This window comes from Ideonella sp. sgz306126 (assembly GCF_056032705.1).
Genome location: NZ_JBVYWP010000001.1, coordinates 392,562 through 448,577 on the forward strand (window position 1 = coordinate 392,562; position 56,016 = coordinate 448,577).

The window sequence follows — 56,016 nt, forward strand, 5'->3', positions numbered from 1 at the left end:
ACGCCGACAGCGCGATGAAGTGCGGCACGTAGCGGCTCAGCGAGTGCAGCAGGAACAGCGCGTCGTCGCCCGACTCGCAGCCGACGTGGATGTGCTGGCCGAAGATCGTGAACTGCTTGGCCAGGTAACCGTAGAGCGCCGAGACCTCGCGAAAGCGCGGCTTGTCGAAGATGCGCCGGTCGGACCAGTGCTGGAACGGGTGGGTGCCGCCGCCGCAGACCCCGACGTTGAGGCGGTCGCCCGCCGCCACCAGCGCATCGCGCATGCGCCGCAGCTCGTCGAGCACGCCGCCATGGTCGGCCTGCACCGTGGTGGCGATCTCGATCATGCTCTGGGTGATCTCGGGCACCACGGTGCCGGGGAACGGCCGGCGCGCCAGCAGCGCCAGCATGTCGGGGCTGGCGCTGACCAGATCGTGATCGCCGAGACTGACCAGTTGCAGTTCCAGTTCGACGCCGAGCGTCAGCGGGCGCGAGGTCCTGAAGGCTTCCAGCGGCATCTCAGAGGCCCCCTTCCCGTTCGGTCTCGCCAGCGGCTGTGAGCGCCCATTGCACCAGCAGTGGCCCCAAGAATTCAAGAATCAGCGTTGCCGCCGCAAGCGGAGCGACCTGGTCCAGCAGGTCAATGCCGACGCGTCGCGCCTGCTCCAGCAACAGGATCACGAACACCGACATCGGCGTCATCGCGATCCCGGTCAGCAAGCCCTTGCGCAGGCTGACGCCACTGGGACGCGCCAGCAGGCCGGCGACCCCCACCTTGCAAGCCGATCGCACGGCCAGCAAGGCCAGCGCAAGGCCCAGCGCGGCCCAGACTCGGTGCCAACTGAGCGTCGAGGCCACGAACATGAACAACACCACCGTCAGCAAGTCGCCCAGCACCCCAAAATTGCGCTGGGCTTGGGTCAGCACGACACGCCGGTGACGCGTCACCAGGCCGAAGGTCAGCGACGCCAGCACCGGCGAGAAGCCGAGCGCATGGGACATCGCCACCAGCACGATCACGCCCAGCGCAAAGGCGACGCTGGCATCGTTGGGCATGCGATGAATCTTGCGCAACACACCGGGAACGACCACCCCGAGCAACGCCCCCAAGCCCGCTGAGACCACCAGATTCACCAGACTGTTCCAAGCCGCCAGCCACAGATCGCCGGAACGGTTGAAGGTCAGGATCCCCAGCACCACTTTGAACACGAACACCGCCAAAACGCAGTCCAGCGCGCTGAGATGCAAGGCGCGCTCAGTCACTTGACCGGCACTGCGGCGCTCGTTGATCACCCGCAACAGCGCCGCCGGGGATGTCGCCATGGCCAGCGACGCGACCAGCGCCCCGGTCAACAGCGACAAACCGTACATCTGCGTCAGGGTCCAGACGGCGGCAAAGGTTAAGAGCGCCTCCAGCACGCCGCTCAGCGCCAACCATCGGTTGGTTTGAAGCCAACGCAGGTTCACGCGGTAACCGCATTCGAACAGCACCAGGCCGAACGCCACATGCGCCAACGGCAACATGGCGTCGGGCCGGCCATCGCCCAGCAGGCCCAGCTGATCCCCGCCCAGCAGGAATCCGATCAGGCCATAGACTGCCACGCGAGGCAGTCCCGCCCAGCGATGGGCTGCCTCACCCGCCAGCCAAGCCAATGCGGCCGCCACAGGCCACGCCAACTCAAGGGGAACGGCCGACGCAGTGATGCCAAGCGACGAGGCAGAATCCAAAGCTGAAAGAGATAACATTGGGACAAATGTATCAAACACCCTCAGCAAGGGCGCTCAGGTCCTGGTCTCGCGGGCCAGCGGCCCCGGCGTCAGCGCAGATCGCCGAGCGGAATCCGGGCCGCATCCGGGTCGGCGCCCAGCAACCCGAGCAGCCGCGCCAGATCGCTTTCCATCCGCGCCAAAGTCGCAGCGTCCAGCACGGCCAGCGCCTCCGGCAGCACGCCTGTGAACGGTCCGGGCGCCTGCTTGAGTACGGCTCGGCCCCGGACAGTCAAGCGCAGCTGCACCGCGCGCCGGTCGATACCGTTGCGCGCAGCCACCAGCAAGCCGCGCTCAGCCAACGCGCGCACCAGGTTGCTGGCGGTCGATTGCCGCACGTCCAGGGCCTCGGCCAAACGATTGACGCCGATATCGGGCTGGGCCGCCACGACGCTCAATGCCCACAGTTGCGCTCCGCCCACGCCGGCCTTCTTCTCGACCTGCTGGAAATGCGTCTTCACCGCGTTGAACACCTGCCGAAACTGGCGCAGGACGCGGGCTGCCGCAGCCGGTTCGATCGCTGTGTCAGCGGAACCAGCGGCAGACAAAGATGGGGATCGATTTGCCATGCTGCGATCATAGGCGCCACTGAACAGGAGCCCCAATGAAGGACGGGCTTCGCGTGCTGGCCGCGCTGCGCCGAGAGGTATCGGCACACCGGGTGTGGCAGGAGCGGGTGGTGGTCATCGGTGCGGCCATCGCCGCAGGATTGGCGGTGGTGGCGTTCACCTGGATGACTGATCAATCGCTGCAGGCCTTCTTCAGATGGCAGCATCGCTGGCCCTGGTTGCCGCTGCTCTGGACGCCTCTGTGCGCTGCCGGGGTGGTCTGGTGCACCCGGCGCTTTGCGCCGGGCGCTGCCGGCTCGGGTATCCAGCAGGTCGTGACCGCGCTTGAGGCCGAGGTGCCTGAAGCGGACAGGTCACTGTTCGTGTCGCTACGCCTGAGCATCAGCAAGATGCTGCTGACGTCCTGGGCCCTGCTGGGCGGCTTGTCGCTCGGACGGGAGGGGCCATCGGTACAGATCGCGGCCGGTGTGATGCACTTTGCGCGTCGCTTCCTGCCCGCCCGGTCCAGCGTGACGCCGCACGGTTTGTTGGTCGCGGGAGGGGCCGCCGGCATTGCGGCGGCGTTCAACACGCCGCTGGGCGGAGTGATGTTCGCGATCGAGGAATTGTCCCGCACGCCAGAGCAGCGCAGCAGCGGCCTGCTGGTCGCCAGCATCGCGATGTCGGGCGTGATCGCGATCTCCTTCTATGGCAACGCCACCTATTTCGGCGTGCTGCATGTGCCCACCGTCGGACTGGGTTTGATCGGGCCGGGGTTGGTCGCAGCGCTGATCTGCGGGTTGATCGGTGGCTTGTTTGCGCGGTTGCTCATCCACAGCCTGGCCGGTACGTCGAAAGACCGCTTCACCCGCTGGCGCATCAGCCATCCGATCCATTTCGCCGCAGGCTGCGGCCTAGCCGTCGCCGTGCTGGGTCAGGTGACTCAAGGCGCCTCGTTTGGCAGTGGCTACGCCCATACCCGCGCGGCGCTGGAGGGACTCGAAGTCACCCCGTTGAGCGACGCCTTCTTTCGCTTCCTGTCGACATGGCTGACCACCTGGTCCGGGGTGCCGGGCGGCATCTTTGCACCGTCGCTGGCGATCGGCGGCGCGCTGGGCAAGGATGTCGCCTGGCTGACCGGCAGCCCCGACCAGACCGCGTTGATGGCGCTGGGCATGGCCGGCTTCCTGGCGGCAGTAACCCAGGCTCCGCTGACTTCATTCATCATCGTGATGGAAATGGTGGACGGCCATGCGATGGTGATCAGCCTGATGGCCAGCGCGTTGATCGCCACTGGCATCTCGCGCCTGCTGACACCGCCGCTGTATCACGCGTTGAGCCAGATCCAGCTGCAGCGGCTGCCTCCTCGGGACGAAGAGGGCAAAAAAAGATCGTGACCTCCGGAGAGGGCACGATCATGTCTCTGCTGACAGCGCCGTTCGGCGGCTCGAGTGCCGGACAGCGTGCTGCCAAGTATATTTGCATCAATTGACTTTGCGCGACGGCGTCAAGCCGAAATCGTCTCGACTCCTCCGACTTGACAATTTTCATCCATCGAATCTCGGATTTCTGGAAATTTGATCTGAATCATGTCCGGACTCCAGGAAATAAAGACGAAATTTTTTCATTGAGAAGAACATGATTCTTCCCAATGACAGCCACCTCCACGCTCGCCCCCGCCGCCCCGCTCGCCCACCCCGACTACCAGCTCGCTGACGCCTTGTGGGGTGAGCGCGGCACCGTGTTCCTCAGCGGCACGCAGGCGCTGGTGCGCCTGCTGCTGCTGCAGCGCCAGCGCGACGCCGCCGCCGGGCTGAACACCGCCGGCTTCATCAGCGGCTACCGCGGCTCGCCGCTGGGCATGGTGGACCAGGCGGTGTGGAAGGCCGGTCCGCGCGTCGCCGAGGCCGGCATCCGCTTCGTCCCGGCGATCAATGAGGAACTCGCCGCCACGCAGGTGCTGGGCACCCAGCGGGTGGAGAGCGACCCGGAGCGCACCGTCGACGGCGTCTTCGCGCTCTGGTACGGCAAGGGCCCGGGCGTGGACCGGGCGGGCGACGCGCTCAAGCATGGCAATGCCTATGGCGCTTCGCCCCATGGTGGCGTGCTGGTGGTGGCGGGCGATGACCACGGCTGCGTCTCGTCCAGCATGCCGCACCAGAGCGACCACGCCTTCATGGCCTGGCAGATGCCGGTGGTGGCGCCGGCCAGCGTCGCCGAGATGATCGAATTCGGCCTGTACGGCTGGGCGCTGTCGCGCTATGCGGGCGCCTGGGTCGGCATGACGGCCTTGAGCGAGGTGGTGGAAAGCGCCGGCACGGTCGACCTGGACCAGGTGCGCGAGCGGGCCGACCACTGGGCCGACGCCGCCGCGGTGCAGGCCCGCAGCGGCCACCGTCCGCCCGCCGACGGTCTGCACTACCGCTGGCCCGACCTGCCCTCGCTGCGCATCGAGTCGCGCCTGGCCGACAAGCTCGCCGCCGTCGCCGCGTTCGCCCGCGTCAACCCGATCGACCGCGAGCTGATCGCCAGCCCCCAGGCCCGGGTCGGCATCGTCACCTGCGGCAAGGCCCACTTCGACCTGATGGAAGTGCTTCGCCGGCTCGAAATCACACCCGAGATGCTGGCCCAGGTCGGCGTGCGCCTGTACAAGGTGGGGCTGGCGTTTCCGCTGGAAACCACCCGCCTGGCCGACTTCACCGCCGGCCTCGCCGAGCTGCTGGTGGTGGAGGAGAAGGGCGCGATCGTCGAAACCCAGCTGCGCGAGCTGTTCTACAACGCGCCGCCGGCCTCGCGCCCGGCCATCGTGGGCAAGCGCGACCGCCGCGGCGAGCCCTTCGTCTCGGCGCTGGGCGAACTGCGGCCGTCGCGCCTGATCGAGCAGGTGGCGCAGTGGCTGGGCGAGCACTTTCCGAACAACCCGGTGCTGGGCGACCACTTCCGGCATGTCCGCGACTTCACCCCGCCCGAGCTGCTGAGCAATGCGGGCGACAGCGTCAAGCGCCTGCCCTACTTCTGCGCCGGCTGCCCGCACAACACCAGCACCCAGGTCCCCGAAGGCAGCACTGCGCGCGCCGGCATCGGCTGCCACTTCATGGCCAACTGGATGGACCGCAGCACCGCCGGCCTGATCCAGATGGGCGGCGAAGGCGTCGACTGGGTCTCGCACTCGATGTTCACCCGCACGCCGCACGTGTTCCAGAACCTGGGCGACGGCACCTACTACCACTCGGGCTACCTCGCGATCCGCCAGGCGGTGGCCGCGAAGGCCACGCTGACCTACAAGATCCTGTTCAACGACGCGGTGGCGATGACCGGCGGCCAGCCGGTGGACGGCGTCATCAGCGTCGACGCCATCGCCCGCCAGGTCGAGAGCGAAGGCGTGCAGCGCGTGGTCGTGGTCAGCGACGACATCGGCAAGTACGACGCGATCAAGGGCCGCTTCCCCGCCGGCACCCAGTTCCATGACCGCAGCGCGCTCGACGCGGTGCAGCGCGAGCTGCGCGAGGTCGCCGGCGTGACGGTGCTGATCTACGAGCAGACCTGTGCGGCCGAAAAGCGCCGCCGGCGCAAGAAGAAGGAGCTGGCCGACCCGCCCAAGCGCCTGTTCATCTTCGATGCCGTCTGCGAAGGCTGCGGCGACTGCACGGTGCAAAGCAACTGCGTGGCCGTACTGCCGCACGAGACGGCGCTGGGCCGCAAGCGCAAGATCGACCAGACCGCCTGCAACAAGGACTATGCCTGCGCCCAGGGCTTCTGCCCCAGCTTCGTGGGCGTGCGCGGCGGCACGCTGCGCAAGAAAAGCGGCGCGCTGTCCGCCGACAAGAGCGCGTTTCTCGCCCGCGTGGCCGCGCTTCCTCAACCCGCGCCGCACCGCTGGGACGGCCCCTGGGACCTGCTGGTCACGGGGGTCGGCGGCACCGGCGTGGTGACCGTGGGCGCGGTGATCGCGATGGCGGCCCACCTCGAAGGCAAGGCCGCCAGCGTGCTCGACTTCATGGGCTTCGCGCAAAAGGGCGGCGCGGTGCTGAGCCACGTGCGGCTGGCCGACCGGCCGTCGCGCCTGAACCAGGTGCGCATCGACACCCAGCAGGCGGACGCCATCCTGGCTTGCGACCTGGTGGTGGGCGCCTCGGCCGATGCGCTGCAGACGGTGCGCCACGGCCGCACCCGGATCCTCGCCAACCTCCACGAAGTGCCGGTGGCCGAATCGCTGCGCAATCCCGACGCCGACCTGCAGGTGGACGCGCTGCTCCAGAAGATGCGCTTCGTCGCCGGCGATGCCCAGGTGCAGACCTTCGACGCCCAGGCGCTAGCCGAGGATTTCCTCGGCGACACCGTCACCAGCAACATCCTCGCGATGGGCCTGGCCTGGCAGCGCGGTCTGGTGCCGGTGAGCCTGGCCGCGATGGAGCAGGCGATCCGCTTGAACAACGTGGCGGTCGAAAGCAACCTGCTGGCCTTCGCGCTGGGCCGCCTGGCCGCCGCCGACCCGGCCGCGCTGCAGCAGCTGCGGGGCGCCGGCGCGGCCGGCGCGGCGCAAGGCGGCGATGAGCCTTTGGACGCGCTGATCGCGCGCGGCGTGGCCCAGCTCACGGCCTACCAGGACGCCGCCTGGGCCCGGCGCTATGCCGATCGCGTGCAGGCCGTGGCCCGCCACGAAGCCGCGCTGCCGGGCGGCGATGCCCGCCTGCCGCTGGCCCGCGCCGCCGCCCGCAGCCTGCTCAAGTTGATGGCCTACAAGGACGAATACGAAGTCGCCCGCCTCTACAGCGAGCCGGCCTTCCGCGAAGCCTTGCAGGCCCAGTTCGACGGCGAGCTGCAGCTCGAATTCCACATGGCGCCGCCGCTGCTGGCCCGGCCGAAGAACGGCCAGGCGCCCAGGAAGATCGCGCTCGGTCCGTGGCTGCTCGGCGCCATGCGCTGGCTGGCCAGGGGAAAGGCCTTGCGCGGCGGCCCGCTGGACCTGTTCGGCCGCACGGCCGAACGCCGGCTGGAGCGCGCGCTGATCACCGAGTTCGAAGCCCGTCTGGACGCGCTGCTGCCGGACCTGAGCGCCGAGCGCCAGGCGGTGGCGGCCGACATCGCCAGGGTGCCGCTGGCGATGCGCGGCTTCGGCCACGTCAAGCTCGCCAACATCGCGCTGGCCCGGGCACGCGAGGCGGAGCTGCTGTACCGCTTCAACCCGCAGCGTTATCCGCGGCCGACCGCGGCAGCGCAGGCCGGGCAACTGAAGGGCATTGCGGTGGTGGCAGGGTGAGACGGGTGCCGCCCCGGCCCGCTGCGGCCGACCCGATCAGTGCCTGGACGCCGGTTTCAGGAAGGTGATGACCTGCTGGTCCGGGGCGTTGCGCGAGCCGCAGTGGGCCGTCTCCGCCATCGCCTCGGCCTCGTGCAGGAGGTTGATCACGTCGACGTAGTCGCGGTCCTTCACCATCATCAGCGCGGTCCGGCCGCCCTCGTTGCGGGCCAGCGGATCGGCGCCGGCCTGCAGCAGCGTCTGCACCACCCCGGCCTCGCCGTTGCCCGCGGCGTACATCAGCGGGCGCACGCCATAGCCGATCCGGGCCTCCTTGTCGGCACCGGCCGCGAGCAACAAGGCGACCACCTCGGGATGGCCGCGGTCTTCCTCCGGGTCGTAGCAGCCGTGGAACAACGCGGTGAAGCCGCGCTCGTCCACCGCATCCACCGCCGCGCCGGCCGCGAGCAGCCGCGCGACGATCTGCGACCGTCCGAGGACGGCGGCCAGCATCAGCGGCGTCATCCCGCCCGGGCCGGCGGCATTCACGGTCCCGGCGCCGGCCAGCCGCGCCACGGATTCGGCGTCGCCGCTCTGGATCGCATCCCGCAGTGCATCGTCCATAAACCCCTCACGGTATGAAGCCAGCCCGCATTCTGCAGGCGCGGGCCAAGACCTTGAAGCGAGGCGGGCTGATGGCCTGCCACCGCGATCAGCCGCCGGCGACGGTCTGGCGCTCCACGCACCGCTGCAGCTGGCCGCGCGGCGCGCGCTGCAGTTGCGCCAGCAGCGCGTGGTCCACCTCGCGGCCGCCCAGCCAGGCGCCGAAGCGGTCGGCCACGTCGTCCTGCATGCGCAGCAGCAGTTGCGCGGTCACGTCGGCATCGGACATCGCGCGGTGGGCGCGGCCGTCGCGCTGCAGGCCGAACCACTGGGTGAGCGTGCCCAGCTTGTGGTCCGGCGCCTCGGGGTAGAGGCGGCGCGAGAGCAGCACGGTGCAGGCGAAGTCGTGCGCCGGGTCGGGGGCCAGGCCGGCCTGCGCCATCTCGGCCCGCCAGAAGCCTTTGTCGAAGGCCGCGTTGTGCGCCACCAGCGGCACGCCGCGGGTGAAGGCCGCGACCTCGCGCATCACCTGGTCTGCCGGCGGAGCGCCGGCCAGCATCGCGTTGGTGATGCCGGTGAGCTGGGTGATGAAGGGCGGCACCCACACGCCGGTGCGCATCAGGCTCTGGTAGCGATCGACGAGGCGCCCGCCCTGCACCAGCACCACCGCGATCTCGGTCGCCCGGGCGCCCTGCGCCGGGCCCATGCCGGTGGTCTCGAAGTCGATGACGGCGATGGTCTGGGCAGGCGGGGAAACGGGCATGGCCGCGATTGTCTCGCGCCCTCGCGGACCGGCGCGTCAGCGGCCCGGGCTCAGCACCACGCAGGTGGTGGTGGCATGGGCGTAGAGCTTGCCGTCGGGGCCGACCAGCCGGCCTTCGGCGAAACCCACCTGGCGGCCCGAATTGATGATTTTGCCTTCGGCCCGCACCAGCCGCACCTTCGGCGTCAGCGCCCGGACGTAGCTGATCTTGAGCTCGGCGGTGGTGTAGGCCTTGCCGGCCGGCAAGGTGGTGTGGACGGCGCAGGCCACGGCCGAATCCAGCAGGGCCGCGATCCAGCCGCCGTGGATCGTGCCCATCGGGTTCATGAAGCGTGCGCTGGGCCGGCCCTGGAACACCATGCGGCCGGGCTCGAACTCGATCGGCCAGAAATCCAGCGCGGCGCCGATCGGCACGCTGGGCAGCTCACCATCGCGGATGCCTTCGAACATCTGCAGGCCGGTGCGGTGGATCAGGTCTTCCGGCCGGGCGACACCGGGCGGCGCGAGGCGGGCGCGGACACGCGTTTCGTCCGCCTCCCAGCGTTTCAGCGTGGCGTCGATCTCGTCGTGAAGGGCGTGGCTGGCGGTGCTCATGTCGGGGCCTTGTTTGGCGGGCGTCGCACGACGCGGGGCGATGCCGGGATTGTGCCGAGCCGGCAGTTCCCCTGCCCCGCAGTCCCGCATCTGTCGCGCAGGCGTCAGCAGCGCGTTGCCCGCCCCGGCCCTGGGGCGATCGAGCCGGGCGGAGAATGCGCTGGCCGCCACGGCCGCGGTAGCCTGCCGATCCGCCCGGCCTTTGTCGACCCCCGCAACACCAAGCACCGATGAAATACCTGCACACCATGGTCCGCGTGACCGACCTCGACACCTCGCTGGGCTTTTACCGCGACGCCCTCGGCCTGGAGGTAGTCCGCCGCAAGGACTTCCCGGAAGGCCGCTTCACGCTGGTCTACCTGGCCGCGCCGGGCGACGGCGACGCGCAGGTGGAGCTGACCTGGAACCACGACCCCGAGGTCTACACCGGCGGGCGCAATTTCGGCCATCTGGCCTACGCGGTCGACGACATCTACGCCGCCTGCCTGCGGCTGCAGCAGCACGGCGTCGCGATCCTGCGGCCGCCGCGCGACGGCCGCATGGCCTTCGTGCGCTCGCCCGACGGCATCAGCGTCGAGCTGCTGCAGGCCGGCGAGGCGCTGCCCGCCGCGGAGCCCTGGGTGTCGATGCCCAACGTCGGCAGCTGGTAAGGCCCGCGTCGGGACCGCGGTGGTAGCATCGCGGCCTGTTGGTGCCTGGGCGACACGTCGTTGCCGCCCGGGGTAAACGGGAAGCAGGACGGCGAGCCTCCACGAGGCGCCACCCAACCTGCGCTGCCCCCGCAACGGTAAGCGGACGGGGTGTTCGCCAGAACGCCCCCGCTCGTGCTCACAGCCACTGGAAGCCCAGGCTTTCGGGAAGGCCGCACGGGTCGCTCCGCCAGCCCGGATACCGGCCAACAAGGCGGCGCGCGGCCCAGCCGTGCGCCATGATGCGGTCACCTGCGGGGAAGCGGGCGGCCGTGCTGCCGAGGGCCCCCGGGAATGCCGGCCAGGCCGTCGGCTCCTCGAGAGTCCCTTCCGATGTCCTTGCGCCCCTCCGTCGCACTTCTGGTGCTGCTGAACACGCCGTGGTTCGCCCAGGCCCAGTCCGCCCTGCCCTCGCCCGACCCCGCCGCCGACAGCGTGGTCATCACCGCCAGCCGCAGTCCCGAAGCCGCCGGCAACACCGCCCGGCCGCTGCAACTCATCAGCGCCGACGAGATCCGCAGCAGCGGCGCGGGCTCGCTGCTGGACGTGCTGCGCACGCTGGGCGGCGTCGAAGTCGCCAGCAGCGGCGGCATGGGCCAGCCGCTCAGCGTGTTCATGCGTGGCGCCAACAGCAACCAGACCGTGGTGCTGGTCGACGGCGTGCGCATCAGCTCGCCCACGCTGGGCACGGCCCCGCTGGAATCGCTGCCGCTGGCGCTGATCGACCACATCGAGATCCTGCCCGGTCCGTCCAGCAGCCTGTACGGCGCCGACGCCATCGGCGGCGTGATCCAGATCTTCACCCGCAGCGCCGACCGCTCGCCCGGCGCCACCGTCAGCCTCACGGCCGGCCAGCAAGGCCTGGGCCAGCTGGCCGGCGCCTGGGCGGCACGCGAAGGCCACACCGACCTGTCGCTGGGTGCCCAGGTGATGAGCACGCGCGGCTACAACATCACCACGCCGGCCAACACCTACAGCTACAACCCGGACGCCGACGGCGACCGCAACCACAGCCTCAACCTGCGGCTGACCCAGCACCTGAGCGCCACCCAGCAGCTCGATCTGCAGTGGCTCAACAGCAGCGGTCGAATCCACTTCGACGACGGTGCCGGCAACAGCTACAACGACAACCTGACCCAGACCCTGACCGGCCACTGGGCCGGCGCGCTGACGCCGACGCTGCAGTCCGAGCTGCGCCTGGCCCGCGCGTGGGACAACTCGACCACCACCAGCAGCAACTACCCTGGCGTCACCAACAGCGTGCAGGACGAAGCCAGCTGGCTCAACCACCTGCGCCTCGCCGGCGGCAGTCTGAGTGCCGGGCTGGAATGGCTGCAGCAGAACGTCAGCAGCGACACCGCCTACAGCCAGACCTCGCGCCACATCGCCGGCGCGCTGGCCGGCTGGCGCGCGCAGTACGGCGCGCTGGCGCTGCAGGCCGATCTGCGCCACGACCAGAACTCGCAGTTCGGCGGCCACACCACGGCCCAGCTGGCCACCGCCTGGCAGGTGGATCCGCAGTGGCGGCTGCGCGCTTCCGCCGGCAACGCGTTCAAGGCCCCGACGCTGAACGACCTGTACTACACCGACGCCTACGGCGACCGCGGCAACCCCGCGCTGCAGCCCGAGCTGAGCAACAACGTCGAGGTCGGCGCCGATTGGCACGGCGCGGCCGTGGACCTGCACGCGACGGTGTTCGACAACCACCTCCGCCAGTTGATCGAGTGGGTCGAGAACCCGGTCGGCAGCTACACCTACCAGCCGGTCAACCTGGCGCGGGCCGAGAACCTGGGCACGACCTGGAGCGCCGCCGCGCGGCTCGATCCGGCCACGCAACTGGCCGTCAACCTGACGTTCCAGAATCCGAAGGACAGCACCACCGGCGCCCCGTTGCAGCGCCGCGCCAAGGCCTTCGGGGGCCTGCACCTGAGCCACCGCAGTGGTGCGTGGCAGGTCGGCACGGACCTGAGCTGGGTCGGCGCGCGCTATGACTCCAGCACCGCGATCGCCGCCACCCGGATGGGCGGCTACGGCCTGGCGGCGGTCTTCGCGCGCTGGCAGGTCGCGCCGGCCTGGTCGCTGGAAGGGCGCATCGACAACCTGGCCGACAAGCAGTACACGGCGGCCCAGGGCTACGTGCCGCCGGGCCGGCTCGGTCAGATGACGCTGCGCTGGACGCCGCAGCGCTGAAGCCCGCAGGCCCGACATGCTCGCCCGCCGCGCCCGCCGCCCCTTGCCAGTGCTGCTGACCCTGGCCGCCGTGCTGCTGGCGGTGCTGGGCGTGGCCCTGGCCAGCGGCAGCAGCGCGGTGGCCGTCGCCGACCTGCCGCGCCTGCTGCTGCGGCCGGACGACAGCGCGGCCTCCGAGATCGTCCACCGCCTGCGCCTGCCGCGCGCGCTGGCGGCGATGGCCACCGGCGCGCTGCTCGCCCAGGCCGGCGCGCTGATGCAGGTGCTGCTGCGCAACCCGCTGGCCGATCCGTATGTGCTGGGCCTGTCGGGCGGCGCGGCGCTGGGCGCGCTGGGGGCGCTGGCGCTGGGCGGCGGCCTGTGGCTGCTGCACCTGGGGGCATTGGGCGGGGCTTTGCTGGTGGTGCTGCTGGTGTTCGCGCTGGCGCGCCACGAACTGGGCACCGTCGACCGCGCCAGCAGCGACGACCCGGCCCCGCGCCTGCTGCTGACCGGCGTGATGCTGTCGTCGATCACGATGGCCGGCGTCAGCCTGATCCTGGCGCTGGCGCCGGGCGAGCAAGTGCGCGGCATGCTGTTCTGGCTGCTGGGCGACCTGTCCGGCGCCGAGCTGCCCTGGCCGGTGCTGGCGGCGCCGCTGCTGCTGAGCCTGGCGCTGTGGCCGCTGGGCCGCGAGCTGAACCTGCTGCTGAGCGGCCCCGGCGCGGCGCAGATGCTGGGCGTGCCGGTGCGGCGGGTGCGTGCGGCGATCTACCTCGGCGCGTCGGCCGCCGCCGCGCTGGCGGTGGCCAGCGCCGGCGCGATCGGCTTCGTCGGCCTGGTCGTGCCGCATGCGCTGCGCCTGCTCGTGGGCAACGACCAGCGCCTGCTGATCCCGGCCAGCGCGCTGGCCGGCGCCGCCTTTCTGCTGGCCGCCGACACGCTGGCGCGCAGCGTCGCGGCGCCACTGCAATTGCCGGTCGGCGTGATCACCGCGCTGATCGGCGCGCCGATGTTCATCGGGCTGCTGCTGCGCGAGGGCTCGCACCGGTGAGATCCGATCTTCCACGCCCTGGCGCGCCGGACGACGCGACGGCACCGCTGCTGCACGCCCGGTCGCTGGCGGTCGAGGTCGGCCGCGGCCTTGCTGCACGGATGCTGGTGCGCGAGCTGACGTTCGAGCTTCACCCGGGCGAGTTCTGGTGCCTGCTGGGCCCCAACGGCGCCGGCAAGACCTTGCTGCTGCACACGCTGGCGGGCCTGCGCGCGCCGGCCCGCGGCGCGCTGAGCGTCGCCGGCCGGCCGGTGGCGCCGGGCACGCTGGCCGATCTGGCCTGCCTGCGCGGCTTCGTCCCGCAGCAGTTGCACGACGCCTTCGGCGCGCCGGCGATCGACGTGGTGCTGCAGGGCCGGCACCCGCATCTCTCGCGCTGGCACTGGGAGGGCGAAGCCGACCGTGGCCTGGCGCTGGCCGCGCTGCAGCGCGTGGGCTGCGCCGGGCTGGCCGAGCGTGACGTGCGCAGCCTGTCGGGCGGCGAGCGCCAGCGCGTGGCGCTCGCCACGCTGCTGACGCAGGACCCGCCGCTGGCGCTGCTCGACGAGCCGCTGGCCCATCTGGATCTGACGCAGCAGCTGCGCATGCTGGCGCTGCTGAGCGACGACGTGCGCCAGCGCGGGCGGGCGGTGCTGATGTCGGTGCACGACCTGAGCCTGGCCCAGCGGGTGGCCAGCCATGCGCTGCTGCTGTTCGGCGACGGCCGCGTGCTGGCCGGGCCGGTGGCCGAGGTCATGCGCGCCGACACGCTGGGGGCGGCCTTCGGCCACGAGCTGCATCGGCACGAAGCCGAGGGGCAACTGTGGTGGTTGCCCACGTGACGGCCCCCCTGCCCTTGTCGGACGACCGGCGCAGCCGGGCACGGCTGTCCGGCCGGTGGTGGCGGGTGCGCATGCGGGTGTGCGTGCAGGGCCTGGGCCTCGCGCTGGCGCTGCTGTGCGCCGGCGCCGCGCAGGCCACGGTCCAGGCCACAGACGATGCCGGCCAGCGCGTGGTGCTGGCGGCGCCGGCCCGGCGCATCGTCAGCCTGGCGCCGCACGCCACCGAATTGCTGTTCGCCGCGGGCGCCGGCCACCAGGTGGTGGGCACGGTGCGCTACGCCGATTTTCCGGAAGCCGCCAGACACCTACCCCGGGTCGGCGATGCGCTGGCCTTCGACCTGGAGCGCATCGCGGCGCTGCGGCCCGACCTGCTGGTGGTCTGGTGGCATGGCAGTTCGGCCGCGCAGATCGAGCGCTTGCGCGCGCTGCACCTGCCGATCTTCCTCAGCGACCCGGAGCTGCTGCCGCAACTCGGCAGCAGCCTGCGCCGCCTGGGCACGCTGGCCGGCACGAGCGCCGTGGCCGACCCGGCGGCCGACGCGCTCGACGCGCAGATCGCGCGGCTGCGCCAGCGCTACGGCGGGCGCCCGCCGCTGCGCGTCTTCTACCAGGTGTGGGCCCAGCCGCTGATGACCCTCAACGCGCACTCGCTGATCAGCGACGTGATCGGGCTGTGCGGCGGCATCAACGTGTTCGCCGATCAGCCGATGCAGGTGCCGATGCCCAGTATCGAAGCGGTGCTGGCGGCCCGCCCCCAGGTGCTGGTGACCAGCGTCGGCGAGCCCGGGCCGGACGGCCGCCCGCCCGACCCGCTGGCCCCGTGGCGCGGCTTGAACGCCTTCGAGCCGCTGCGCCGGCACGCGGTGATCGGCTTGCCGGTCGACGAAATCACCCACGCCTCGCCCCGCGTCCTGCCTGCGGCGCAGCGCCTGTGCGAGGCGCTGGACCGGGTCCGCGCCGGACAGGACCTGCCGCTGCCCTGAGCAGCGGGGCGCCGCGGCACCGTCGTTCACATGCCGGACACCGCCGCCTCACCCGGGCTCGCTAGACTGCGCCGCTGAGACAGCCCCTGTTGGCGGCTGACGAGGCCTGCATGGAACGGCGATGCCTGGACCGACGACGCTGGATGCTGCTGGCCGCGGCCGCCGCCAGCGGTGGCTGCGCCATGCCGCGCCGGCCCGACACACCGCCGGCGAGCGCCCTGCCGCCGCCCCAGCCCGCGCCGCCCGGCCCGGCCGACGGCGCCTGGCTGAACCGGCTGACCTGGGGCCTGAACGCCCCCGCCGCTGCCGCGCTGCAGCAGGCCGGCCGCACGCGCTGGCTGGCGCAGCAGCTGCAGGCGGCGCCTTGGCCACCGCGGCTGCCCGAGCCGGTCGAGCAGCAGATCGCCCGGATGACGATCAGCCGCACGCCGGTAGAGGTGCTGGCGCGGCGCATGGACGCACGCCGCCAGGCCTTTCAGCGCGAGCCCGACGCCGAGCTCAAGCGGGCCGCGCGCCAGGACTGGCAGCGCGAGATGAACCGCCTCGCCGACGAAGCGGCGACCCGCCAGTTGCTGCGGGCGCTCTATTCGCCGCGGCAGCTGCAGGACCAGATGGGCTGGTTCTGGGTCAACCACTTCAGCGTCCACGCCCGCAAGGCCCAGTTGCGGGCACTGGTGGGCGACTACGACGATCGCCTGCACGCGCTGGCGCTGGGCCGCTTCCGCGACCTGCTGGGCGCCGCCGTGTTCCACCCGGCGATGCTCGACTACCTGGACAACGCGCACAACGCGGCGGGCCACCTCAACGAGAACCTCGGGCGCGAATTGCTGGAGCTGCACACGCTGGGGGTCGATGGCGGCTACCAGCAGGCCGACGTGCAGGCGCTGGCGCGGGTGCTGACCGGCCTGGGCGTGAGCCTGCGTGAGACGCCGCCGCGCCTGCCGCCGCGGTACCAGGCGCTGTACTGGCGCCAAGGCCTGGTCGAGTTCCACCCCGGCCGGCACGACGCCGGCCCCAAGACGCTGCTGGGCCAGCCGGTGAGCGGCCAGGGCGTCGCCGAGATCGAGGGCGTGCTCGACCGCCTCGCCGCCCACCCGGCCACCGCACGCCACCTGAGCCGCAAGATCGCGCAGTACTTCGTCGCCGACGACCCGCCCGCCGCGCTGCTGGCGCGCATGGAAGCCAGCTTCCGCGAACACGACGGCCGCATCGACGAGCTGCTGCGCACGATGATCGGCTCGCCCGAGTTCGACGCCTCGCTGGGTCGGCGCTTCAAGGATCCGATGCACTACGTCCTCTCGGCCGTGCGCCAGGGCTGGGGCGACCGCAGCATCGCCGACGCCGCGCCGCTGCTCCTCTGGTTGCAGCGCCTGGCCGAGCGGCCCTTTCTGCGCGAGACCCCCGACGGCTACGCGCTCGACGCGATGGCCTGGAACAGCCCCGGCCAGATGACCGCCCGCTTCGAGATCGCCAGCCTGCTGGGTCACGGCGCGCCCAGGCTGTTCCGCGACGACCCTGACCTGCCGCCCGACGCGCCGCCGCCGGCACCGCAATTCGACACCGCGCTGTTCCGGCGCCTGATCGCGCCGCAGCTGGCGCCCGCCACCCGCCAGGCGCTGGCCCAGGCGGTCGGCCCGGCGGAGTGGAATACGCTGTGGCTGTCGTCGCCCGAATTCATGCAGCGCTGAGCCCGGAGTCACGCCATGATGCATCGCCGCCACCTGCTTCGTTCGCTGGCTGCCGCGCCGCTGTCCTGGGCCGCACCCCGGCTGTGGGCCGGGCCGGCCGAGCTGCCGCGCTTCCTGCTGGTGTTTCTGCGCGGCGCCTACGACGCCAACAACCTGCTGGTGCCGCTCGCCAGCCCGTTCTACGCCGAGGCCCGGCCGACCCTGGCGATCGCGCCCCCCGGATCGGGCCCCCAGGCGGCACTGGCGCTGGACGCCGACTGGGGCCTCGCGCCCTCGGTGGCCGACAGCCTGATGCCGCTGTGGCAGCAGCGCCAGCTCGCCTTCGTGCCCTTTGCCGGCAGCGGCGACACGACGCGCAGCCACTTCGAGAGCCAGGACCGCTTCGAGCTCGGCCAGGGTGGCGGCGATCGCCGCGACCTGCGCAACGGCTTCCTGAACCGCCTGGCCCGCGTGCTCGGGGCCGCCGCCGGCGCCCCCGCCGGCCACGAGGCGCTGGCCTTCACCGACCAGTTGCCGCTGGTCTTCCAGGGCCCGCAAAGCATCGCCAACCAGGCCTTGCGCAGCCTCAACCGCCCCGCGCTGAACGCCCGCCAGAGCGCGCTGATTGCGCGCATGTACCGGGACACGGCGCTGCACCAGGCGGTCGACAACGGCTTCGAGACGCGCGGCGAAGTCGCCCGGGCGATGGCCGACGAGATGCAGCAGGCCAGCCGTAACGCCATCGACAGCCGCGGCTTCGAAGCCGAGGCGCGCCGCATCGGCCGGCTGATGCGCGAACGGGTCGCCCTGGGCTTCGTCGACGTCGGCGGCTGGGACACCCACGCCAACCAGGGCGGCGCCAGCGGCCCGCTGGCCGACAAGCTGGCCGAGCTGGGCCGCGGCCTGGCGGCCTATGCCGCCGAGATGGGGCCGCAGTGGCGCAACACCACCGTGCTGGTGGCCAGCGAATTCGGCCGCACCTTCCGCGAAAACGGCAACCGCGGCACCGACCACGGCCACGGCACGACCTACTGGGTGCTGGGCGGCGCGCTGCGCGGCGGGCAGGTGGCCGGGCGCCAGCAGGCGCTGACCGCCGACACCTTGTTCCAGCACCGCGACACGCCGGTGCTCACCGAGTACCGCGCGCTGCTGGCCGGCCTGTGGGCGCGCCAATACGGCCTCGGCCCCGCCCAGCTCGACCGCGTGTTCGCCGGCGTGGCACCGCTGGACGCGGGCTTGCTGTAGAGCGCCGAGGTGCCGGGAAGGACACCCGCCGGGCCACGAGATCCCGTACGGTCAGCGGCACGATCACCACGTCCTGCCGAACAACCTCAAGGACTACGGCTTTGGAAGAAGACGCTGATCACCGTTGACTCAGTGGGAGGTCCCAGTAGAAGGGTTCGCCGTCGCTGCAGATCAACTACTTGGGAGGTGTTTCTTGAGAGGCGTCTCCTGCGACGCCGCCAATCAGGCCTTCTTCTTGGCCTTTGGAGGTGGGTTCACTTCTCCTGCGTCTACGGTAAGCGGCCCAGACTTAGAAGAAGGAACAAGACCGACCTTCGCGATGCCGATCATCAGGCCCGGCAAGAGATGCTCTTTGTCTGGTCCGACTGCACCGGTACCTAGCTGATATTCCACCATGAGATCGAACGTGCCAGTCCTCAAGTCATAGTGCTTGACCAGAATAGACGCCAGTTCTTTCATGGTGAGCGGTGGCTCAACTGGAGTCGGCTTTTGCTCAGTGGGGGTGACTTCAGTGGACATTGGCAGTTCCCCATTCGGCTTTGCCAGACGCCACAGCGCGGACGGTCTGCACACCGCTGGAAGGACTTTCCAGAGTGACCTTGATGTTGTGGTTCACATCTGCTCGGACATTGAGAAAACAGTCCAAGGCGCGCACGACGACGTCGTTTAATGACACAGCATCGCTTGTCGCTCGCAACGCAGCTGCGCGATGCAGTTCGGGCGGCACGCGAACATTGAACAACCCTCGGAACGGGCGCTGTGGTTCCTTTCCAAGCGTCGCACATGTTGAGACGTAGTCATCGACTGCAGCCTCAAACTCTCGCTGAAGTTCACGAGGGGAGTCCGCTTCGTACGTGACGAGGTCGTCGATGAACAGGATCTTGCCTCGGCACACGCCGCGCTGCATGTCCAACTCAGCGGTGCCTTCGTATTCCTTGTACTTAAGAATGTCCACAGTAGAGCCTAGATGAAGCCATTTGCTCGGAGGTGCTCGACAACGTCTGCGACGCATCCCTTGTCGACGTTCGGAGTCGGGTGAGGCTCATGACAGATGATCAACGCCTTCTTCTCTGCGTGAAAGAACTTGCGGCGCGAACCGGTGTTCTTGAGTAGCTCATAGCCGAGGTGCTCGAGGACGGCCTTGAGCTCTTGCCACTTGATATCGGCGGGCGGTGGTGTCGCACATAGCCTGTCGAGGGCCTTCTGGTGTTTGGACATCGGAGTCTACGTCCTGAGGCCGCCAGTGTAACCGGAAAATAGTTACAGAGACCACCCCTTGTTCACAGGGCCCGGTCTGCCGTCGCCATATTGGTGATCACTAACTTTCGAGACGCCTAACGCGTTATGGACGACAAGCTGACGCCGCTTTGCGCGACTGATGTCGTCTCAATGGACGATCACGTTCGATGGCAAGTGTTTGTCGCATTTGATTTTCCTCCCGTCTGAACGGACGTTCACGCCGCCCTAATTTGCCGCGCAAAGCGGCGTTTCTCTTTTTGTTCGTTGCCACCTGCGGACGCCGCCCCGGACGGGCTCAGGCGAGTGCCTTGGCCAGCAGCGGAAGGCTGATGTCCATCCGATAGTCGACGGCCGTGTGGTCGTCTGCGAATTCCTCGTAGACATGCGGCACGTCCAGGGCGAGCAGCCGCTGGTGCATGCGCCGTGCGCCATAGACCAGGTTGTATTGATCGACGTCGCCGCAGTCGATGTACAAGGCCTTCAGCGCCGCGAGTCCGCGCCCGTGTTGTTCGACCAGGCTCAGCGGATCCCAGGCCATCCAGTTCGCCCAGCGCTCCGGGATCAGCTCGCAGGTATCGAGCGTCACCGGCAGGCGCACGCCGTAGGGCGCGGAAGGGTCCGGGTCGAAGCTCGCGGCTTGCGCCAGCATCATCAGGATGTGCACATCGCTGTCCTTGGGCTTCCTGGCTTGCCAGAACGCATCGATCCACCCTTCGATGTCGGGCTGCTTGGCGAGCGCCTGCAGCACCGGGACGAATTCGTGCCGGTAGAGCAGCTCGAACCCCATGTCACCGGAATGCACCGCCGCCGCGCTCCAGAAGTCGGGGTGCAGCAGCGCGTGGACCATGGCGCCGTAGCCGCCGCTCGACTTGCCGAAGAGGCCTCGGCGGCCCGGGCCGCCGCAGCCGAAGCGGGCTTCGACGAACGGCACCGCTTCGGCGCGCAGGAAATCGTCCCAGCGGCCGACCGCCGCCGAGTTGACGTATTGATTGCCCCCGAGTCGGGTGAAGCAGTCCGGGAAGGCCACGACGACCGGCGGCATCTCGCCGGTCGCCATCAAGCGGTCGAGTCGCTCGGGAACGTTCTCACCGAAATTCTTCCAGTTGGTGTGGGCCGGCCCGCCTGCGGTGAATCCGACGATGTCGACCAGCAGCGGCAGGCCGCGCCCGTCGTGTCCCGCCGGGACGTAGACGTCGATCGCACGCTGGGTGGGATCGCCGAGCAGGTTGCCCGCGAGCACGTGGCTGTCGATGGCCAGGCGATGGACGGTGCCGGCGGGCATGTTCGGGCTTCTGCGCATCTCGATGCTTCCTCTCTCTATCGCCACACGGTGGCCCAACAGCTCGCTCGCTGCCGGGGGTTGACGGCCCCGCGCCCCGGGACGAGCACGTACCGGGGCGGAGCCTACCCCAACCCCGACGCCGCTCAATCCACCTCTTGCAAGGTCTCGGTCCCGCCGGCGATGTTGCCGACCAGCTCCGCCAGGAAGCTGCGACCGCGCTCGAACATGAAGTAGCGGAAGGCCTCGGCCGCCGGCGAGAGGTTCTTGGCGCTGCCGGTGATCAGGTGCCAGCGCCGCAGCATCGGCAGGCCGTCGGCCGCCGGCGCGGCGATCAGGCCGCTGCGCAGCTCCAGCTCGATCGCGTGGCGCGACACCAGGCTGATGCCCAGGCCGGCCATCACGGACTGCTTGATCGCCTCGTCGCTGGGGATCTCCATCAGCTGCGGCCGCAGGTGATGGGCGCGCAGGTATTCGTCCAGCGCGGCGCGCGTGCCCGAGCCCGGTTCGCGCACGATGAAGGTCTCCCGCGCCAACGCCGCCACCGGCACGTGGGCCAGGCTGGCGAAGGGGTGGTCCGGCGCCGTCACCAGCACCTGCGGATGGATGGCGAAGGGTTCGGCCCGGTTGTTCCAGTCGCGCGGCGCGCGGCCCATCACCGACATGTCAACCTCGTTGGCCTTCATCATCTCCACCAGCTGCTCGCGGTTGCCCAACCGAAGCTGCACGTCGATGCCGGGATGCTCCTGCCGGAACCTGGCCAGCAGCTGCGGCAGGAAGTACTTCGCCGGGCTGACCATGCCGATCGTCAGCAGGCCGGACTCGACGCGCTTGAATCGGCTCATCGCGTCCTGCGCCTCCTTCAGCATCGCCAGCAGGTTGCGCGCGTAGAGCAGGAACTGCTCGCCCGCGGTCGACAGCGACAGGCGCCGGCCTTCCCGGTCGAACAGGACCAGGCCGAGCTGCGACTCGACCTCGCGCAGCTGCATCGAGATGGCCTGCGGCGTCAGGTGCAAGTTCTCGGCGGCGCGCTGCACGCTGCTGTGGCGCGCCACTTCGACGAAGACTCGCAGCTGTCGGAAAGTGATGTTCAACGGGGTCTCCTGGTGCGGTTCACATCAACCGAACCTTACGTGAACACCAAGGAAGATTGAGTTCCCCTTTCCGAAGCCTCTGCCTACAGTGGGGTCACCGCAACCAACCCGACCACCGCAGGAGACGCTGATGAACATGCCCGTAGAACAGGGCGTCGTTGCCGACGCCACCCAGATCACCGACGCCAAGAAGCGCTACAGCGCGGGCGTGCTGAAGTACCGACAGATGGGCTACTGGCAGCCCGACTACGTGCCGCGCGACACCGACACCATCTGCCTGTTCCGCATCACGCCGCAGGACGGCGTGGACCCGGTGGAAGCCGGCGCGGCGGTGGCCGGCGAGAGCAGCACCGCGACCTGGACCGTGGTCTGGACCGATCGCCTGACGGCCTGCGAGAACTACCGCGCCAAGTGCTTCAAGGTCGAGGCCGTGCCGGGCCGGCCGGGCGAGTACTTCGCCTGGGTGGCGTACGACATCATCCTGTTTGAGGAAGGCTCGATCGCCAACATCACCGCCAGCCTGATCGGCAATGTCTTCAGCTTCAAGCCGCTGAAGGCCGCACGCTTGGAGGACATCCGCGTGCCGGTGGCGCTGGTCAAGACCTTCAAGGGGCCGCCCACCGGCCTGGTGGTCGAGCGTGAACGCCTGGACAAGTTCGGCCGCCCGCTGCTGGGCGCCACCACCAAGCCCAAGCTGGGCCTGTCGGGCCGCAACTACGGCCGGGTGATCTACGAAGGCCTCAAGGGCGGGCTGGACTTCATGAAGGACGACGAGAACATCAACTCGCAACCCTTCATGCACTGGCGCGACCGCTTCCTCTACGTGATGGACGGCGTCAACAAGGCCAGCGCCGCCACCGGCGAGGTCAAGGGCAGCTACCTCAATGTCACCGGCGCCACGATGGAAGACATCTACGAGCGCGCCGAGTTCGCCAAGGAGCTGGGCAGCGTGGTGATCATGGTCGACCTGATCATCGGCTGGAGCGCCATCCAGTCGATCGCCAACTGGGCACGCAAGAACGACATGATCGTGCACATGCACCGCGCCGGCCACGGTACCTACACGCGGCAGAAGAACCACGGCGTGTCGTTCCGCGTGATGGCCAAGTGGCTGCGCCTGGCCGGCGTGGACCACCTGCACACCGGCACTGCGGTGGGCAAGCTCGAAGGCGACCCGATGACGGTGCAGGGCTACTACAACGTCTGCCGCGACGCCTACACCCGGCAGGACCTGCCGCGCGGCCTGTTCTTCGACCAGGACTGGTGCGACATGAAGAAGGTCATGCCGGTGGCGTCGGGCGGCATCCACGCCGGCCAGATGCACCAGCTGATCGACCTCTTCGGCGACGACGTGATCCTGCAGTTCGGCGGCGGCACCATCGGCCACCCGGCGGGCATCCAGGCCGGTGCCGTGGCCAACCGCGTGGCCCTGGAGTGCATGGTCAAGGCGCGCAACGAGGGCCGTGACATCAAGAACGAAGGCCCGCAGATCCTGCAGGACGCCGCGCGCTTCTGCACCCCGCTCAAGCAGGCGCTCGATACCTGGAAGGACGTGAGCTTCAACTACGCCTCGACCGACACCAGCGATTACGCCGTCACGCCCGCCGTGGCCTGAGCGCCGCGGCCCTTCAAAGATCAGGAGACCCCGACCATGATGACCAACCCCGCCGGCCGCATCACGCAAGGCCAGTTCAGCTTCCTGCCCGAGCTCACCGACGCCGAGATCACCCGGCAGATCGAGTACGGCCTGGGCAAGGGCTACGCCTGGAGCGTCGAATACACCGACGACCCGCATCCGCGCAACACCTACTGGGAGATGTACGGCATGCCGATGTTCGACCTGCAGGACGCCGCCGGCATCCTGATGGAGCTGCAGGCCTGCCGCAAGACCTTCCCGAGCCACTACATCCGGCTGATGGCCTTCGATTCGACGCGGGGCGTCGAATCGATCACGATGAGCTTCATCGTCAACCGTCCGTCCAGCGAACCGGGCTTCGGCCTGGTGCGCCAGGAGGTGGGCGGCCGCACGATGCGCTACACGGTGCACAGCTACGCCACCGACCGCCCCGAGGGCGAGCGCCACGGCGCCTCCTGACCGCTCACGCCGTCCCCGGCCCGGCGCACCAGAGCGCCGGGCCGACGCGGCCAAGGATCTTCCATGAACGCTCCGCTCTACGCCATACCGGGGGCGGCCACGGCGGCCGCCCCGTCCGACCCGACCCCCGAGACCCCCGAGGCGCCGCGCACCGTCGCCGAGGTGCTGGCGCAAAGCCGCATCGAGTCGGTGATGGACGAACTCGACCGCGACCTGGTCGGCCTCGCCCCCGTCAAGACGCGCATCCGCGACATCGCCGCGCTGCTGGTGATCGACCGCCTGCGCGCCCAGCACGGCCTGGCGGCCCAGGCGCCGTCGCTGCACATGTGCTTCACCGGCAACCCGGGCACCGGCAAGACCACGGTGGCACTGCGCATGGCCGAGATCCTGCACCGCCTGGGCTACGTGCGCCGGCCCCAGGTGGTCAGCGTGACGCGCGACGACCTGGTCGGCCAGTACATCGGCCACACCGCACCCAAGACCAAGGAGGTGCTGAAGAAGGCCATGGGCGGCGTGCTGTTCATCGACGAGGCCTACTACCTCTATCGCCCCGAGAACGAGCGCGACTACGGCCAGGAGGCGATCGAGATCCTGCTGCAGGTGATGGAGAACCAGCGCAACGACCTGGTGGTGATCCTGGCCGGCTACCAGGACCGCATGGACACCTTCTTCCAGTCCAACCCCGGCATGAGCTCGCGCATCGCCCATCACCTGGCGTTCCCGGACTACGACGTGCACGAGCTGATGCAGATCGCCGAGCGCATGCTGGGGCAGACGCATTACCGCTTCGGCCGCGAGGCCCATGAGGCCTTCGACGCCTACCTGCGGCGCCGCATCGTCCAGCCGCACTTCGCCAACGCACGCAGCGTGCGCAACGCGCTGGACCGGGCCCGGCTGCGTCAGGCCAGCCGCTTGTATGCCGATCGAGATCGCGTGCTGGACGTCGAGAATCTGTCGACGCTGGAGGCGAGCGACATCCTGGCCAGCCGGGTCTTCGGTGCGGCCTGATCGCCGTCCGCCGCGGGCCTGACGACGCCGCGCCGGCGAGCGGCCGGCCGCGCCACCGCGCTCAGCCGAGGAGGCGCTGCAGCGCCCGGCCGACCGCCGCCGGATCGCTCAGCGCGACAAAGGCCACGCCGCCCAGCGCGCCGGCCAGGTGCGCGTCGTGGTTGACGTGGCCGACCTGCCGGTGCGAGGCCCAGAGGCTGTAGGCCAGGTAGCCCAGCGCGAACAAGGGGGCCGGGATCGGCACCGGGATCGGCAGGATGAAGATCGAGGCCTGCGGAAAATACAGCACCGACGCGAACAGCACCGCCAGCACCGCACCCGAGGCCCCCAGGCACTGGTAGGCCGGGTTGCCGCGCTGCTTGACCCAGGTCCCGGCCGCGCTCGCCACCAGGCCGGTGGCGTACAGCGCGAGCAGGCGCGGCGTGCCGATCGCGCGCTCCAGCGGGAATGCGAACGCCCAGAAGCTGAAGGCGTTGAACAGCAGATGCATCAGGTCGGCATGCAGGAACGCGCTGGTGAAGGGCGTGAGCCACTGCCGACGCCGCAGCAGCCAATAAGGGCGGAACATCCCGCGCTGGATCCAGCCCGGCCAGACCTGGAACGCGAGCAGGCTGGCGCAGAGCATCGCGGCCAGCAAGACACACGCGCCGGGATTGACGTGCAGTGAGGTGAGGAGCGTGGGCATGGTCGGGGTGGGCTGCGTCGGGCACGAGGTTCGGCCCGCACGACCCCGGACGCCTGGCTGGTGCGAGCCGCGGGCAGCCTTGGGCGGGCGTCGTTGGCCAGGCCTTACGATGCCCCGATGCTGCCACGCTTTCGGACCCCCGCATCGCCCCTCGGCCCGGCCTTCGCCCGCCTGTTGTGGAGCGATGCGCTGATGCTGCTGTCGTTGATGGTGGGCCAGGTCGTGTTGCCGTGGTGGATTGCGCAGCAAGGGGGCGCCGCCGATCTGGCGCTCTACGGGACGGCGATGTCGGCGGTGTCCTTCGTCGCGATGCCGCTGCTGTCGCCGCTGGGTGATCGCTATCCGAAGCGCCGCCTGATCGCCTGGGCCCTGGCCGTGTTCGCGCTGGCCGCGGGCGCGGTGGCCGGCCTGGCCAGCCTGGGGCACTACCACCTGGGTCCGTTGATCGCGCTGGAGACGCTGCCGGTGATGGCCATGGCGGTGGTCATGCCGGCCTCGGCCAGCCTGTGCGCCGAGCTGGTCCCGCCCGAGCTGCTCGCCCGAGGCCTGGCGCGGCAGCAGACCGCCCAGGCGATGGGCCGCCTGATCGGCCCGGCGCTGGGCGGAGCCGTGCTCGCCGCCGCCGGCACAGCGTCGGCGTTGTGGCTGCACTGCGGCCTGCTGGTGGCCGCCGCGCGGCTGGCCATTCGCCTGCCCAGCCGCGAGGTCGCCGCACCGCAAAAGGCGACCCGTGCCGCCTGGTGGAGCGACCTTCGGGCCGGCGTGCGTGCCAACTGGGCGATCCCGCTGGAGCGCGGCTGGATCGCGGTCAACGCGCTGTCGTGGATCTTCCTGTTTCCGGCGCTGACGATGCTGGTCCCGTTGAAGGTGCAGTCGCTCGGCTTGTCGGCCGTGTGGCTGGGCTGGTGCGAGGCAGCGCTGTCGGTGGGCATGCTGGCAGGGGCGCTGGGGGTGTCGCCGTGGGTCGTGCGCCGGATCGGCCGATTTCACGCCCGGCTCGGCGCGGCGGCACTTCAGGGGCTGGCGCTGGCGGCCGCCGGGCTCAGCACACGGCCGCTGCTGCTGGTCGGCGCGTTCGCAGCGGTCGGGCTGTCCAACTCGGCCCTGGTGTTGGTGGGCATGACGCACCGCATGCTGGCCCGTCCGGTGGCGTTTCGCGCTCGCATGTCTGCCGGCGCGATGATGACCACCCAGCTGGCGGCCTCGCTGGGCCCGGCGCTGGCCGGCCTGGCGCTGCTGCACGCGAACGTGAGCCAGGTGCAGACCGCCTTCGGCCTGATCGGCGCGCTGGCGTCGCTCGGCCTGGCGGCCGTGCCAGGCTTTCGCGGCTTCATGGCGCTGGAGCACCACGAGGTGGACAACTGGTATGGCCGCCACTTTCCAGAGGCGTTCGAACCCGCCGGCGCGCCAGCCTCCGTTCAAGCCGATTGAACGTGGTCGCTAAAGCCGGTGCACCTGCACGGCGGCCTCAGCAGCGACGATTCGGGTACGGTCAGGCGCCCCGGTGGCCGCCTGGCTGACCTCCTCTTCTCCTGCCCGAAAGGCTTGCACACCATGGCAAAGATCTGCATCGTTTATCACAGCGGCTACGGCCATACGGCCAAGATTGCCGAGGCCGTCGCCTCGACCAGCGGCGCGGCCCTGCTGGCCATCGACGCCGAAGGCAACCTGCCCGAATCGGCCTGGGCCCAGCTGGGCGCGGCCGACATGATCGTGTTCGGCTCGCCGACCTACATGGGCAACGTCAGCTGGCAGTTCAAGAAGTTCGCCGACGCCTCCAGCAAGCCCTGGTTCGGCCAGGCCTGGAAGGACAAGGTGTTCGCCGGCTTCACCAACTCGGCGACGATGAACGGCGACAAGTACAACACCTTGCATTACTTCATGACGCTGGCCATGCAGCATTCCGGGCTGTGGGTGGGCACCGGCATGATGCCCAGCAACAGCAAGGCGGCCACGCGCAACGACCTCAACTACGTCGGATCCTTCGGCGGGCTGATGACGGCCACGCCCTCGGACGCCTCGGCCGACGAGATGGTGCCGGGCGACCTGGACACCGCACGCAAGTTCGGCGAGCGTCTGGCCGCCGTGGCCGCGCGCCTGGCGGCCTGAGCACCCAGGCCGCTCAGCCTTCGCTCGGCAAGGTCGCCAGCAAGGCCATGCCGACCGCCAGCACGGCGGCCGTCAGCCACAGCGCGCCATGGAAGCTGCCGCTGGCCTGGGCCATCGCCCCGGCCAGCGCCGGCGCCGCGACCTGGGCGGCACCGTAGCTCAGCGTCAGCCGGGCCATCGCCTTGCCCGGGTTGTGCGGCGAACGCCGGCCCACCAAGGCCAGCGTCAGGCTGACCAGGCCGATGAAGGTGGCGCCGTAGCCCAAGGCACCGCACAACGCGGCCGCCAGCGAGCCCGACAAGGCCGGCGCCAGCACCGACAGCGTCTGCAGCCCGAACGCCGCCAGCAGCGCGCGCTGTTCGCCGAAGCGCCGCGCGACCCGGTCCCACACGAACACCGCCGGCATCGCGGCCAGGCCCACCAGGGCCCAGGCCAGCGCGCCCTTGCCGGCCAGCGCCGGCTCGCGCTCGACGATGGTGACCGTGAAGGTGGCGCTGATCACGAAGCCCCAGCCGGCGGCGAAATAACTGGCCAGCATCGTCGCCAGCCAGCGGCGCGACGGCCCGGCTTCGGCCTGCGCCAGCGCGCTCGCCGGCGGTGGCACGGGGGGGCGCCAGCGCCAGGCCGGCCACAGAAACACCAGGCCCACGGCCCCCAGCGCGCGCCATTGGGACGACCAGGCCGGCCAGACGCGGCCCAGGCCCCAGGCCGCGACCGCCGAGACCACGATGCCCAGCCCGATGCCGATGAAATGCAGGCCCAGTTCGGGCCGCCGACCCTGGCGCATCAGCCAGCCCAGCACCAGGCCCGAGCCGAGCAGCATGCCGGCCGCGCCGCACAGCCCGCCCAGGTAGCGCAGCAGCGCCCACATCGGCCACCAGGCGCCCAGCCCCATCGCCACCGTGCTGGCCAGCGCCAGCCACAGGCCCCAGCCATAGAGGCGGTGGCGCCAGGCCGGCGAATCGATCCATGCCGCCAGCAGCGCGCCGCTCATGTAGCCGGCGTAGTTGATCGCCGCCAGCGCGCCGGCGGCACGGTCGCCCAGGCCGGTCTGGGCCTGCATCGCCGGCAGCAGCGGCGTGTAGGCGAAGCGGGCCAGGCCCAGCGTCAGCACCAGGGCGCAGATGCCGCCGGTGACCACCTGCCAGGGATGCAGCACGGGCGCGGTGCCGGGCGGCGGCGCGGTCGGCGTCATGCCGGGGTGCCGCCGGGCTTCAAAACGGCCCCTCGGTCAGCCAGCGCTCGATCTGCGGCTTGCGGTCGTTGCCCCAGAACGGCTCGCCGTCGACGAAGAAGAACGGCGCGCCGAAGACCCCGGCGGCGATGGCACGCTCGTTGGCCTGCTTGAGCCGCAGCTTCCAGACCGGGTCGTTCCAGGCCGCCTCCGCGGCCTCGGCATCGAGGCCGGACTCCGCGGCCAGCGCCTTCAGCGCCACCGGATCGTCGAGCAGGACGCCGCGGTTGAAGTAGGCCCGGAAGGCGCTGCGCGCCCAGCGCGCCGCCGCCTCCGGGCCGCCGTCGTCGTGCAGCCACCAGAAGACGCGCGCGGCGTTCTGGGTCGGGATCGGGAAGCGTGCCGGCGCCTGGTAGGGCACGCGTTCGAAGCGTGCCGAGCGCTCGAAGTCGCGCAGCGAGTATTCGCGCTTGATCGGGTAGGACACCGGGCTCTTCAATTCCGCCGCGACGAAGGTGGCGCCCAGCAGGATCGCGTGACGACGCACGCTGCGGCCATGGCGGGCGGCCAGCGCGTCGATCCACTCGTTGGCGATGTAGGAATACGGCGACGAGAAGTCGAAGTAGAAGTCGAGCTGCGGTTCCATGGAATGACGATACCCCGCGGGGCGAACCTCGCCGGCCCGGAGTTCCCCTCAGGTCGGCCCGGCCCGCGTCCCGACGGCGGTGGGGGGATTGACCGCGCTCAGCCCACGCGGGCGGCCGCAGGCTAGGATGAACGCATGGCAACCGAAGTTTGGATCGTGCTCGCGGCGATGGGGCTGGCGCTGGCGCTGCGCCCCTGGCGCGCGCTGCCCGACCAAGGCCCGCCCTGGCCCTGGCTGGCGTGGTGGGCCGCGATGCCGCTGCTGTGGGGCGCCGACCAGTTCGCGCACATGCCGCTGCTGCAGCCGCTGTCGGGGGCCTGCCTGCTGGTGTTGCTGGCCGGCTGGCCGCTGGCCATGCTGGCGATGCTGCCGGTCGCGGCGATCACCGTGAGCCTGGGCAGCCTGAGCTGGCACGACGGCCTGCTGCACCTGGTCTGGCTGGGCATCGTGCCGGGCACGCTGACCTTGCTGCTGGGCGCGGCGATCCGGCGCTGGGTGGCCCACCATTTGTTCGTCTACATCCTGGGCCGGGGCTTTTTCTCGACCGTGCTGGCCGTGGCCGGCGCCGGCATGCTGGCGCTGCTGCTGCACGGGGCGCCGGTCGGCACCAGCGACCAGGATCTGCTGATCGGCCGCTGGCTGGCGGCCTGGGGCGATGGCTTCATGACCGGCATGTTCGTGGCCATCTTCGTCGCGTTCCGGCCGCAGTGGCTGGCCACCTATTCGGACCTGCTGTACCTGCCGCGCCCGGAGGCCTGAGGCCGCGGCCAGTCCGCCGCCAGGGCCGGCACGAAGCATTCGCCGACCAGCAGACCCTGCCCGCGCAGCCAGAACACCGACTGCCGCTGCCAGACGCCCCGCCCTGGCCACGGCAGGCCGGTGGCGTGCTGCCAGGCCCGGGCGACCGCGCGCGCCTGGGGATGCGCGATGGGCCACCACGACAGGCGCAGCGGCGTGCGCTCGATGTCGCTGCGCGTGAACAGCAATTCGGCCAGCGGCCGCCGCCCCAGGCCGCGCATCGCCCGCCAGGGGCCCTGCAAGGCCTTGGCCGGCGCCAGCGAACGGGCGCACACGCAAGGCCTGCCGGCGGCGCGCAACACGACGACCCGGCCCTGCAGCGCACCCCGGCCGAGCCGCCCCAGGGCCCGGCATTCGGCCCGGGTGCCGGTCGTCCGACCCTGCCGAAGCAGCTGGACCTCGACCGGCCCGCAGGCGTGCGCGAGCTGCGCCGTCAGCGAGCCCGGTGCCATCAGCCATTCGCGCAGCCGGGCCCGGGCCGGCCGGCGCCCCGGACAGGGCGCGCGAACGGCGGCGCGGCGGCTCACGCCAGCGCCCGCCCGATCAGGATCTTCTGCACCTCGGAGGTGCCTTCGTAGATCTGGCACACGCGCACATCGCGGTAGAGGCGCTCGACCGGAAAGTCGCTGACATAGCCATAGCCGCCGAAGACCTGGATCGCGGCGGAGCAGACTTTCTCGGCCATCTCGCTGGCGAACAGCTTGGCCATCGCCGCTTCCTTCAGGCAGGGCAGGCCGGCGTCCTTGAGACTGGCGGCATGCCAGATCAGCTGCCGCGCCGCTTCGATCTGGGTGGCCATGTCGGCCAGCTTGTGCTGCACCGCCTGGTGCTGGAAGATCGGCTGACCGAAGCTCTGGCGATCCTTGCTGTAGGCCAGTGCGGCCTCGAAGGCCGCGCGCGCCATGCCCACGCTCTGGCTGGCGATGCCGATGCGCCCGCCTTCCAGCCCCGACAGCGCGATCTTCAACCCCTGGCCTTCGTCGCCCAGGCGGTTGGCGGCCGGCACGCGGCAGTGCTCGAACAGGATCTGGGCCGTGTCGCTGCTGTGCTGGCCCATCTTGTCCTCGATCCGCGCCACCACGTAGCCCGGTGTCGCGGTGGGCACCAGGAAGGCGCTGATGCCCTTCTTGCCGGCGGCCTGGTCGGTGACCGCCATCACGATCGCCACGTCGCCGTTCTTGCCGCTGGTGATGAACTGCTTGACGCCGTCGAGCACATAGTCGTCGCCGTCCCGGACCGCGCGGGTGCGCAGGCCCCCGGCTTCGGAGCCGACATGCGGCTCGGTCAGGCAGAACGCGCCCAGCATCTCGCCGCGCGCCAGCGGCTTCAGGAAACGCTGCTTCTGGTCCTCGTTGCCGAAAGCCATCAGGATCGAGCAGACCGGGCAGTTGTTGACGCTGACCACCGTGGAGGTGCCGCCGTCGCCGGCGGCAATCTCTTCGAGGATGATGGCCAGCGCGAGATAGTCCAGCCCGGCGCCGTCGTACTCGGGCGGCACCGCCACGCCATAGCAGCCCAGCGCGGCCAGGCCCTGGAGTTCGGCGGCCGGAAAGTGGTGCGCCTTGTCCCAGGCGGCCGCCTGCGGCGCGATGCGGTCTTGCACGTAGGCGCGCACGGCGTCCTGGACGGCGCGGTGGTCTTCGGACAGCAACATGATGCAAAGGTCTCCGTGGGAAACATGCGGGCTCGGGGCCGACCTGGCCTACCAGGCGATCGCCTGCCCGTCGTGGTTGAAGAAGCCGCCGCTGTCGGTCGGCTGCAGGCCCGCCAGCGTCGCGCGCAAGTCGGCGGCGCTGCGGGCCACGTCCAGGTCGGCGCCGGCGCCGCCCATGTCGGTGCGGACCCAGCCGGGGTGCAGCGCCGCGATCGTCGCCCGCTCGCCCAGCACCAGCGCCGCATCCTTGACGACCGAGTTCAGCGCCGCCTTGGACGCCCGGTACAGCCAGCCCGAAGGGCTGCTGCGCCCCGTCATCGCGCCCATGCGCGAGGACAGCACGCCGATGCGCGCGCCCGGCGCCAGCACGTCGGCCAGTTGCGGCAGCACCAGCATCGCCCCCAGCACGTTGGTGTGCATCACCCGGTCGAAATCGGCCTCGCTGGGCGATTGCAGGCCCTGGGTCGCCGGGCCGTAGACGCCGGCCACCAGCCAGACGGTGTCGAAGGTCTCGCCATCCACCTGCCAGGCCAGCGCCGATGCGCCGGCCGGGTGGGCCACGTCCAGCGTCAACGCACGGGCGCCCAGCGACTGCAGCCGCGTGCGGCCCGCGTCGTCGCGCGCGCTGGCGGCCACGGCCGCCCCGTCGGCGCGGTATTGGCGCACCAGTTCGAGCCCGATACCGCGTGAGGCCCCGATCACCAGCACCGACGCGGCGCGCGCCTGTTCTGCCCTTGAGCTCATGAAGTCCTCCTTGGTGCGAAACCCATCGGCCCGGCGGGCATCCCGGCGCGGCGCATGCCCGTCACCGGGACCCGCCCAGCGCCAGGCGCGCCGCCAGACCGAGAAAGAGCAGCCCGCCCAGGCCTTGCAGCCAACGCGCGCGCCGGGGCGCGGCACCGGCCCGCCGCCGCAGCCGCGCGGTCACCATCACCAGCGCGAGCAGGAACAGCGTGCCCTGCAGCACCAGCCACGACCCCAGCGCCAGGAAGGCCAGCGTCTTGTGCGCCGCCGTCGGCAGAATGAACTGGGGCAGCAGCGCGAGCACGAACAGCGCCACTTTCGGATTGAGCAGGTTGGTCAGCAGGCCCTGGCGAAACACGGCCCCGGCGGTCGCCGCCGCCACACGGCCCGACGCATCGGCCGAGACCTCGGCCCGGCCGCCGACCGCGGCTCGCAGCATCGCGCTGGCCAGCCATACCAGGTAGGCCGCACCGATCCAGCGCAGCAGGCTGAACGCCCAGGTCGACACGGCCAGCAGCGCCGCGAGCCCGAAGGCCGCGGCCAGCGTGTGCACCAGGCAACCGGCGCCGATGCCCAGCGAGGCCGCCACGCCAGCGCGGCGGCCCTGGGCCAGGGTGCGGCTGACGACGAACAAAAGGTCCACCCCCGGCGTGGCATTGAGCACCAGCACCGTGAAGGCGAACAGCGCCAGGTCGTGAACGCCCCAGGCGGACAGCCAAGTGGTGACCATGCGCGCCGCCCGGTCAGAGCATCTCGATCGCCAGGGCGGTCGCTTCGCCGCCGCCGATGCACAGCGCGGCCACGCCGCGCTTGAGGCCGCGCTGCTTCAGCGCCCCCAGCAGCGTGACCACGATGCGGGCGCCGGACGCGCCGATCGGATGGCCCAGCGCGCAGGCGCCGCCGTGCACGTTGACCTTCTCGTGCGGCAGATCGAAATCCTTCATGGCCGCCATCGTCACCGCGGCAAAGGCTTCGTTGACCTCCCACAGGTCGACCAGACCCGCCGTCCACCCGGCCTTGGCCAGCGCCTTGCGGATCGCGCCGGCCGGCGCGGTGGCGAACCACTCGGGCGCCTGCGCATGCACGGCGTGCGAGACCACGCGCGCCAGCGGCCGAACCCCCATCCGCGTGGCGGTGGATTCGCGCATCATCACCAGCGCGGCGGCACCGTCGGAGATGCTGGAGGCGTTGGCGGCGGTGATCGTGCCGTCCTTCTTGAACGCCGGCTTGAGCTGGGGAATCTTGTCGAGCTTGGCCTTGAACGGCTGTTCGTCGAACTTGACCACGGTGTCGCCGCCGCGGCCGGGCAGCGTGACCGGCGCCATTTCCCAATCGAAGCTGCCGTTCTCGTTGGCCAGCCGGGCGCGGGTGGTGGAGGCGATCGCGAAGCCGTCCTGCGCCTCGCGGCTGAAGCCGTACTTGGCGACGCACTGCTCGGCGAAGACGCCCATCGCCTTGCCGCGCTCGTAGGCGTCTTCCAGGCCGTCCAGCGCCATGTGATCGAACAGCTGGGCGGCGCCGTACTTCACGCCCTTGCGGGCGAACATCAGGTGCGGCGCATTGGTCATGCTTTCCATGCCTCCGGCCACCAGCACGTCGGCCGAACCGGCGGCCAGCATGTCGTGCGCGAACATCATCGTGCGCATCGCCGAGCCGCACATCTTGCTGAGCGTGACCGCGCCGGCCGTGTCGGGCAGGCCCGCGCGGCGCAAGGCCTGGCGCGCGGGCGCCTGGCCCTGGCCGGCCATCAGGCAGTTGCCCATCAGGACTTCGTCGACGGCGTCGCCGGGCACGCCGGCACGTTCAACGGCCGCCTTGATCGCGACCGCGCCCAGCTCCCAGGCGGCAAGCGACGACAGGTCGCCCAGCAGACCGCCGATCGGCGTGCGCGCCGCCGAGACGATGACGATGGCTTCGGACATGATGATCTCCTTCAGGTGAGGTGCGGCGCGGCGGCCGCTTCAGGGTCAGCGCTGCGCTGCATCCTGCAACGCCGGGCCGGCTTGTTGGGACATGATGGGGCGATCCTGGGGCGGCGCGGCGCCCTCAGTCGCCCACGCCGTAGCGCTGGCAGATGCCGGCCAGCGCCCCTTCATAGGCTGCCGGCACGTCGGCCAGCGCCTGGGCGGTGATGCACAGGTCTTCGAGCAGGCCATTGTGCAAGCCATAGACCCAGCCGTGCACGACCACCTCCTGCCCACGGGCCCAGGCGTCCTGCACGATCGTCGTGTAGCAGACGTTGCGGGCCTGCTCCAGCACGTTGAGCTCGCACAGCGCGTCGAGGCGCTGGTCCGGCGCGATCCGGTCCAGCAGCGGCTGATGCAGTTGCCGCACGTCACGGACATGGCGGATCCAGTTGTCGACCAGGCCCAGGCGCAGGTCGTTCAGCGCCGCCACGACGCCGCCGCATTTGGAATGGCCGACGACCATGATGTGCTGGACCCGCAGATGGTCGACCGCGAACTGGATCACCGACAGCGCATTGAGGTCGGAATGCGCCACCACGTTGGCGACGTTGCGGTGCACGAACAGTTCGCCCGGCAACAGGTCCACCAGTTCGTTGGCCGGCACCCGGCTGTCGGCACAGCCGATCCACAGGAACTGCGGCGTCTGCTGCTCCAGCAGCGTCGTGAAAAATCCGGGCTGGCGCTGCTCGGTGCGCGCAGCCCATTCGCGGTTGCTTTGAAAGAGTTCGGTCAGTTGGGTGCTCATGGCGGTCGAGGCCGATCAGGCCGATTGAAGGGAGGTTTGGTCGGCGGACGCGCGACGCGGCCATCCGCCGACCCCGGAGTCATCGCTTATCGCGTCGAGGTCGCCTGACGTACCGGCTTGACCGTTCGCCCCTTGGCCGCCAACAGGTCGTGGCAGCGGGCTTCGTGCTGCCCGATCTCGGCCAGCGTCACGCGGATGTCGTCGAGCTGCTGCTCCAGCTGGCGCCGGTGCTCGCCCAGCACCAGCAGGAAGGCTTCGAGCTGCGGGCGCTCGTCGGTGCCCGAGTCGTACAGATCGACCAGCTGCTTGATCTCCAGCAGCGACAGCCCCAGCCGCTTGCCGCGCAGCGTGAGCTTGAGACGCGTCCGGTCGCGAGGGGTGTAGACGCGGTTGCGGCCGGCGCGGGCGGGTTCGAGCAGGCCCATGTCCTCGTAGAAACGGATCGCGCGCGGCGTGATGTCGAACTCTTGCGCCAGTTGGGTGATGGTCAGCGTCGGCGCCTCGAGGCGGCGGGTGCCTGCCTCCCGGGCGGACGCACGGGCTTTGGCGGGGGCGGTACGGACGACAGCGGGCATGGTTAAACTGACATGGGAATTGACGTTGACGTAAACGTAAGTCTAAGCGAGAAGGCCGGTCCGGTCACCTGCGCGACAGCCGCGCCGCGGCGCCTGACCGACGATGCGCCCTGCCCCTGAACCGAACTGCGAGCCGTGCCTTGATGCCACCCCATCCCGACAGCCACCTGACCTATCCGCTGGGCGATCGCCTGCCCGCCGTCGGCGAAGCCCTGGCCTTGCGGCCCGACCTGCGCTGGATCCGCATGCCCCTGCCGTTTGCGCTGGACCACATCAACCTGTGGCTGCTGCGGGACCGTGCCGAGGACGGCCGCGAGGGCTGGGCGATCGTCGATTGCGGCATCGCCAGCGACATCACGCGCAGCGCCTGGGAGCAGGTGTTCGCAGACGCCCTGGAGGGCCTGCCGGTGCTGCGGGTGATCGTGACCCACATGCATCCGGACCACATCGGTCTGGCGCATTGGCTGTGCGAGCGCTGGCGCGGCACCGGCGCCGCGGCGCCCGACTGCCGGCTCTGGATCAGCGCGACCGACTGGCAGGCCGCCCACGGCGCCCTGCAGGCCACCGGCAGCTTCGGCGGCGAAGCCGCGGCGCGGCACTTCCGGCGCCACGGCCTGGTCGACGAGGCCGTGCTGGACGGCATCCGCGCGCGCACCAACTACTACGCCAGCCTGGTGCCGAAGGTGCCTTCGCAGTATCGGCGCCTGCTGGACGGGCAGACGCTGCAGATCGGCGACCACCGCTGGCAATGCATCGTCGGCTACGGCCACGCGCCGGAACACATCGCGCTGTACGCCGCCGATGCGCAGGTGCTGATCTCGGGCGACATGGTGCTGCCCCGGATCTCGACCAACGTCAGCGTGATCGACCTGGAACCCGAGGCCGATCCGCTGCCGCTGTACCTGGATTCGATCGACCGCTTCCGCGCGCTGCCGGCCGACACGCTGGTGCTGCCGTCGCACGGCAAACCGTTCACCGGGCTGCACACCCGCATCGAGCAATTGCACCAGCACCATGCCGATCGCTTCGCCGAGGTGCTGGAAGCCTGCGCCACCACGCCGCGCTCGGCGGCCGACCTGCTGCCGGTGCTGTTCAAGCGACCGCTGGACCTGCACCAGTCGACCTTCGCCATGGGCGAGGCGATCGCCCATGTGCATGCGCTGCAGGGACGCGGGCAGTTGCGCGCCGTGGCGGGGGACGATGGCGTGCTGCGCTTTGTGGCACGCCACGCCGATCCGGCCGCTCGGCCCGCCTGAAAAAAAACCGGTCAGAGGCTCTGACCGGTTTCCAAGTGTGCCAGCTTCACACGATCCTCCCTGGACCATCCCTGTGACCGCCAGCTGGAGTGATGACAGCGAACGGTTGAACTGTGCGCCATCGAAGGCGACGGCACCATCCCTCTTGGGAGGGTGGTGCGGCGCACCGTAGCAAAGTGCCCAGGCGTGTGGTGCGGCTGCCGGTCCGATGGCCGTCCCATGGCGGCACCGGGCCGGCCGGCGGCTCAGTCGAAGACCGGCAGCAACTCGCTGCGCAAGCTGCCGCGCAGATGCTGGTAATCGGGCACCACCGACCGCACCACTTCCCAGAAGGCCGGGCTGTGGTTCATCTCGCGCAAATGCGCCAGTTCGTGCGCCACCACGTAGTCGATCACCGACGGACCGAAATGCACCAGCCGCCAGTTCAGGCGCACCGAGCCGTCGGCCGACGCGCTGCCCCAGCGGGTCTGCGCCGAGCTCAGCGACAGCCGGGTCACGCGCACGTTCAGGCGCTGCGCGAACCACTGGCATCGCTCTTCGAAGATGCGCCGGGCCTGGCGCTGCAACCAGCTCTGCACCACGTCGCGGATCTGCGCCGCTTCGGCCTGCTGCGGCAAGCCGACGTGCAAGGTCAGCCGGGGCATGCCGGGCAAGGCCTGCGCGTCGCTGTTGAGGACGGCCCCGGCCACCCGCGGGTCCAGCACCACGATCACGGTGTCGCCCAGGAAAGGCAGGCTGGCGCCGTCGCGCCACTCGACCCGCGCGGCCTCCAGCCGCCGGCTGCGGTCGCGCTGCTCGGCGAGCTTGCGCAGGATCCAGCCGGCCTTCTCGCGCAGGGCCGCGTCGATGTCGCCCTGGCCGACCCAGCGCGGGGCCGCCACGGCCAGGCCCTCGGGACCGACCGAGAAGCCGATCGATTTGCGACGCGCTCGCCGCAGCAGGTAGGACACCCGGCACTCGCCCAGGCGGATCTCGCGGTCGCCACGAACGTGGCGGTAGTCCAGGGCTTGCGGCGCCTGGGTCCCCTCTGGCGGGCCGGCCTGCGGCGCCGGCGCCAGGCCCGGTGGGCGATGCGGTGCGCCGGCCGCCGGCGTCAGTGCCGGGTTGTCGAACAAGGACAACTGGAGGGGGGCGATGACTGCGGCGCGCCGGGAGGGCATGGGGGCAGATTCTAAGACGGTCGCCCGGGACGCGGGAACGACGGATGCGCCGATTCAGGCGCTGGCGGGCGTCCCGTAGGCATCGGGGTCGAGCCGGCGCATCTCGGCTTCGATCCAGGCCTCGACCTCGCGCATCAACTCATCGGGCCGCCGGCCCGCCGAGGCGATCGGCGCACCGATCGACACGTCGATCACGCCGGGCCGCAGCAGAAAGCTCTTGCGCGGCCAGCAGCGCGACGACGTGACGGCGATCGGCACCACCGGCACGCCCGCCGTGATCGCCAGGCGCGACGCGCCGGACTTGTAGTCGCCCTGCTCGCCGCGAGCCGTGCGCGTGCCTTCCGGGAACATGATCACCCAGCTGCCCTTGGCCATGATGCGCTGCCCCTGCTCGGCGACCTTGCGCCAGGCTTCCGAGCGGCGACTGCGGTCGATGTGCACCATGTCCAGGCTGCCGATCGCCCAGCCGAAGAACGGGATCCACAGCAACTCGCGCTTGAACACATAGGCCAGCGGATGCGGCATCAGCATCGGGAACGCAAAGGTCTCCCAGGTGCTCTGGTGCTTGGGTGCCAGCAGCACGGCGGCCTGGCCGTCGGCCGCGCTGGGCACATTCGACATGCCCTGCACCCGCCAGCGCACGCCGCAGATCCAGCGTGCGGCCCAGATCGACTGCTTCAGCCAGCCCACGCACATCCAGTACAGCGGCGTGCCCTTGACGAAGATCGACACCAGCACCACGGCCGTGGCCCAGGGGATCACGGTCAAGGCCAGCCAGCCGAAAAACAGCGCAGATCGCAGCGCCCAGATCAGTTTGCGCATCGCGGCTCAGCCCTCGGCCCGGGCAAGGGCGTCGCGGCGATTCATGAATTCGACGAAAGCCCCCAGGTCGGCATGGACGACCGTGGCGGGCACCGCCTGCTGCCACTGCGCCAGCTCGGCGTCGGTGACTTCGGCCGCCCGGCCGGTGCGCACCAGATGCGGCGGGCATCCTGCCGCCTGGGCAGCCTGCAGATCGCGCAGCGTGTCGCACACCATCGGCACGTTCTTCAGATCGACACCGTAGCGCAGGCCGATGTCGCGCATCATGCCGGTCGCCGGCTTGCGGCAGTCGCAATGGTCTTCCGGGGCATGGGGGCAGAAGAACACCGCGTCCAGTCGCCCGCCCTTGGCCGCCAGCAGCTTGACCATGTGCTGGTGCACCGTGTTGACCGAGGCCATGTCGATCATGCCGCGGCCGATGCCGGCCTGGTTGGTGGCCACCACCACATGCCAGCCGGCGTGGTTCAGGCGGGCGACGGCCTCGAGTGCGCCGGGAATCGGCTCCCACTCCTTCGGATCCTTGACGTGATCCTCGCGGAACCGGTTCAGGATGCCGTCGCGGCCCAGGATGATCAGCTTCGGCGCTTGCATGGTGGCTTCAAAGACATCAGTTCGCCAGCCTCGACAGGTCGGCCACGCGGTTCATCGCCGCGTGCAGGCGGGCCAGCAGCGCCAGCCGATTGTGGCGCAGCGCCGCGTCGTCGGCATGGACCATCACGGCATCGAAGAAGACGTCCACCGGCGCCTTGAGCACGGCCAGCGCGCGCAGCGAGCCGGCGTAGTCGTGGGCGTCAAAGAGCGCGTCGGCCTCCGGCTGCACCGCGGCCAGCGCGGCGGCCAGCTGCTGCTCGGCGGGTTCCTTCAGCAACTCGGGCCGGACGCTGGGCGGCGCCTCGCCGTCCGCCTTCTTCAGGATGTTGGCCACCCGCTTGTTGGCGGCCGCCAGCGAGGCGGCCTCCGGCAGCGCGGCGAAGGCGCGGACCGCCTCCAGCCGGCGCGGCACGTCGCCCAGTCGCGCCGGCGCGAGCGCCAGCACCGCGTCGACCTCCTGCGCGCTGTAACCCTGATCGCGCAAGGAGACGGCCAGCCGGTCATGCAGGAAGGCCGCCAGCGCCGGGCGCGGGTCGGTGATCAACTCGCCGAACACCGGCACGGCGGCTGCCAGCAGCTCGGGCAACTCCAGCGACAGGTTCTTCTCGACCAGGATGCGGATCACGCCCAGCGCGTGGCGGCGCAGCGCGAACGGGTCCTTGTCGCCGGTGGGCAGCTGGCCGATGCCGAACAAGCCGACCAGGGTTTCGAGCTTGTCGGCCAGCGCCACCACCGTGCCGGTGTGGTTGCGCGGCAGCGCGTCGCCGGCGAAACGCGGCTTGTAATGGTCTTCGATCGCGATCGCGACGCCGTCGCGCAGGCCCTCATGGCGCGCGTAATAGCCGCCCATCACGCCTTGCAGTTCGGGGAACTCGCCGACCATGTCGGTCAACAGATCGGTCTTGGCCAGCGTGGCGGCTTCCTGCACCTTGCTGTCGAGCACGTCCAGCTCGTCGCGTGCCAGCACGGTGTAGGGCAGCACGGCCATGCGCAGTTGCTTGACGATCTCGTGGGCGATGCGCCGCACCCGCTCGCTGCGGTCGCCCTGCGTGCCCAGCTTGCCGTGGTAGACCACCTTGGCCAGGCCCGGCACGCGCTCGACCAGGCGCTTCTTGCGGTCCTGGTCGAAGAAGAACTTGGCGTCGGCCAGGCGCGGCCGCACCACGCGTTCGTTGCCGCCGATCACCGCGCTCGCATCGGCCGGGCGGATGTTGCTGACGATCAGGAACTGGTTCGTCAGCTTGCCGGCGGCGTCGAGCAGCGGGAAGTACTTCTGGTTGGCCTTCATCGTCAGGATCAGGCATTCCTGGGGCACGTCGAGGAAGGCCTTTTCGAACTGGCAGGCCAGCACGTTAGGACGCTCGACCAGGGCGGTCACTTCGTCGAGCAAGGCGACGTCGTCGATCGGCGTCAGGCCATGGGCGTCCGCCGCGGCCTGCAACTGGCGCTCGATCTCGGCGCGCCGGGCGTCGAAGCCGGCGATCACCGCCCCCTGCTCGCGCAGCTGCCGGTCATAGGTGTCGGCGCTCTCGATGCTGACCACCGGCACGCTGGCCTCGAAACGATGGCCCTGCGTCTCGCGGCCGGCCGTCAGGCCCAGGGCCTGCACGTGCACCACGTGCTCGCCATGCAGCGCGACCAGCCGGTGGGCCGGACGCACGAATTTCACATCGCCCCAGCCATCGCTCAGCTGGTAGGTCATCACCTTGGGGATCGGCAGCTTGGCCAGCGCCTCGTCGAGCGCCTTCTGCAGGCCCTCGGCCAGCGTTGCGCCGGGCACGAGGCTGTCGAGAAACAAGGCTTCGGCCTTGCCGTCGGGAGCGCGCTTGAGCTGCGGGATGGCCGAGGCATCGGCCCCCAGCGCCGCGAGCTTCTTCAGCAGCGCCGGCGTCGGCTGACCGTCCGCGCCGAGCGCCACGGCCACCGGCATCAGCTTTTGCTGCACTGCGCGGTCGGCCGCCTTGGCCGCCACGTGCGCCACGTGGACGGCGAGCCGGCGCGGCGAAGCGAAGGGGGTGACGGTCGCGTCGGCGGCCGCCAGACCCTGGGACTTCAGGCTGCCGGCCAGCGCGGCCGCAAAGGCGTCGCCCAGCTTCCTGAGCGCCCTGGGCGGCAGTTCCTCGACAAACAGTTCGACCAGCAGATTCGCGTTCATCTCGTTCATGCCGCCTCTTTCTTCGCGGCCTTGGCGGCCAGTTGGGCCGTGACCTCGTCGGCCCAGGATCTGGGCGCCATCGGGAAGCCCAGCCGGGCGCGGCTGTCCAGGTAGCTTTGCGCCACCGCCCGGGCCAGCGTGCGGATGCGGCCGATGTAGGCCGCCCGTTCGGTGACGCTGATCGCACCGCGTGCGTCGAGCAGGTTGAAGCTGTGGGCCGCCTTGAGCAGTTGCTCGTAGGCCGGCAGCGCCAGTTGCTGCGCCATCAGGTGCGTGCTCTGCTTCTCGTGCGCGCCGAACGCGTGCAGCAGGAACTCGACGTCGCTGTGCTCGAAGTTGTAGGTGCTCTGCTCGATCTCGTTCTGCAGGAACACGTCGCCGTATTTCAGGTCCGGCGCGCCGTTCTGGCCCTTGGCGTAAATCAGGTCGTAGACGTTCTCGACGCCCTGCAGGTACATCGCCAGGCGCTCCAGGCCGTAGGTGATCTCGCCGGTGATCGGCTTGCAGTCGATGCCGCCCACCTGTTGGAAGTAGGTGAACTGGGTCACCTCCATGCCGTTGAGCCAGACCTCCCAGCCCAGGCCCCAGGCGCCGAGCGTCGGGTTCTCCCAGTCGTCCTCGACGAAGCGAACGTCGTTCTTCTTCAGGTCGAAACCCAGCGCTTCGAGCGACCCGAGGTAGAGCTCCAGGATGTTGGCCGGGGCGGGCTTGAGCACCACCTGGTACTGGTAGTAGTGCTGAAGGCGATTCGGGTTCTGGCCGTAGCGGCCGTCCTTGGGCCGACGGCTGGGCTGCACGTAGGCGGCCTTCCAGGGCTCGGGGCCGATCGCACGCAGGAAGGTGGCGGTGTGGCTGGTGCCCGCGCCCACCTCCATGTCATAGGGTTGCAGCAGCGCGCAGCCCTGGGCGTCCCAGTAGTCCTGCAGGCGAAGAATGAGTTGCTGGAAGGTGAGCATGGGCGAAGGGCGGCAGGCTGGCAAGGCAGCGCAACAGGCGCCGGGGCTTGGGGCCGTCGCCAGGGTTCGGGCAAACCATGCATTCTACGGGCGCAGCCGGGATGGCGGCGCGTCCTCAGCGCCGCCTGGGGCCCCTCGGCAGCCCCAGGCCAAGGGCCAGCGCCACGCACCACAGCGGCCACAGGCGCCAGCGGCTGACCCAGCGGGCATAGGGGGTGGCGCCGATGCGGCCTTCGACGCTGACGTCCAGCGTGCCTCGGGTCTCCTGCGCCAGGCGGGCGATCACCCGCCCCTGGGCGTCCACCGCGGCGGTGGAGCCGGTGTTGGTGGCGCGCACCAGGGGGCGCTGGAACTCGAGTGCGCGCATGCGCGAGAACTGCAGGTCCTGATCCTGGATCATGTGGCGGCCGAACCAGGCGAGGTTGCTCGCGTTGACCAGCACCGTGGCCGCCTGCGGGCCGACCAGGCTGGTGGCGAAGTCCTCGCCAAACAGGTTTTCGTAGCAGATCAGCGGTCGCACGCGCTGGCCGGCGACCTCGAAAGAAGCCTCGTTGCGGCCGTTGGCCTGGTCGCCCAGCGGGATCTGCAGCAGGTCGACGAACCAGTGGAAGCCCCAGGGCACGTACTCGCCGAAGGGCAGCAGGTGGCGCTTGCCGTAGGCGTAATCGGGCGAGGCCGCCGGTGCCACGCCGACCATCGAGTTCACGTAACCCGCGTCGTCGTTGCCCAGGAAGGTGCCGATCAGCGCCGCCTGCCGGCCGCCCCGGAACGGCGCCGTCAGCTGCTGCCAGTAGCCGGCAGCGAGGTCATCGCGCGGCACCGGCAGCACCGACTCCGGGGTCACCACCAGGGTGCCGGTGGCGGCATGGAGCTGGGCGGCCAGCGCCTGCATGTTGGCGGCGATGCGGTCCGGGTCGAACTTGACGTCCTGGGGCACGTCGGGTTGCAGCAGGCTGATGCGCAACGAGCCGGCCGGGCGCGTGAACGCATCCGGGAGCCCATGCGCCAGCAACGGCCAGGCCAAGGCCAACAGCACCAACCCGCCGGCGCGCTCGCGCCGCAGCACCGCGGCCAGCGCCGCCGCACAGAGCGCCGCCACCGCCCCGATGCCGTAAACGCCCACCCAGGGCGCCAGCGCGGCCAGCGGGCCGTCGGTGTGGGCGTAGCCGGACGCGATCCACGGGAAGCCGGTGAACCACTGCGCACGCGCCAGTTCGGCCAGCAGCCAGCAGGCGGCAAAGCGCAGGCCGTCGGCCAGCGGCCGGCCGCAGCGGGTGCGCGCGTACCAGGCCATCGCGGCGGCCAGGTAGAGCGACAGGGCCGCCGCCAGCAGCAGCACCGCGGCACCGGACAGCAGGGCCGGCATCAGCCCGTAATCGTGCAGGCTGATGTAGAGCCACCACAGTCCCGAAACCAGCCAGCCGACGCCGAAGCACCAGCCCCGCCAGGCCGCCTGCCCGGGCGCGGCCTCGGCCAGCGCCCAGACCAGCGCCGCAACCGCGACGATCTGCAGCGGCCACAGGCCCAGCGGCGCGAACGACGCGGTGTGCAGCGCACCGGCCAGCGCCATGGCCCCGCCCGCGAGGACGCTGCTGCGGCGCGGCCAGCCGACCCGGGCGCGACTCACGAAGCGCCGTCGCCCACCTGGTCGGCAGGCACCGGCCGGACCCGGAACCAGCGCACCGCCCCGCCCCGGGTCAGCATCACCGTGAAGGCCAGCGGCCCGCATTCGACGGTCTCGCCGCGCCGCGGCACATGGCCCAGTCGATGGGCGATCAGGCCGCCGATGGTGTCGAAATCGGCCAGCGGCAACTGGGTGCCGAAGGCCTCGTTGACGGCCGAGATGTCGGCGTCGCCCGCCACCCGGTGGCTGCCATCGGCCAGGGTGTAGATGCCGCTCTCGGCGTCGGCGTCGTCGAACTCGTCTTCGATTTCGCCGACGATTTCCTCCAGCACGTCCTCGATCGTGAGCAACCCGGCGGTGGTGCCGAACTCGTCGATCACGATCGCCAGGTGGTTGCGGTTGGAGCGGAAATCGCGCAGCAACTCGTTCAGCCCCTTCGATTCGGGGACGAACACGGCCGGCCGCAGCAAGGTGCGCAGATTGAGCTCGGGCGAGCGCTGCAACTTCAGCAGATCCTTGGCCATCAGGATGCCGATGATGTTGTCCCGCCCGTCCTCGGTGACCGGAAAGCGCGAATGGCCGGTGCCGATCACCGTGGCCAGCAGCACGTCGTACGGCGCATCGATGTCGAGCACGTCCATGCGCGGCGCGGCGACCATCACGTCGCCGGCCACCTGGTCGGCCATGCGCAGCACACCTTCCAGCATCGCCCGCGACTGCGGCTCGATCACCTCGCGCTGCTCGGCCTCGGCCAGCGTGGCCAGCAATTCCGCCTTGGAATCGGGCCCGGGGGAAATGAACTCGACCACGCGCTCGAACAGGCTGCGTCGATCCGCGGCGGCAGCCACCGGACTGCGGTGGGCAGGGGGGCGGCCGCCTCGGGGCGGCCTGCCGGACTGGGGTTCGGACACGTCGGGGGTGCCTGCAGTGGAGAAGCGGCAAGAATACCCGATCCCCTTGACAGGGTATGCGGCTTGCACCAGAGTCGCGCCCCTGCACAGCGCCCGCCGCGCTGGCTGACTCAACCTTCGATCGGCAAGACCATGTCCAACGGCCTCATTCCCGCCACCATCCTCACCGGCTTCCTGGGCTCGGGCAAGACGACCCTGCTCAAGCGCGTGCTGACCGAGACGCACGGCCACAAGATCGCGGTCATCGAGAACGAATTCGGCGAGGAAAACATCGACAACGACATCCTGGTGGCCGACACCCAGGAGCAGGTGATCCAGATGAGCAACGGCTGCGTCTGCTGCACCATCCGCGAGGATCTGCGCGCCACGCTGGCCGATCTGGCGGCACGCCGGCGCAAGGGCGAGCTGGATTTCGAGCGCGTGGTGATCGAAACCACCGGCCTGGCCGATCCGGGCCCGGTGGCCCAGACCTTCTTCATGGACGATGAGGTCGCCGAAAGCTACCTGCTGGACTCGATCCTGACCCTGGTCGACGCCAAGCACGCGGACAGCCAGCTCGACACCCGCCAGGAAGCGCGCCGCCAGGTCGGGTTCGCCGACCAGATCTTCATCAGCAAGGCCGACCTGGTCGACGAAGCGTCGCTGCAGGCGCTGGGCCACCGGCTCAAGCACATGAACCCGCGTGCGCCGCAGCACCGGGTCCATTTCGGCGAGGTGCCCATCGCCAGCGTGTTCGACCTCAAGGGTTTCAACCTGAACGCCAAGCTCGACATCGACCCCGAGTTCCTGAATGCCGACGACGGCGGTCATCATGACCATGACCACGATCATGAACACGGCGAGCACTGCGACCACCCGCACCATCACCACCACGATGACGACGTCAAGTCGTTCGTGTTCCGCAGCGACAAGGCCTTGTCGCCTGCCAAGCTGGAAGATTTCCTGGGCGCCATCGTCCAGGTCTACGGCCCGAAGATGCTGCGCTACAAGGGCGTGCTGAACATGAAGGGCAGCGACCGCAAGGTCATCTTCCAGGGCGTGCACCAGTTGATGGGCAGCGACCTGGGCCCGAAGTGGGCGCCGGGCGAGCCCAAGCTCAGCAAGATGGTGTTCATCGGCATCGACCTGCCGCGCGAGATCCTGCTGCAAGGCCTTGAGGGCTGCATCGCCTGAGTCGCGCAGCAATCCATACCCGCCATGGCTACAATCCGCGCGCCCGACGTGGTGGCGACACCACAAGCCATCGTCGGACGGGGGTATAACGCCCCTCTACCGTGCGACGTGGTGAGGAGACCAACGTGAGCAAGACCCCGGCCAAGAGCGCGCCCCCCCCCGCCCCGGCGGCCACCAAGAAGGCCGCCGCGGCCCCCGTCAAAGCAGCCGCCAAGGCGGGCGTGACATCTGCCCCGGAAAAGGCGCCCAAGGCCGCCCCCGCCAGCAAGACGCCCACCCCGAGCAAGGCCGCGCCCACTAAAGTTGGCAGCCAGGCGGCCGCGGCACCGGCGCCCACGCCGTCCACCGCCAGCTTTGCCGACCGTTTTTCCCCCCCGAAGCCCTCGACCCGGACCTATCCCGAACCCATGAATGCACTGAAGCCCGCCGCCAAGGCGGACCCGAAGCTCGCCAATGCCTGGAAGACCAAGGCCGGCCGCGACCTGACCGAGGCCGAACTGCTGGCCATGCCGGACGCCGAGTACATGAACGAGAAGCAGCTGGAGTTCTTCCGCGCCCGGCTGCAGGCCTTGAAGGACGATCTGCTGTCCAACGCCGGTGAAACCACCGAGCACCTGCGCGAGGACACCTCGATCGTTCCCGACCCGGCGGACCGTGCCACGATCGAAGAAGAGCATGCGCTGGAGCTGCGCACCCGGGATCGCGAGCGCAAGCTGCTGAAGAAGATTTCGCAATCGATCACCCGCATCGACGCCGGTGATTACGGCTTCTGCGACGAAACCGGCGAACCGATCGGACTCGGTCGCCTGCTGGCCCGCCCCACGGCGACCTTGTCGCTCGAAGCCCAGCAAAGGCGCGAACTCAAGCAGAAGATGTTCGGCGACTGAGTCGTCGGACCCGTCCACACCGGCCTCCCCCGCCACCGACCCGCAGTACCCCATGGCCACCGGAAATGAAGGCGACGGCGTCCTGCGCCGCATGGTCAAGCTGGTGGCCCAACCGGCGCGCGAGTTGATCGGCAGCGGCGCGGCCGACAGCCGCGCCAGCCAGTTCGCCGACGCCGAGAAGGCCGAATTGAAGGCGATGATCGAGCGCAAGCGGCGCAACGACTTCGTCCGCAAACGCGAACTCAACATGCTGCGCCGCATCCGGCGCGAAGGCCTGACGCCCGAGCAGGCGGCCGGACTGGAGGCCTCGTCGGCCCTGGACGACTCAGACGTCCGCGCCACCCAGCCTCCCGGCCCGGGCGACAGCGGCGTGAAGGCCAAGATCGATGCCATCGAACGCCAGATGGTCGGAGGCAGCCCCTATGCGACGCCGGCAGGGGCCCGTGCGGCGGCGGCCCAACCGCCCGCCAAGCGGGTCGCACCGCCGTCGCGGCCGGGGCTGCTCGCGGCGGTCAGCCGGCGCGTCGGGCTGGCAACGGGCGACGCCGCCACCGTCCCGGCCGACATGAACAGCGAAGCCTTCGACGAGGGCACGCGGCCGATGCTGATGATGCCCAGGGAGGCCGCCTCTCCGCGCGGCACGGCCACGGTGCCGCCGACCCTCACCGATCCGGTTCCGGCCACGCTCGCCCAGGCGCTGCCAGCGCCGCCGCCGCCGCTGGCCTCGGTCGAAGTCTCGGAAGCCGTTCACGATCATGAACTGGACGAGGCGGTGATCGCCTTCGCCAACGCCGACTTCATCCACAGCGAGCGCGCGCTGGTGAATCTCGTCGCGCCGCAAGGCGCCCGCCACCCGCATCAGGAAACCTGGCTGACGCTGTTCGACCTGTATCGCGCCACCGGCCAGCAGCCGCGTTTCGAGGCGCTGGCCACCGAGTACCGGCAATGCTTCCAGACCTCGCCGCCGCAGTGGTATTCGCTGCCTCGCCTGGTGGCCGAAGCCACCTCCGGCGGGGTCGGGCGGGCGGCGCAGGGAAGCGAGGTCGGCTGGATCTGCCCGGCCCGGCTGGACGCCGAGGCTGTCACCGGGCTGGTGTCGCAGACCCTGCAGCTGCCGCTGCCGTGGGTGCTGGACTGGACCGCGCTCCAGGACATCGAGGCGGACGCCGTCAACCAGTTGCGCAACCAGTTGCGGCAGTGGGCGGGACAAGCGCTGGAGATGCGCTGGCTGGCCTCGGACCGGCTGTTCGCCGTGCTGCAGGACAGCGCCCCGGTCGGTGTGCGTGACGCCGACCCGGGCTACTGGCTGGCCCGCCTGGAAGCGCTGCGCCTGATCAATCGCCCGGACCAGTTCGATGAAGCGGCGATCGACTACTGCGTCACCTACGAGGTCTCCCCCCCCAGCTGGGAGCCGACCCGCTGCGTCGCGCGCGTGGGCGGCTCCGCGGCCAACACGCGGGCGGCCGCGCTCTCGGTGATCGGCGAGGCCACGACCACGGTGCACGGCAGCGGCGCGGACACGGTCGGCCTGACGATCACGTCGCTCGAGTTGTCGGGGCAGTTGTCGGGCGACATATCGCCCGTGCTCGGCGCGCTCGATGGCAAGCTGGGCGGTGCGCCGCTGGTCCGGATCAACTGCGCGCTGCTGATCCGGGTGGACTTCATCGCCGCCGGCGACCTGCTGAACTGGATCATTGCCCGCCAGGGCGAAGGCCGGCACATCAGCTTCGTCGACGTTCACCGGCTGGTGGCGCTGATGTTCGGCGCCATGGGCATCACCGAGCACGCGCCGGTACACCTGCGCCAGGCCTGAACGCAGCGCCGGACGCGCGCCGGCGACCCGGTACGCATCAGGTCGCCCACCTCCGCGGCAGCGCCGTCCGACACCCCTGCGCCGGGCCGGCCGCCGCGACCAACGCACAATCTCCCCAGGACAACCTCGAGACAGCATGGATTCTTACCACGGCACGACCATCCTCAGCGTGCGCCGGCAGACGGCCGCCGGCTGGCAGGTGGCCCTGGGCGGCGACGGCCAGGTCACGTTAGGGCATATCGTCGTCAAGGCCAGCGCGCGCAAGGTGCGCAAGCTGCACCACGACAAGGTGCTGGCGGGCTTTGCCGGCGCCACGGCCGACGCGTTCACGCTGTTCGAGCGCTTCGAGGCCAAGCTGGAAAAGCACTCCGGCCACCTGGTGCGCGCCGCCATCGAGCTGACGCGCGACTGGCGTACCGACAAGGTGCTGCGCAATCTGGAGGCGATGCTGGCGGTGGCCGATCGCGAGGCGTCGCTGATCATCACCGGCAACGGCGATGTGCTGGAGCCCGAATACGGCCTGGTGGCGATCGGCTCGGGCGGCGCCTATGCCCAGGCCGCGGCGCGTGCGCTGCTGGCCCACACCGAACTGGGGGCGGCGGAGATCGTCAAGAAATCGCTGGAGATTGCCGGCGACATCTGCATCTACACCAACCAGCACCACACCATCGAGACACTGGATTGACCACCATGAGCCTCACTCCCCGGGAAACCGTCTCCGAACTCGACCGCCACATCGTCGGCCAGCAGGATGCAAAACGGGCCGTGGCGATCGCGTTGCGCAACCGCTGGCGGCGCCAGCAGGTCGACGAGAAGCTGCGGTCGGAGATCACGCCCAAGAACATCCTGATGATCGGCCCCACCGGCGTGGGCAAGACCGAGATCGCGCGCCGCCTGGCGCAACTGGCCGATGCCCCGTTCATCAAGGTCGAGGCCACCAAGTTCACCGAGGTCGGCTACGTCGGCAAGGACGTCGACACCATCGTGCGCGACCTGATCGAGGTGGCCGTCAAGCAGGAGCGCGACGCCGCGCTGAAGCGCTCGCGCCTGCGCGCCGAAGACGCGGCGGAGGACCGGGTGCTGGACATCCTGGTCCCGCCGCCGCGGAGCGCGGTCGCCGACAGCGGCCTGTCGGCGACCGCACCGGACAACACCGCCCGCCAGGTGATGCGAAAGCGGCTGCGCGAAGGCAGCCTGAACGACAAGGAGATCGAGCTCGAGCTGGCCGAGCCCAAGGCCAGCGTCGACATCGTCACCCCGCCGGGCATGGAGGACATGGCCGATCAGCTCAAGGGCTTGTTCTCGCAGCTGGGCGGCGGCAAGAAGACGAGCCGCAAGCTGACGATCGCCGATGCGCTCAAGGCGCTGACCGACGAGGAAGCGGCCAAGCTGGTCAACGAGGACGAGATCCGCCAGCGGGCGGTCCACAACGCCGAGCAGAACGGCATCGTCTTCATCGACGAGATCGACAAGGTCGCGACCCGCGCCAGTGCCCAGGGCGCCGATGTCTCGCGCCAGGGCGTGCAGCGCGATCTGTTGCCGCTGGTGGAGGGCACCACGGTGCAGACCAAACACGGCATGGTCAAGACCGACCACATGCTGTTCATCGCGTCGGGCGCCTTCCATCTGGCCAAGCCCAGCGACCTGATTCCCGAGCTGCAGGGACGATTTCCGATCCGCGTCGAGTTGCAGCCGCTGAGCGTGGACGATTTCGAGGCCATTCTGGCCAGCACCCACGCCAACCTGATCCGGCAGTACCAGGCCTTGCTGGCCACCGAGGGGGTGTCGCTGGACATTCCCGCCGACGGCGTGCGCCGGCTGGCCGAGGTGGCGTTCGAGGTCAACGAGCGCACCGAGAACATCGGCGCGCGGCGGCTGGCCACGGTGATGGAGCGGTTGCTCGACGAGATCAGCTTCGACGCACCGGCGCTCGCCGGCCAGACCGTCACGCTGGACGCGGCCGCGGTGTCGGCCAAACTCGGTGCGCTGGCCCGCAACGAGGACTTGTCACGCTACATCCTGTGAGCTCTCGCGGCCGGTCAGCGTGACCCGGTTGCGGCCCGCGCTCTTGGCACGGTAGAGGGCCTCGTCGGCTTGCCTCAGGGCCAGGTCGGGTGGCATGCCAGGATGCAGGACGGCCACCCCGACGCTGGCGGTCAGCGGCTGGCTCTGGCCCTGGTGTTCGAACCGGTCGCCGGCCAGCATGGCGCGGAACCGCTCGGCCACCTGGACCGCCTCGTCGGCATGGGTGGCCGGCAGCAGGATCGCGAACTCCTCGCCGCCGACCCGTGCCACGACGTCGTAGGGCCGCACGGTGGCCTGCGCGACGCGAGCCACCCGTTCCAGTGCCCGGTCGCCGCCCTCGTGCCCCAACCGGTCGTTGACCTGCTTGAAATGGTCGATGTCGACCATGGCCACGGCCAGGGTCTGCCCGCTGCGGCCGGCGCGGCTGGCCTCGGTGGCCAGCATCTGCATGAAATGGCGCCGATTGGGCAGGCCGGTCAGCACATCGGTCGCTGCCAGCCGCTGAAGGTGGCGCTCGTTGTCGGCCGAGGCCAGCTCGGTCAGAAAGCCCATCAGCACCGCGGTCAGCCCGCAGGACAGCATGATCGACAAGGTGATCGCCTCGACCCACCGCGGGCTCAGGCTCGCCAGGGCCGGGTGCGGCGGCCAGCCCAGCGCCTCGAACGCCGCGTACAGCAGCAGATTGGCCGCCACGCAGACCAGTTGGCTGCGCAACTGCTCGATCGCGAACAGCGTGGGCGTCAACACCGCAAAGACGATGAAGTACAGGTGGACGTGGGTGACGGTCCCCTGGCCCGCGACGATCGCCGCCACGGCGTCCACCATCACGACCGCGAACAGGCACCAGCGGGCCCAGAGAATTTGGCGCCGGTGGTTCAGCCACCAGACCATCGGCAACAGCGCGGCAAAGGCCAGCTGGGCCAGGCCGGACCGCATCAACGCCGCGTTGCCGCTGACCAGGAAGGCCAGGTTGTAGGCCAGGATGATCAGGATCGCCAGCGCGGCGCCGGCGTTGACCTGAACCAGCTTGCGTCGCAGGCTGGCGCTGTCTTCGGGCCGCGCGCCCACCCGGATCCAGGACCAGAGGTGGCGCAGCGAATCGAGTTCGAGCGGATCGGGACGTGTGAAGGTCATCGGGAACACGGCGCAGCGGACGGCCATGACGCCCATCTTTGGTGCAGCATACGCGACCGTGGCGGGGTGACGAATCCGGCAGGCGATCAAAACCCCCCAAAGCGCGCAGCCGTCCACGATTGATAGTTGTCAAACAGGCCCTGCCTGCATTCGATAGCCTGCGCCGATGTCACGCTGGACCCTCGACACGCATACCTTTGTCCGCCGTCCTTCACGCTGGGGCCTGGCGTTGGCGCCGCGCGACGGTCACGCCGCCGTCCAGGCCGAGCGGCGCTGGCGCTGGCCGGTGCTGATCGCGCTGCTGGTGACCATTCCGGCGTTTTACGCCGAGATGCTGCAAGCCACCCCGTCGCGGTGGGCGAGCGCCGCTTACCTGGCGGGTGCGCTGGCGGTGCTGGCCGCACTGCTGCATGTGGCCAGCCAGACCCGGGGGCCGGTCGACCATGTGATGGCCAACCGGACCGACATCATCCTGGCGGTCGGCCTCGTCGGCGCCGCGCTGCTGCCGCCCAGCCAGTCCTGGCCGCTCGCACTGGACTTCCGTCTGCTGGTGGCCTTCCTGACGCTGTTGCGCATGGTCTGGTCGCTGCAGCACCTGATCACCCGCGGCGGCCTGGCGTACATGCTGCTCGTCGCCCTGGGGGTGCTGGGCGCGTGCGGACTGGGGTTCTGGTGGCTGGAGCCCAGCGCCCACACCTTCGCGGACGGCGTCTGGCTGGCCTTCACCACGGCCGCCACCGTCGGCTACGGCGACTTGGTGCCCACCACCCAGGCGTCGAAGATCTTCTCGGTCTTCGTGGTGCTGCTGGGCTATGGCGTGCTGTCGCTGGTCACCGCCGCCATCGCGACCAGCTGGGTCGAAACCGAGGAGCGCCGGATCGAGGTCGAAATCCTGCACGATGTCCGCCACGAGGTGGCCTCGGTGCGGCACGAACTGGCGGCGCTGCGCCGCGAGCTCGGCAGGCCGCTGGCGGACACCGCACCGACGCCGCAGGGCCTACCGACCCCGCCCGAGTCGCCGTCGCCGCCGCCGCAAGGCTGATCCGGCTACAGCGCGAGCCGGTGCGCCTGCACCTGAAGCAGGCCGTCGAAGATCAGCGTCTCGACCAGTTCATGCGCCACGTCCAGGTACGGCGCCACCTTCCAGCCGGCGCCGCCGGTCATCAGCACCAGCGGCGACTCGCCGCCGCTGCGCTCCATCAGGTGGCGGCGCATGCGCTCGATGGCGCCGGTGATCGCATAGGTGCCGCCGCTGGTCAGCGCGTCGGAGGTGTTGGCCGGAAACGGCATCACCTCGCCGGTCGGCACGCGCAGCCCGGCGGTGCCGCTTTCCAGCGCGCGCAACATGATGCCGTGGCCCGGCAGGATCAGGCCGCCCAGGAAATGCCCCTGACGGTCGATCGCGTCCACGGTCACCGCGGTGCCGATCATCACCACCAGCGCCGGCCGGGCCGGCCCCCGCGCCGTCACGTGGCCACGCGCGCCGATCATCGCCACCCAGCGATCGGCACCCAGGCGGGCCGGATGGTCGTAGCCGTTGATGACCCCGCCTTCGCGGGCGGTGGACACGACCCAGCGCGGGGTCAGGTCCCAGAGCTCCAACTGCTCCTCGACACGGCGCCGGACCGCCTCGCCGGCCACCACGCAGCCCAGCATGCTGGCGGGCGGCGTCAGCGCGCGCCAGTCCTTCTCGGCCAGCTCGTCGATGGTCTCCAGAAACACGGCGCCATGGGCGAGCAACGCGGCGCCGGGCTGCGGCGAGGCGTACTGGGCCCACTTGAGGCGGGTGTTGCCGATGTCGATCGCCATGAAACTCATGGACAGCGAGCGTAACAGCGAGCACCGCCCCGCCACACCCCCCGGGGAAAACACCAAGGCCGCGACGTCCGGCGCAGCAGGCCCGCCGGACACGAGGGGTGGCATCATGCGAAGATTGACGTTGACGTAAACGTCAACCAAGTTCCGGATGATCTCCTGCCCGCACCATGACCGACCTTTCCGCTGAATTCAAGGCGCTGGCCGCCTACCGCCCGAAGCACAAGGTGCGATTCGTCACCGCGGCAAGCCTGTTCGACGGCCACGACGCCGCGATCAACATCATGCGACGCATCCTGCAAGGCATGGGCGCCGAGGTGATCCACCTGGGCCACAACCGCTCGGTCGACGAGGTGGTGACCGCCGCGCTGCAGGAGGACGTGCAGGGCATCGCCGTCAGCAGCTACCAGGGTGGCCACACCGAATACTTCGGCTACATGGTCGAGTTGCTGCGGGCGCGCGGCGGCGAGCACATCCAGGTCTTCGGCGGCGGCGGCGGCGTGATCGTGCCGCAGGAAATCCGCGCGCTGGCCGACAAGCAGGTGCGCATTTACAGCCCCGAAGACGGCCAGCGCATGGGCCTGCAGGGCATGATCGGCGAGATGGTGATGCGTTGCGACCGCAGCCTGTCGGCCTACGCGCCCACCACCCTCGCGGCCCTCCAGGGTCAGACCGAGGCGGCGTGGCGCGAGCACCCTGAAAAACAATGGCGTGCCTTGGCCCAGCTCATCACGGCGCTGGAGAACGGCGACGCCGACCCGGCCCTGGTGGACGCCGTGCGGGCCGCGGCCGCGACCCGCCGCGTGCCGGTGCTGGGCATCACCGGCACCGGCGGCGCCGGCAAGTCTTCATTGACCGACGAACTGATCCGTCGCCTGCGTCTGGACCAGGACGACACGCTGCGCATGGCCGTCATCAGCATCGATCCGTCCCGCCGCAAGAGCGGGGGCGCGCTGCTGGGCGACCGCATCCGCATGAACGCCATCGGCCCGTGGCGCAGCGGTGCCCGCGTGTACATGCGCTCGCTGGCCACGCGCGACACCGGCAGCGAGATTTCCGCCGCCCTGCCCGACGTGCTGGCCGCCTGCAAGGCCGCGGGCTTCGACCTGATCATCGTCGAGACCTCGGGCATCGGCCAGGGCGACGCGGCCATCGTGCCCCACGTCGACGTGCCGCTGTACGTGATGACCCCCGAATTCGGCGCCGCCAGCCAGCTCGAGAAGATCGACATGCTGGACTTTGCCGAGTTCGTCGCGATCAACAAGTTCGACCGCAAGGGCGCCGCCGACGCGCTGCGCGACGTCGCCAAGCAGGTGCAACGCAATCGCGAGGCTTTCGGCGTTCCCGCCGACCAGATGCCGGTCTACGGCACCATGGCCAGCCGGTTCAATGACGACGGTGTCACGGCGTTGTACCAGGCCCTGAAAACCCGCCTCGGGGAACTGGGCCTGAAGACGGGCGACGGCAGACTGCCGCGCGTGGCCACCCGCCACAGCACCCACCAGACCCCGGTGGTGCCGGGCGCCCGCGTCCGCTACCTGGCCGAGATCGCCGACACGGTACGCGGCTACAAGGCCCGCGCCCGCGTGCAGGCCGGGCTGGCGCGCGAGATCCAGCAATTGCGCGCGTCGAGCCGCATGCTGTTCGAGGCCATCCCCGACAAGCACCGTGCCCGCGACGCGCTGGAGGAACAGGCCCAGCGGCGCGAGGCCCTGCTGGACGCCGATGCGAAAAAGCTGCTGAATCAGTGGCCGGAGAT

53 protein-coding genes and 1 riboswitch (2 of these 54 running past the window's edge) are annotated in these 56,016 nt (G+C 70.2%); of the genes, 23 read left to right on the forward strand and 30 right to left on the reverse strand.

Translation table 11 applies throughout. The features are described 5' to 3' along the window. The 3 genes in view from AC0N04_RS01805 to AC0N04_RS01815 are tightly spaced (at most 50 nt apart) and all read right to left on the reverse strand, a layout consistent with a single transcriptional unit that may run on beyond the window. Positions 1–499, reverse strand: partial view of a YbdK family carboxylate-amine ligase gene (locus AC0N04_RS01805; protein WP_474278013.1) — the beginning only. 626 nt of this gene lie to the left of the window's left edge; the window shows 499 of its 1,125 coding nt (coding positions 1–499); the start codon lies at positions 497–499; the stop codon falls past the left edge of the window. 1 nt (position 500) lies between these two features. Further along, the gene (locus AC0N04_RS01810) at positions 501–1,748 is read right to left on the reverse strand and encodes a cation:proton antiporter (protein ID WP_474279038.1); all 1,248 of its coding nucleotides are present in this window, start codon (positions 1,746–1,748) and stop codon (positions 501–503) included. Between the two features lie 50 nt (positions 1,749–1,798). After that, a complete protein-coding gene (locus tag AC0N04_RS01815) occupies positions 1,799–2,317 on the reverse strand; it encodes a MarR family winged helix-turn-helix transcriptional regulator (protein ID WP_474278016.1) in 519 nt (172 codons plus the stop codon). Between the two features lie 35 nt (positions 2,318–2,352). Between AC0N04_RS01815 and AC0N04_RS01820 the strand changes: the two genes are divergently transcribed. Further along, complete coding sequence (locus AC0N04_RS01820; protein ID WP_474278018.1) at positions 2,353–3,693, forward strand: chloride channel protein; 1,341 nt, start codon at positions 2,353–2,355, stop codon at positions 3,691–3,693. A gap of 254 nt (positions 3,694–3,947) precedes the next feature. Then, positions 3,948–7,556 carry an indolepyruvate ferredoxin oxidoreductase family protein gene (locus AC0N04_RS01825; protein ID WP_474278020.1) on the forward strand — a complete coding sequence of 1,203 codons (3,609 nt, stop codon included), beginning with the start codon at positions 3,948–3,950 and terminating at the stop codon, positions 7,554–7,556. A 36-nt stretch (positions 7,557–7,592) separates the two neighbouring features. Here AC0N04_RS01825 and AC0N04_RS01830 read toward each other — a convergent pair whose 3' ends face one another. The 3 genes from AC0N04_RS01830 to AC0N04_RS01840 form a co-directional block, all read right to left on the reverse strand. Next, positions 7,593–8,159, reverse strand: coding sequence for an ankyrin repeat domain-containing protein (locus AC0N04_RS01830; RefSeq protein WP_474278022.1), 567 nt, complete (start codon positions 8,157–8,159; stop codon positions 7,593–7,595). 88 nt (positions 8,160–8,247) lie between these two features. After that, entirely contained in the window at positions 8,248–8,901 is a 654-nt protein-coding gene (locus AC0N04_RS01835) for a 3'-5' exonuclease (RefSeq protein WP_474278024.1), read from the reverse strand. A gap of 36 nt (positions 8,902–8,937) precedes the next feature. After that, a complete protein-coding gene (locus AC0N04_RS01840; RefSeq protein ID WP_474278026.1) occupies positions 8,938–9,495 on the reverse strand; it encodes a PaaI family thioesterase in 558 nt (185 codons plus the stop codon). Between the two features lie 248 nt (positions 9,496–9,743). Between AC0N04_RS01840 and AC0N04_RS01845 the strand changes: the two genes are divergently transcribed. From AC0N04_RS01845 to AC0N04_RS01875, 7 genes are all read left to right on the forward strand, one after another. Beyond that, positions 9,744–10,145 (forward strand): VOC family protein, encoded by a 402-nt coding sequence (locus tag AC0N04_RS01845; protein WP_474278028.1) that lies wholly within the window; start codon positions 9,744–9,746, stop codon positions 10,143–10,145. A gap of 36 nt (positions 10,146–10,181) precedes the next feature. Next, a riboswitch (cobalamin riboswitch) is annotated at positions 10,182–10,396 on the forward strand. Between the two features lie 121 nt (positions 10,397–10,517). Further along, complete coding sequence (locus AC0N04_RS01850; protein ID WP_474278030.1) at positions 10,518–12,374, forward strand: TonB-dependent receptor domain-containing protein; 1,857 nt, start codon at positions 10,518–10,520, stop codon at positions 12,372–12,374. A gap of 16 nt (positions 12,375–12,390) precedes the next feature. Beyond that, the gene (locus AC0N04_RS01855) at positions 12,391–13,407 is read left to right on the forward strand and encodes a FecCD family ABC transporter permease (RefSeq protein WP_474278032.1); all 1,017 of its coding nucleotides are present in this window, start codon (positions 12,391–12,393) and stop codon (positions 13,405–13,407) included. Beyond that, the gene (locus tag AC0N04_RS01860) at positions 13,404–14,228 is read left to right on the forward strand and encodes an ABC transporter ATP-binding protein (protein WP_474278034.1); all 825 of its coding nucleotides are present in this window, start codon (positions 13,404–13,406) and stop codon (positions 14,226–14,228) included. Before AC0N04_RS01855 ends, AC0N04_RS01860 begins: the two co-directional genes overlap by 4 nt. Then, on the forward strand, positions 14,225–15,211 hold the full coding sequence (locus AC0N04_RS01865; protein WP_474278036.1) for a cobalamin-binding protein: 987 nt from the start codon (positions 14,225–14,227) through the stop codon (positions 15,209–15,211). Before AC0N04_RS01860 ends, AC0N04_RS01865 begins: the two co-directional genes overlap by 4 nt. A gap of 110 nt (positions 15,212–15,321) precedes the next feature. Then, positions 15,322–16,899 (forward strand): DUF1800 domain-containing protein, encoded by a 1,578-nt coding sequence (locus AC0N04_RS01870; protein WP_474278038.1) that lies wholly within the window; start codon positions 15,322–15,324, stop codon positions 16,897–16,899. Between the two features lie 18 nt (positions 16,900–16,917). Next, the gene (locus AC0N04_RS01875) at positions 16,918–18,123 is read left to right on the forward strand and encodes a DUF1501 domain-containing protein (protein WP_474279040.1); all 1,206 of its coding nucleotides are present in this window, start codon (positions 16,918–16,920) and stop codon (positions 18,121–18,123) included. A gap of 222 nt (positions 18,124–18,345) precedes the next feature. Here the strand turns inward: AC0N04_RS01875 and AC0N04_RS01880 are convergent, their stop codons facing one another. From AC0N04_RS01880 to AC0N04_RS01900, 5 genes are all read right to left on the reverse strand, one after another. Then, positions 18,346–18,642, reverse strand: a complete 297-nt coding sequence (locus AC0N04_RS01880) for a hypothetical protein (RefSeq protein ID WP_474278040.1) — start codon at positions 18,640–18,642, stop codon at positions 18,346–18,348. After that, on the reverse strand, positions 18,632–19,078 hold the full coding sequence (locus tag AC0N04_RS01885) for a type II toxin-antitoxin system HicB family antitoxin (protein ID WP_474278042.1): 447 nt from the start codon (positions 19,076–19,078) through the stop codon (positions 18,632–18,634). Before AC0N04_RS01885 ends, AC0N04_RS01880 begins: the two co-directional genes overlap by 11 nt. Positions 19,079–19,086: 8 nt before the next feature. Further along, on the reverse strand, positions 19,087–19,341 hold the full coding sequence (locus tag AC0N04_RS01890; RefSeq protein WP_474278044.1) for a type II toxin-antitoxin system HicA family toxin: 255 nt from the start codon (positions 19,339–19,341) through the stop codon (positions 19,087–19,089). 316 nt (positions 19,342–19,657) lie between these two features. Continuing rightward, entirely contained in the window at positions 19,658–20,644 is a 987-nt protein-coding gene (locus AC0N04_RS01895; RefSeq protein WP_474278046.1) for an alpha/beta hydrolase, read from the reverse strand. Positions 20,645–20,787: 143 nt separating this feature from the next. Beyond that, on the reverse strand, positions 20,788–21,735 hold the full coding sequence (locus AC0N04_RS01900; RefSeq protein WP_474278048.1) for a LysR substrate-binding domain-containing protein: 948 nt from the start codon (positions 21,733–21,735) through the stop codon (positions 20,788–20,790). Positions 21,736–21,865: 130 nt separating this feature from the next. On the opposite strand from AC0N04_RS01900, the gene AC0N04_RS01905 reads away from it, so the two are divergent. The 3 genes from AC0N04_RS01905 to cbbX all read left to right on the forward strand — a co-directional run bounded on the left by AC0N04_RS01905 (position 21,866) and on the right by cbbX (position 24,838). Then, complete coding sequence (locus AC0N04_RS01905; protein WP_474278050.1) at positions 21,866–23,350, forward strand: form I ribulose bisphosphate carboxylase large subunit; 1,485 nt, start codon at positions 21,866–21,868, stop codon at positions 23,348–23,350. Between the two features lie 36 nt (positions 23,351–23,386). After that, the gene (locus AC0N04_RS01910; RefSeq protein WP_474278052.1) at positions 23,387–23,830 is read left to right on the forward strand and encodes a ribulose bisphosphate carboxylase small subunit; all 444 of its coding nucleotides are present in this window, start codon (positions 23,387–23,389) and stop codon (positions 23,828–23,830) included. A gap of 63 nt (positions 23,831–23,893) precedes the next feature. Further along, positions 23,894–24,838, forward strand: coding sequence for a CbbX protein (gene cbbX / locus AC0N04_RS01915; protein WP_474278054.1), 945 nt, complete (start codon positions 23,894–23,896; stop codon positions 24,836–24,838). A gap of 61 nt (positions 24,839–24,899) precedes the next feature. Here the strand turns inward: cbbX and AC0N04_RS01920 are convergent, their stop codons facing one another. Further along, entirely contained in the window at positions 24,900–25,523 is a 624-nt protein-coding gene (locus tag AC0N04_RS01920) for a rhomboid family intramembrane serine protease (protein ID WP_474278056.1), read from the reverse strand. Positions 25,524–25,640: 117 nt separating this feature from the next. Between AC0N04_RS01920 and AC0N04_RS01925 the strand changes: the two genes are divergently transcribed. Beyond that, positions 25,641–26,954, forward strand: coding sequence for an MFS transporter (locus AC0N04_RS01925; protein ID WP_474278058.1), 1,314 nt, complete (start codon positions 25,641–25,643; stop codon positions 26,952–26,954). Positions 26,955–27,077: 123 nt separating this feature from the next. After that, positions 27,078–27,632, forward strand: coding sequence for a flavodoxin family protein (locus AC0N04_RS01930; RefSeq protein ID WP_474278060.1), 555 nt, complete (start codon positions 27,078–27,080; stop codon positions 27,630–27,632). A gap of 13 nt (positions 27,633–27,645) precedes the next feature. On the opposite strand, the gene AC0N04_RS01935 is transcribed toward AC0N04_RS01930, so the two are convergent. After that, positions 27,646–28,827, reverse strand: a complete 1,182-nt coding sequence (locus tag AC0N04_RS01935) for a YbfB/YjiJ family MFS transporter (RefSeq protein ID WP_474278062.1) — start codon at positions 28,825–28,827, stop codon at positions 27,646–27,648. A gap of 19 nt (positions 28,828–28,846) precedes the next feature. Beyond that, complete coding sequence (locus tag AC0N04_RS01940; protein ID WP_474278064.1) at positions 28,847–29,452, reverse strand: DsbA family protein; 606 nt, start codon at positions 29,450–29,452, stop codon at positions 28,847–28,849. A 135-nt stretch (positions 29,453–29,587) separates the two neighbouring features. Here AC0N04_RS01940 and AC0N04_RS01945 point away from each other — a divergent pair, with 135 nt between their 5' ends. Continuing rightward, positions 29,588–30,211, forward strand: coding sequence for a hypothetical protein (locus tag AC0N04_RS01945; RefSeq protein ID WP_474278066.1), 624 nt, complete (start codon positions 29,588–29,590; stop codon positions 30,209–30,211). Here the strand turns inward: AC0N04_RS01945 and AC0N04_RS01950 are convergent. The 7 genes from AC0N04_RS01950 to AC0N04_RS01980 form a co-directional block, all read right to left on the reverse strand. After that, positions 30,172–30,777 (reverse strand): chorismate--pyruvate lyase family protein, encoded by a 606-nt coding sequence (locus tag AC0N04_RS01950; protein ID WP_474278068.1) that lies wholly within the window; start codon positions 30,775–30,777, stop codon positions 30,172–30,174. The genes AC0N04_RS01945 and AC0N04_RS01950 overlap by 40 nt on opposite strands. Continuing rightward, the gene (locus AC0N04_RS01955; protein WP_474278070.1) at positions 30,774–31,904 is read right to left on the reverse strand and encodes an acyl-CoA dehydrogenase family protein; all 1,131 of its coding nucleotides are present in this window, start codon (positions 31,902–31,904) and stop codon (positions 30,774–30,776) included. The genes AC0N04_RS01950 and AC0N04_RS01955 overlap by 4 nt, the downstream gene beginning before the upstream one ends. Positions 31,905–31,952: 48 nt before the next feature. Further along, a complete protein-coding gene (locus AC0N04_RS01960; RefSeq protein WP_474278072.1) occupies positions 31,953–32,648 on the reverse strand; it encodes an SDR family oxidoreductase in 696 nt (231 codons plus the stop codon). Positions 32,649–32,709: 61 nt separating this feature from the next. Beyond that, positions 32,710–33,378, reverse strand: a complete 669-nt coding sequence (locus AC0N04_RS01965; RefSeq protein WP_474278074.1) for a LysE family translocator — start codon at positions 33,376–33,378, stop codon at positions 32,710–32,712. A gap of 13 nt (positions 33,379–33,391) precedes the next feature. Further along, positions 33,392–34,570, reverse strand: a complete 1,179-nt coding sequence (locus AC0N04_RS01970; RefSeq protein WP_474278076.1) for an acetyl-CoA C-acyltransferase — start codon at positions 34,568–34,570, stop codon at positions 33,392–33,394. A gap of 124 nt (positions 34,571–34,694) precedes the next feature. After that, on the reverse strand, positions 34,695–35,360 hold the full coding sequence (can, locus tag AC0N04_RS01975; protein WP_474278078.1) for a carbonate dehydratase: 666 nt from the start codon (positions 35,358–35,360) through the stop codon (positions 34,695–34,697). A gap of 86 nt (positions 35,361–35,446) precedes the next feature. Then, positions 35,447–35,935 (reverse strand): MerR family transcriptional regulator, encoded by a 489-nt coding sequence (locus AC0N04_RS01980; RefSeq protein ID WP_474278080.1) that lies wholly within the window; start codon positions 35,933–35,935, stop codon positions 35,447–35,449. A 143-nt stretch (positions 35,936–36,078) separates the two neighbouring features. Here AC0N04_RS01980 and AC0N04_RS01985 point away from each other — a divergent pair, with 143 nt between their 5' ends. After that, complete coding sequence (locus tag AC0N04_RS01985; protein ID WP_474278082.1) at positions 36,079–37,191, forward strand: MBL fold metallo-hydrolase; 1,113 nt, start codon at positions 36,079–36,081, stop codon at positions 37,189–37,191. A gap of 245 nt (positions 37,192–37,436) precedes the next feature. On the opposite strand, the gene AC0N04_RS01990 is transcribed toward AC0N04_RS01985, so the two are convergent. From AC0N04_RS01990 to AC0N04_RS02020, 7 genes are all read right to left on the reverse strand, one after another. Beyond that, positions 37,437–38,351, reverse strand: coding sequence for a M48 family metallopeptidase (locus AC0N04_RS01990; protein ID WP_474278084.1), 915 nt, complete (start codon positions 38,349–38,351; stop codon positions 37,437–37,439). A gap of 54 nt (positions 38,352–38,405) precedes the next feature. Beyond that, a complete protein-coding gene (locus AC0N04_RS01995) occupies positions 38,406–39,173 on the reverse strand; it encodes a lysophospholipid acyltransferase family protein (protein ID WP_474278086.1) in 768 nt (255 codons plus the stop codon). A gap of 6 nt (positions 39,174–39,179) precedes the next feature. Further along, entirely contained in the window at positions 39,180–39,764 is a 585-nt protein-coding gene (gene gmhB, locus AC0N04_RS02000; protein WP_474278088.1) for a D-glycero-beta-D-manno-heptose 1,7-bisphosphate 7-phosphatase, read from the reverse strand. 16 nt (positions 39,765–39,780) lie between these two features. Then, positions 39,781–41,919 (reverse strand): glycine--tRNA ligase subunit beta, encoded by a 2,139-nt coding sequence (gene glyS, locus AC0N04_RS02005; protein ID WP_474279042.1) that lies wholly within the window; start codon positions 41,917–41,919, stop codon positions 39,781–39,783. A gap of 5 nt (positions 41,920–41,924) precedes the next feature. Beyond that, on the reverse strand, positions 41,925–42,875 hold the full coding sequence (glyQ, locus tag AC0N04_RS02010; protein ID WP_474278090.1) for a glycine--tRNA ligase subunit alpha: 951 nt from the start codon (positions 42,873–42,875) through the stop codon (positions 41,925–41,927). 115 nt (positions 42,876–42,990) lie between these two features. Then, positions 42,991–44,502: an apolipoprotein N-acyltransferase gene (lnt, locus tag AC0N04_RS02015; RefSeq protein WP_474278092.1), complete on the reverse strand. Its 1,512-nt coding sequence runs from the start codon at positions 44,500–44,502 to the stop codon at positions 42,991–42,993. After that, on the reverse strand, positions 44,499–45,410 hold the full coding sequence (locus tag AC0N04_RS02020; protein WP_474278094.1) for an HlyC/CorC family transporter: 912 nt from the start codon (positions 45,408–45,410) through the stop codon (positions 44,499–44,501). Before AC0N04_RS02020 ends, lnt begins: the two co-directional genes overlap by 4 nt. Positions 45,411–45,542: 132 nt before the next feature. Here AC0N04_RS02020 and AC0N04_RS02025 point away from each other — a divergent pair, with 132 nt between their 5' ends. The 5 genes from AC0N04_RS02025 to hslU all read left to right on the forward strand — a co-directional run bounded on the left by AC0N04_RS02025 (position 45,543) and on the right by hslU (position 51,308). After that, complete coding sequence (locus AC0N04_RS02025; RefSeq protein WP_474278096.1) at positions 45,543–46,583, forward strand: CobW family GTP-binding protein; 1,041 nt, start codon at positions 45,543–45,545, stop codon at positions 46,581–46,583. 125 nt (positions 46,584–46,708) lie between these two features. After that, positions 46,709–47,470, forward strand: coding sequence for an RNA polymerase-binding protein DksA (gene dksA / locus AC0N04_RS02030; protein WP_474278098.1), 762 nt, complete (start codon positions 46,709–46,711; stop codon positions 47,468–47,470). A 52-nt stretch (positions 47,471–47,522) separates the two neighbouring features. Next, positions 47,523–49,283 (forward strand): STAS domain-containing protein, encoded by a 1,761-nt coding sequence (locus AC0N04_RS02035; RefSeq protein ID WP_474278100.1) that lies wholly within the window; start codon positions 47,523–47,525, stop codon positions 49,281–49,283. A 136-nt stretch (positions 49,284–49,419) separates the two neighbouring features. Then, entirely contained in the window at positions 49,420–49,968 is a 549-nt protein-coding gene (gene hslV / locus AC0N04_RS02040; RefSeq protein WP_474278102.1) for an ATP-dependent protease subunit HslV, read from the forward strand. A 5-nt stretch (positions 49,969–49,973) separates the two neighbouring features. Continuing rightward, positions 49,974–51,308: an ATP-dependent protease ATPase subunit HslU gene (hslU, locus tag AC0N04_RS02045; protein WP_474278104.1), complete on the forward strand. Its 1,335-nt coding sequence runs from the start codon at positions 49,974–49,976 to the stop codon at positions 51,306–51,308. Here the strand turns inward: hslU and AC0N04_RS02050 are convergent. Further along, positions 51,291–52,442, reverse strand: coding sequence for a GGDEF domain-containing protein (locus tag AC0N04_RS02050; RefSeq protein WP_474278106.1), 1,152 nt, complete (start codon positions 52,440–52,442; stop codon positions 51,291–51,293). The genes hslU and AC0N04_RS02050 overlap by 18 nt on opposite strands. Before the next feature lie 166 nt (positions 52,443–52,608). Between AC0N04_RS02050 and AC0N04_RS02055 the strand changes: the two genes are divergently transcribed. Beyond that, complete coding sequence (locus AC0N04_RS02055; protein ID WP_474278108.1) at positions 52,609–53,484, forward strand: potassium channel family protein; 876 nt, start codon at positions 52,609–52,611, stop codon at positions 53,482–53,484. A 5-nt stretch (positions 53,485–53,489) separates the two neighbouring features. On the opposite strand, the gene AC0N04_RS02060 is transcribed toward AC0N04_RS02055, so the two are convergent. Further along, positions 53,490–54,260: a type III pantothenate kinase gene (locus tag AC0N04_RS02060; protein ID WP_474278110.1), complete on the reverse strand. Its 771-nt coding sequence runs from the start codon at positions 54,258–54,260 to the stop codon at positions 53,490–53,492. 167 nt (positions 54,261–54,427) lie between these two features. Between AC0N04_RS02060 and icmF the strand changes: the two genes are divergently transcribed. Beyond that, a protein-coding gene (icmF, locus tag AC0N04_RS02065) for a fused isobutyryl-CoA mutase/GTPase IcmF (RefSeq protein WP_474278112.1) crosses the window boundary here: on the forward strand, positions 54,428–56,016 show its start. The gene runs 1,726 nt beyond the window's last position; 1,589 of the gene's 3,315 nt are visible here — the first part of the coding sequence; the start codon lies at positions 54,428–54,430; its stop codon lies off the right edge, out of view.

Excerpts from the sequence above, each read along its gene's own strand:
- AC0N04_RS02060 (WP_474278110.1), bottom strand. The coding sequence starts at position 54,260 with ATGAGTTTCATGGCGATCGACATCGGCAACACCCGCCTCAAGTGGGCC.
- AC0N04_RS01910 (WP_474278052.1), top strand. The coding sequence starts at position 23,387 with ATGATGACCAACCCCGCCGGCCGCATCACGCAAGGCCAGTTCAGCTTC.
- AC0N04_RS01840 (WP_474278026.1), bottom strand. The coding sequence starts at position 9,495 with ATGAGCACCGCCAGCCACGCCCTTCACGACGAGATCGACGCCACGCTG.
- glyQ (WP_474278090.1), bottom strand. The coding sequence starts at position 42,875 with ATGCTCACCTTCCAGCAACTCATTCTTCGCCTGCAGGACTACTGGGAC.
- AC0N04_RS01830 (WP_474278022.1), bottom strand. The coding sequence starts at position 8,159 with ATGGACGATGCACTGCGGGATGCGATCCAGAGCGGCGACGCCGAATCC.
- AC0N04_RS01965 (WP_474278074.1), bottom strand. The coding sequence starts at position 33,378 with ATGGTCACCACTTGGCTGTCCGCCTGGGGCGTTCACGACCTGGCGCTG.
- AC0N04_RS02035 (WP_474278100.1), top strand. The coding sequence starts at position 47,523 with ATGGCCACCGGAAATGAAGGCGACGGCGTCCTGCGCCGCATGGTCAAG.
- cbbX (WP_474278054.1), top strand. The coding sequence starts at position 23,894 with ATGAACGCTCCGCTCTACGCCATACCGGGGGCGGCCACGGCGGCCGCC.
- AC0N04_RS01930 (WP_474278060.1), top strand. The coding sequence starts at position 27,078 with ATGGCAAAGATCTGCATCGTTTATCACAGCGGCTACGGCCATACGGCC.
- hslU (WP_474278104.1), top strand. The coding sequence starts at position 49,974 with ATGAGCCTCACTCCCCGGGAAACCGTCTCCGAACTCGACCGCCACATC.
- AC0N04_RS01925 (WP_474278058.1), top strand. The coding sequence starts at position 25,641 with ATGCTGCCACGCTTTCGGACCCCCGCATCGCCCCTCGGCCCGGCCTTC.
- AC0N04_RS01895 (WP_474278046.1), bottom strand. The coding sequence starts at position 20,644 with ATGCCCGCCGGCACCGTCCATCGCCTGGCCATCGACAGCCACGTGCTC.
- AC0N04_RS01845 (WP_474278028.1), top strand. The coding sequence starts at position 9,744 with ATGGTCCGCGTGACCGACCTCGACACCTCGCTGGGCTTTTACCGCGAC.
- AC0N04_RS01870 (WP_474278038.1), top strand. The coding sequence starts at position 15,322 with ATGGAACGGCGATGCCTGGACCGACGACGCTGGATGCTGCTGGCCGCG.
- AC0N04_RS01990 (WP_474278084.1), bottom strand. The coding sequence starts at position 38,351 with ATGCCCTCCCGGCGCGCCGCAGTCATCGCCCCCCTCCAGTTGTCCTTG.
- AC0N04_RS01995 (WP_474278086.1), bottom strand. The coding sequence starts at position 39,173 with ATGCGCAAACTGATCTGGGCGCTGCGATCTGCGCTGTTTTTCGGCTGG.
- AC0N04_RS01945 (WP_474278066.1), top strand. The coding sequence starts at position 29,588 with ATGGCAACCGAAGTTTGGATCGTGCTCGCGGCGATGGGGCTGGCGCTG.
- AC0N04_RS01890 (WP_474278044.1), bottom strand. The coding sequence starts at position 19,341 with ATGTCCAAACACCAGAAGGCCCTCGACAGGCTATGTGCGACACCACCG.
- AC0N04_RS01825 (WP_474278020.1), top strand. The coding sequence starts at position 3,948 with ATGACAGCCACCTCCACGCTCGCCCCCGCCGCCCCGCTCGCCCACCCC.
- AC0N04_RS01940 (WP_474278064.1), bottom strand. The coding sequence starts at position 29,452 with ATGGAACCGCAGCTCGACTTCTACTTCGACTTCTCGTCGCCGTATTCC.
- AC0N04_RS02055 (WP_474278108.1), top strand. The coding sequence starts at position 52,609 with ATGTCACGCTGGACCCTCGACACGCATACCTTTGTCCGCCGTCCTTCA.
- AC0N04_RS01875 (WP_474279040.1), top strand. The coding sequence starts at position 16,918 with ATGCATCGCCGCCACCTGCTTCGTTCGCTGGCTGCCGCGCCGCTGTCC.
- glyS (WP_474279042.1), bottom strand. The coding sequence starts at position 41,919 with ATGAACGCGAATCTGCTGGTCGAACTGTTTGTCGAGGAACTGCCGCCC.
- can (WP_474278078.1), bottom strand. The coding sequence starts at position 35,360 with ATGAGCACCCAACTGACCGAACTCTTTCAAAGCAACCGCGAATGGGCT.
- AC0N04_RS01980 (WP_474278080.1), bottom strand. The coding sequence starts at position 35,935 with ATGCCCGCTGTCGTCCGTACCGCCCCCGCCAAAGCCCGTGCGTCCGCC.
- AC0N04_RS02025 (WP_474278096.1), top strand. The coding sequence starts at position 45,543 with ATGTCCAACGGCCTCATTCCCGCCACCATCCTCACCGGCTTCCTGGGC.
- gmhB (WP_474278088.1), bottom strand. The coding sequence starts at position 39,764 with ATGCAAGCGCCGAAGCTGATCATCCTGGGCCGCGACGGCATCCTGAAC.
- AC0N04_RS01820 (WP_474278018.1), top strand. The coding sequence starts at position 2,353 with ATGAAGGACGGGCTTCGCGTGCTGGCCGCGCTGCGCCGAGAGGTATCG.
- AC0N04_RS01905 (WP_474278050.1), top strand. The coding sequence starts at position 21,866 with ATGAACATGCCCGTAGAACAGGGCGTCGTTGCCGACGCCACCCAGATC.
- AC0N04_RS01970 (WP_474278076.1), bottom strand. The coding sequence starts at position 34,570 with ATGTCCGAAGCCATCGTCATCGTCTCGGCGGCGCGCACGCCGATCGGC.
- AC0N04_RS01880 (WP_474278040.1), bottom strand. The coding sequence starts at position 18,642 with ATGTCCACTGAAGTCACCCCCACTGAGCAAAAGCCGACTCCAGTTGAG.
- AC0N04_RS01985 (WP_474278082.1), top strand. The coding sequence starts at position 36,079 with ATGCCACCCCATCCCGACAGCCACCTGACCTATCCGCTGGGCGATCGC.
- AC0N04_RS01835 (WP_474278024.1), bottom strand. The coding sequence starts at position 8,901 with ATGCCCGTTTCCCCGCCTGCCCAGACCATCGCCGTCATCGACTTCGAG.
- AC0N04_RS01960 (WP_474278072.1), bottom strand. The coding sequence starts at position 32,648 with ATGAGCTCAAGGGCAGAACAGGCGCGCGCCGCGTCGGTGCTGGTGATC.
- AC0N04_RS01955 (WP_474278070.1), bottom strand. The coding sequence starts at position 31,904 with ATGTTGCTGTCCGAAGACCACCGCGCCGTCCAGGACGCCGTGCGCGCC.
- hslV (WP_474278102.1), top strand. The coding sequence starts at position 49,420 with ATGGATTCTTACCACGGCACGACCATCCTCAGCGTGCGCCGGCAGACG.
- AC0N04_RS02050 (WP_474278106.1), bottom strand. The coding sequence starts at position 52,442 with ATGACCTTCACACGTCCCGATCCGCTCGAACTCGATTCGCTGCGCCAC.
- AC0N04_RS01920 (WP_474278056.1), bottom strand. The coding sequence starts at position 25,523 with ATGCCCACGCTCCTCACCTCACTGCACGTCAATCCCGGCGCGTGTGTC.
- AC0N04_RS01815 (WP_474278016.1), bottom strand. The coding sequence starts at position 2,317 with ATGGCAAATCGATCCCCATCTTTGTCTGCCGCTGGTTCCGCTGACACA.
- AC0N04_RS01850 (WP_474278030.1), top strand. The coding sequence starts at position 10,518 with ATGTCCTTGCGCCCCTCCGTCGCACTTCTGGTGCTGCTGAACACGCCG.
- AC0N04_RS01935 (WP_474278062.1), bottom strand. The coding sequence starts at position 28,827 with ATGACGCCGACCGCGCCGCCGCCCGGCACCGCGCCCGTGCTGCATCCC.
- AC0N04_RS01855 (WP_474278032.1), top strand. The coding sequence starts at position 12,391 with ATGCTCGCCCGCCGCGCCCGCCGCCCCTTGCCAGTGCTGCTGACCCTG.